Here is a 51829-nt window from a genome sequence, read left to right as displayed (position 1 = left end):
GACACGCTTCTCGCCGCGACGGCGTTGCAGCGCTCCCGTTCTTCTCCCCTGTGGGGAGAAGGTGGCGGGCGAAGCCCGCCGGATGAGGGGTGGTCTTCCATCCCGCGCTGAGATCCGTTCTTCGTCCACCCCTCACCGCCCGCTTCGCGGGCACCTCTCCCCAGAAGGGGAGAGGAATGGAGGGTCCAGCCGACGCTGTTCTTCAATCGCAGCGGCCACGGAAATCGCAGCGATAAGGGTCATTGCGACGGCACTGATGAGAGCACGTTCTGGCCTTCGCTGGTGAGAAGCCACAACGAAGAAGCTCTCGCTGCCTCGTGCGGGAGCCCGCGCGGACACGCTTCTCGCCGCAAGGGCGTTGCAGCGCGCTCCAGTTCTTCTCCCCTGTGGGGAGAAGGTGGCGGGCAGAGCCCGCCGGATGAGGGGGTGGTCTTCCATCCCGCGCCGAGATCCGTTCTTCGTCCACCCCTCACCGCCCGCTTCGCGGGCACCTCTCCCCAGAGGGGAGAGGAATGGAGGGTCCAGCCGACGCTGTTCTTCAATCGCAGCGGCCACGGAAATCGTAGCGATAAGGGTCATTGCGGCGGCACTGATGAGAGCACGTTCTTGGCCTTCGCTGGTGCGCAGCCACACGGGAACGAAGAAGCTCTCGCGTCCTCATCACCGCAGATCCCGGCGGGACTGTCCGGAAAAAATCAGGTCGTGACGAACTGTTCGTTGAGGGCGTAGCCGGCGCCGCGGACGGTGCGGATCGGGTCGCGCATGCGGCCGCGGTTGATCGCTTTTCTGAGGCGGCCGACATGCACATCGACGGTGCGTTCGTCGACATAGACGTCGCGGCCCCAGACGCCGTTCAAGAGCTGCTCGCGGGTGAAGACGCGGCCCGGGCTGCGCATCAGGAATTCCAGAAGCCGGAATTCCGTCGGGCCGAGATGGATCTCGCGCCCCCCGCGGAAGACGCGGAAGGTGCCGCGGTCGAGTTCGAGATCGCCGGCGGCGAGCTTGTCGGCGACCATTTCCGGACGCGTGCGGCGCAGGAGCGCTTTCACGCGCGCCATCAGCTCCGGCACCGAAAAGGGTTTGACGACATAATCGTCGGCGCCCGTGGCGAGCCCGCGGATGCGCTCGTCTTCCTCGCCGCGTGCCGTCAGCATGATGACGGGGAGTTTCGCGGTCGCCTCGCGCATTCTGACGCGGCGGCAGAGTTCGATGCCGGAAAGGCCCGGCAGCATCCAATCGAGGACCAGGAGGTCGGGCGCCTCTTCCAGAAGGCGCAATTCCGCATCGTCGCCGCGTCCGACCGTGTCGACGGAATAGCCTTCCGCCTCCAGGTTGTAGCGCAGAAGCAGCGTCAGCGGTTCTTCATCCTCGACGACGAGAATCCGGGGCACCTGCATGGCTCACTCCGTCAACCCGCGGACGGCGCAGTCGCCGCGCGTTCCATCTGCTTGCCGGTGACGAGATAGGTGATCGTCTCGGCGATATTGGTGGCGTGGTCGCCGATGCGCTCGATGTTCTTGGCGCAGAAGAGAAGATGCGTGCACATGCCGATATTGCGCGGATCTTCCATCATGTAGGTCAGCATCTCGCGAAACAGCGACACATACATGGCGTCGATCTCGTCGTCGGAGCGCCACACAGAGATCGCCTTCTGCACGTCGCGCGAGCCATAGGCGTCGAGCACGTCCTTGAGCTGGCGCAGGCCGAGGCTCGCCAGATGTTCGACACCGCGGCGAAGCTGGTGGTTCATCCGCTGATCCTCGATGGCGAGCGCGCGCTTGGCGATGTTCTTGCCGAGGTCGCCGACGCGTTCCAGATCGTGCGAGATGCGGATCGCGGCGACGGTTTCCCTGAGATCCTGAGCCATCGGCTGGCGCTTGGCGATGACGAGGATCGCCCGCTCTTCGATCTGGTAGTGCATCTGGTTGATCTGGCGGTCGCCGAGGATGACGTCCTGGGCGAGCTGCGCATTGGTGCTCAACAGCGCATTCACCGCCTCGTCGAGCTGTTGTTCGACGAGACCGCCCATTTCGGCGATGGAGCGGGCGAGTTCCCGCAATTCCTCGTCATAGGAGGTGACGATATGTTCAGACACGGGGCTCACTCCTCTCCCGATTAGCCGAAGCGGCCTGTGATGTAGTCCTGGGTGCGCTTGTCGGTGGGGTTGGTGAACATCATGTCCGTCGGCCCCTCCTCGACCAGATAACCCAGATGGAACATGGCCGTGCGCTGCGAGACGCGCGCCGCCTGCTGCATCGAATGCGTGACGATGACGATCGTATAGTTCTCGCGCAGTTCGTCGATCAGCTCTTCCACCTTGGCGGTGGCGATGGGGTCGAGTGCCGAGCACGGCTCGTCCATCAGGATGACTTCCGGGTTCACGGCGATCGCGCGGGCGATGCAAAGGCGCTGCTGCTGTCCGCCGGAGAGGCCGGTGCCGGGTTCGTCGAGCCGGTCTTTCACCTCGTTGAAGAGGCCGGCGCGCTGCAGGCTCGTGGCGACGATCTCTTCGAGGTCGCGCTTGCCGGAGGCGAGGCCGTGAATGCGCGGCCCGTAGGCGACGTTCTCGTAGATCGATTTCGGAAAGGGGTTGGGCTTCTGGAAGACCATGCCGACCCGGGCCCTGAGCTCCACGACGTCGAGCGATTTGTCGTAGATGTTCTCGCCGTCGAGTGTGATGTGGCCGGAGACGCGCGCGATGTCGATCGTGTCGTTCATCCGGTTGAGGCATCTGAGGAAGGTCGATTTTCCGCAGCCGGACGGGCCGATCAGCGAGATCACCTGATTTTCCGGCACGTCGAGATCGACGTCGAACAGGGCCTGCTTGTCGGCGTAATGGACGGACACTTTCTCGGCGCGCATTTTCGGCACGGCGGCACTCTCCTGCGGCACTTCGGGCGGCGCTTTCGTCGCCGTGGCTTTGGCCGCGCTCGGGCTGTGGCTGATATCGTTCATGGCGAATTCTCCCAGTTACCAGCGCCGCTCGATGCGCTGGCGCAGCAGGATCGCGATCGCATTGAGGCTGATCATCAGACCAAGCAAGACGATGATGGCGGCATTTGTGCGGGCTTCGAAGAAATTGAAGTTCTCGTTGCCCTGCCAGAGATAGATCTGCACGGGCAGGGCCGTCGCCTGATCCATCGGGCTCGCCGGCACGCTGGCCACGAAGGCGTTCATGCCGATGAGAAGGAGCGGCGCGGTCTCGCCGAGCGCCTGGGCGACGCCGATGATGGTGGCCGTCAGAATGCCCGGAATGGCGAGCGGCAGGACATGGTGGAAGACCATCTGCGTGCGTGAGGCGCCGAGCCCGAGCGCCGCCTCGCGGATCGACGGCGGGATGGCGCGCAAGGTGCCACGGGTGGCGATGATGATTGTCGGCAGCGTCATCAAGGTGAGGACGAGACCGCCGACGAGCGGCGCCGACAGGGGCAGATGCATCCAGTTGATGAAGATCGAGGCGCCGAGGAGGCCGAAGACGATCGACGGCACGGCGGCGAGGTTGTTGATGTTGACCTCGATGAAATCGGTGAAGCGGTTCGTCGGCGCGAATTCTTCCAGATAGATGGCGCTGGCGACGCCGATCGGAACCGCGAGCATGATGACGACGAGCATCATGTAGAGCGAGCCCATGAAGGCGCCGGCAAGACCGGCCGAGGCCGGCGAGGAGCGCGAATCGACGTTGAAGAAGATGCCGGAATTGAAGCTCTGCGTGATGACGCCCTTTTCGGCGAGCGCATCGGCGATTTCCTGCTCGCCGGGCGAGAGCTGCTGACGGCTTTGCCCGAGCGAGCGGTCGATATTGCCTTTGAGCCAATTGTCGACATTGGCGTCGGCGAGAAGATCGACGTCGATCGTCTGGCCGATGAGGCTCGGATCTTCGAGCACCATATCGCGCAAGGCATAGCGCTCGCCGCTTGCCACGATGCCGACGATGTCACGAGTCTTGGCGTCGGCGAGATTGGGCGGCAGGACGCCGCGCACGGCGCTTTCCAGGATCTTGTTCCAGCTGACGCGGGCGAGGTCGCGCCGCCAGTCGGTCAGCTCGGCCTCGAACTCGGCCGGGTTCTGATCGGCCTTCTGGACGGGCGGCTGCCCGACGTCGATGACATCGGCATTGAGCGAAATCTGAAGATGCAGGGTCGACTGCCAGAAGGCCGGAACGCCCTTGAAGAGGACGGAGCCGAAGAGCACCGCCACCATGGCGAGGGCGGCAAAGATCGCGGCAAGGCCGAGCACCTGAAAACGGCGCTCCTGCGCATGACGGCGCTTGAGGCTGGCCCGGACGGCGTTGAGCTGGCTGTCGACGGGCGCCGAAGCGGACACGGTGTCGGTCGCGCTCATTCGTACTGCTCCCGGTATTTGCGGACGATGTAGAGCGCCACGACGTTGAGGCCGAGCGTCATGATGAAAAGCGTGAGGCCGAGGGCGAAGGCGACGAGCGATTGCGGGCTGGCGAAATCGGTGTCGCCCGTCAGCTGATTGACGATCGAGACGGTGACACTGGTGCTCGGCTCGAACGGGTTGAAGCGCAGCACCGGCGAATTGCCGGCGGCGAGCACCACGATCATGGTTTCGCCGATGGCGCGGCTGACGGCGAGCAGAAAGGCGCCGACGATGCCGGGGAGCGCCGCCGGCAGGATGACGCGCTTGATCGTCTCGGAGCGGGTGGCGCCGAGCCCGAGCGAGCCATCGCGCATGGAGGCGGGGACCTGCGTGATGATGTCGTCGGACAAGGAGGAGATGAACGGAATGATCATCACGCCCATGACAGCGCCGGCGGTGAAGGCGCTGGTGGCGCTGATGTCGAGGCCGACGGCGGCCCCCATATCGGCGAAGAACGGACCCGCGACGGTGAGGGCGAAGACGCCGTAGACGATGGTCGGGATGCCGGCGAGGATTTCGATGATCGGCTTGGCGATGTTGCGCAGATGCGAGGAGGCGTATTCGGCCATGTAGATCGCCGTCATCAGCCCGATCGGCAGCGCGACGAGGATGGCGATGGCGCTGATCATCAAGGTGCCGACGAGGAGCGGCAGGAGACCGAAATCGCCCTGGCCGGCGCCGACGGAGGAAAAGCGCGGATTCCAGACCGTGCCGAAGAAGAAATCGAGCGGATTGACGAAGCCGAAGAAGCGCACCGCCTCGCCGAGAAGCGAGGCGACGATGCCGACGGTCGTCATGATGGCGACGGCGGAGCACAAAAGCAGGAGGATGCGGATGACGCGCTCCACCTCGTTGCGGGCGCGCAGCCGGGGCGTGATGCGGCGCAAAGTGTAGACGAGGCCGGCGACCGCCGATGACGCCGCGAGCGCGATGAGCGCGAAATTCCAGATCGCGTGATAGGTGCCGAGCCGCGTCGCCGCGACGTTCTCGTAAGGCTTGGCTTCGCCGACGATGCCGAAGCCAGTGGCGATCTGGTGGATGCGTTGCATGACGCCGCGCAATTCGTGGGCCGGCAGCTCGCGCACTTCCGGCGGCAGGGCGGACATAATCACGTAGCGGGTGATGACGGGTTCAAAAAGCCCGAAAACGATGATCACCGCGAGAGCGGGAATGGCGCACCAGATGGCGACGAGGAGGCCGTGATAGGCCGGACGGGAATGGGGGCGGACCTCCGAACGGCCCGTCACTTTGCGGTAGCGGCCGAGCGCCACCTGATAGCCGAGCGCCATCAGGGTCAGCAGAATACCGGCGATTATGAGATCACTCACGAACAGACCTCTCGTTGCGCGCTCGCGCTGAGCGAACCGAAAGCGCGATGCCTTTGTCTCTTGCGGTCACGGCCATGGTGGGGAGAGGAAATGAAGAAAACCGACAAGAGAAAAGGGCGGAGCGTGTAGGCACGCTCCGCCCCTATCAGATTAGCCCTGCAGGTCGGAAGCCGAGAGCGTCTTTTCGTCCTCGACATTCTGCCGCTGGGTCTCGAGCTCGTCTTCCGGAGCCGGGATCATGCCGGCCTCTTCGAGGCGACCGCCGGAGCCGGCCATGTCGTCGGAGAGGAAGAACTCGGCATAGTCCTTGATGCCCGGGATGACGCCGATGTGCTCGCCCTTGATGTAGAAGAAGAGCGGGCGGGAGACCGGGTAGTCGCCGGAGGCGATCGTGTCGATGCTCGGCTCGACGCCGGACATCGTGGCGACCTTCAGCTTGTCGCGGTTCTGGTCGTAGAAGGAGAGACCGAAGACGCCCATCGTGTTGTCGTTGGCTTCAAGGCGCGCCAGCGTTTCGGTGTAGTCGCCGGAGATCTCCGTGACGCGGTCCTGACGGAAGTTGAGGCAGGTCGCCTTCATCTCGTCTTCGCTCATCTCCGGAAGACCGGCTTCCTCGCAGCCCGGGAGAACGACCTTCTCCTCGAAGACTTCGCGCGTGCCGTGATTGCCGGCCGGGATGGCGAGCTGGATTTCCTGATCCGGCAGGGAGGAATCGATGTCGCTCCAGCTGGTGTAGGGGTTGTCGACCATTTCGCCGTCCTGCGGAACCTTGGCGGCAAGCGCCTTGTAGACGTCGACCGGCTTCAGGGCGAAGTTGTCCTTGTCGGCACTGGTGGCGAAGACGATGCCATCGTAGCCGATGCGGACTTCGACGATCTTCTTGACGCCGGCTTCGTTGCACGCCTCGATTTCGGACGGTTTGATGCGGCGGGAAGCATTGGCGATGTCGATGGTGTTCTCACCGACGCCCTGGCAGAACTGGCGCAGACCGCCCGAGGAACCGCCGGAGCCGACGACCGGGGTGTTGAAGTCCGGATAGGCGTTGCCGAATTCTTCCGCCACGATGGAGGCGAAAGGCAGGACGGTCGAGGAACCGGCGATCTGGATCGTGTCACGGGACTGGGCGTTGGCAGCGCCGGCCGAGAAGGCGGCGCCTACGGCCAGCGCCGCGACACCAGCGAGAAGCTTGTAAGTCACTGAGATATCTCCCTGTTTTGCTTCGTAATAAAGCATGGCCATGCAGCGATGACCGGGGCCTTCCTAGGCGTCTGGCGAAACAGGTTTGTGAAATTAGTATGACACTTGAATGACACTCGGGCCGAAGCGGGGCGGAAATCGTTTCCCCGGGAAAGGGAAGACCGCGACGGGGGCCGGCACGAAGCCAGGAAATCCGCGGCTGCGGGCGGTGCGAGGAGGATGGCGATTTGGTTAATGGAAATCGCGCGTTTTCACTTTAATGCCGCCGTCGAATCTGAGGTCGGGAATGAAAATGTCGCGGCCGCGCATGCCCATGGCCTTCACCTCGCGGGAATCCGGCCCGCCACCGGATTTCGCCTGATCGGCGCGGCTGCGCTGGAAGGGGAAGGGCGCCTCGCGCTCGCCGACCTTTTTCAGGAGGTCGGACAGATCGATGAGCTGGTCGGCGACGATATGGGTGACCTCGCCCTCGCGCTGCAGGCGGCCGCGGCAGGCGATCATGCCGGCCGATAAGACGATGCGCCGCTGCCGCTCGAAGAGCTTCGGCCAGATGATGAGATTGGCGTGGCCGGTCTCGTCTTCGATGGTGATGAACATGACGCCCTTGGCGCTGCCGGGGCGCTGACGCACCAGGACGAGGCCGGCGATGGTCACGAAGCGCCCCTCCCTGAGCGTGTCGAGATCGGCCGTCGGGACGATGCGGCGGCGCGTGAGATCTTCTCTGAGGAAGGCCACCGGGTGGCGGCGCAGGCTCAGGCCCGTGGCGGCATAATCTTCCACCACTTCGCGGCCGGGCTTCATCGCCTGCAGGGCGATGGCGGGCTCGTTGCCCTCCGGCCGGATCTTCTCCTCGCGCGCATCGGCGGCGGCAAAGAGCGGCAGCGGGCTGTCGGCCAGAGCGCGGATCTCCCAAAGCGCCTGGCGCCGGGAGAGGCCGATGGCGGAAAAGGCGTCGGCCTCGGCAAGCCGCTCCAGCGCCGCCACCGGCAATCCGGCCCGCCGCCAGATTTCTTCCAGGCTCCGATAGGGGCGATGGCGGGCGGCGAGAAGCGCTGCGCCGTCCTTGTTGGCCAATCCCTTGGCAAGCCGCAGCCCGAGCCGCACGGCAAAGCGGCCCTCCACGCCTTCGAGCGGCTCGAGCGTGGCATCCCAGCGGCTGTCGTTGACGGAGACGGGCCGCACCTCGACGCCATGGGCGCGCGCATCGCGCACGAGCTGGGCGGGGGCATAAAAGCCCATCGGCTGGCTGTTGAGGATCGCCGCGAGAAAAACGTCCGGATGGTGGCATTTCACCCAGGAGCTCGCATAGGCGAGAAGCGCAAACGAGGCGGCATGGCTTTCTGGAAAGCCGTAAGAGCCGAAGCCTTCGATCATCTTGAAGGCGCGCTCGGTGAAGTCCGGATCGTAGCCGCGCTCGCACATGCCGGTGATGAACTTGTCGCGAAAAGCGCTGACCCCGCCGGTGAATTTGAAGGTCGCCATGGAGCGGCGGAGCTGATCGGCCTCAGACGGCGTGAAGCCGGCGCAATGGACGGCAAGCGACATCGCCTGTTCCTGGAAGAGCGGCACGCCGAGGGTCTTGCCGAGAACGCGTTGAAATTCCGGCGTCGGATAAGACGGCGTCTCCTTGCCCTCGCGGCGGCGGAGATAGGGATGCACCATCTCGCCCTGGATCGGGCCCGGACGCACGATGGCGATCTGGATGGTGAGATCGTAGAGGTTTTTCGCCTTGAGGCGCGGCGACATCGCCATCTGGGCGCGGCTTTCGATCTGAAAGACGCCCATCGTGTCGGCATGGCCGATCATCTCATAGACTTCCGGCTGCTCCGCCGGGACGGTGGCGATGTCGAGATCGCGCCCGCAATGGTCCTTCAGAAGATCGAAGGCGCGGCGCAGGCAGCCGAGCATGCCGAGCCCCAGAACATCGACCTTCATGAAGCCTAGAATGTCGATGTCGTCCTTGTCCCATTCGACGATCTGGCGGTCGGCCATCGCCGCGGGTTCGATCGGAACGAGCGTGTCGAGCCGGTCTTCCGTCAGGACGAAGCCTCCCGGATGCTGCGACAGATGCCGCGGAAAGCCGATCAGCGCCTTGGCGAGCTTCAAGGTGAGCTGGAGCCGGTAATCGCTGCCATTGAGATTGAGATCGGCGACATGGCGCTCTTCGACGCCTTCCTTGCTCCAGCCCCAGATCTGCGAGGAAAGGGCTGACGTGACGTCCTCGGTGAGGCCGAGCGCCTTGCCGACCTCGCGCACCGCGCCCTTGGAGCGGTAGCGGATGACGGTGGCGCAGAGCGCGGAGCGATGCCGCCCATAGGTTTCGTAGATCCACTGGATCACCTCCTCGCGCCGCTCATGCTCGAAATCGACGTCGATGTCGGGCGGCTCGCCGCGGTCGCGCGACACGAAGCGCTCAAACAGGAGATCGTTGCGCTCCGGATCGATGGAGGTGATGCCGAGCGCGAAGCAGACGGCGGAATTGGCGGCACTGCCGCGCCCCTGGCAGAGGATGCCCTTGGAGCGGGCGAAGCGCACGATGGAATGGACGGTGAGAAAATAGGGCGCGTAATCGAGCTCCGCGACGAGATTAAGTTCATGGGTGATCTGAGCCGTGACTTTTTCCGGCACGCCGTCCGGAAAGCGCCATTGCGCCCCCTCCCAGGTGAGTTTGGTGAGCGCCTCCTGCGGCGTGAGGCCGGGGATCGAGACCTCCGCCGGATACTGGTATTTGAGTTCGTCGAGCGAGAAGCGGCAGGCGGTGGCGATTTCCAGGCTTCTTGCGAGCGCCTGCGGGTAGGCGGAGAAAAGCCGCGCCATCTCTTCCGGCGGCTTCAGATGGCGTTCCGCGAAGGGCTCGCGGCGAAAGCCGAGTTCGTCGATGGTGACGCCTTCGCGGATCGAGGTGACGACATCCTGCAGGATGCGCCGCTCCGGCGCGTGATAGAGGACGTCGTTGGTGGCGACCGGCGCCACTTTGGCCCGCTCCGCCATGGCGACGAGCGCGGCAAGACGCGCCGCATCGTTCGGCCGGCGGCGCAAGGTGAGGGCGAGCGAGGCATCGGCGCCGAAGGTCTCTTTGAGCCAGGCGAGCCGGGCGGCGAGTTCCGCATCCGCCATGTCCGGAATGAGGGTCGCCATCTGGCCTTCGCCGAAGGCCGCCACCTCCTCCGCCGTGACCAAGCAGGCGCCCTTGCCGGCGCGTTTCTTGCCGAGGCTGAGGAGCTGGCAGAGCCGCGCATAGGCCGCCCGGTCGCGCGGATAGAGAAGGAGAGGCATGCCGCAGGCGAGATCGAGCCGACAGCCGACGATGAGGCGCACGCCCGTCGTCTTCGCGGCCTGGTGGGCGCGCACCATGCCGGCGAGCGAGCCGCGATCGGTGAGCGCCAGTGCCGGCAGGCCGAGACGCGCCGCCTCGGCGAACAATTCCTCCGGATGCGAGGCGCCGCGCAGGAAGGAGAAGTTCGAGGTCGCCTGCAATTCGGCGTAAGGGGCGGCGCTCATGCGAAGAAGCCGTGCAGATACCAGCGCGGCGAGCGGTTGCCCGCTTCCTCGCGAAATAGCCAGAAGCGCTGGCCGGCCTCGTCCTCGACCTGGAAATAGTCACGGGCGAGCGCGATTTCGCCGGGCGCCCGCCACCATTCGCCGAAAATCCGCTCCGGCCCGTCGGCGCGGCAGATGCGGTGGCGGCGCCCCTGCCAGATGAAGAGGGCCGGCGGATAATCGGGCAGAAGCGCGATGACTTCGACGGGCATCGGATCGGCCAGAAGCCGCGCCGGCCGCGGCCAGTCGCGCAGCCAATTTTCCGGCCGCGGCGTCTCCGTCCTGGGTTTCGGGGCAAGAGCCGCGACCCGGCGCACCGAGCGTTCCGGCCAGTCGCTTTCGACGGGCGCCGTGCGGTAGATGCGGCCCGCGCCGAGCCGGTTGGCGAGCCGGTCGACGAGGGTGGAGAGATCGGGCTCCTGCGGCCGGCCGTAGAGCTCCGAGGCGATCTGCTCGGGCAGGAGCGGGCGCGTGAGGGGGGCGGCGAGAAGGGCTTTCTCCACGCCGAGGCCGCAATCGAGGCCGGCAAGTTTTTCGCAGATGAGCCGCGCCATATGCTCTGGCGCGCGGCTGGGCTTTGCCATGCGCACCGAGACGATGCCGGTGCTGCGATCGAGCCGCGTGACGTGAAGGTCGAGCCGCCGGGCTCCGTGCTGGCGTGCCTCCAGGACGGCGGTGAGATCCACGCAGAGACGCTCCACCGCCTGGGCGAGCCCCTCCGCCGTGATGACCGGCTCCACGAAGGAGAGTTTTGCTGAGACGAGCTCGGACGGGATGAGGGGGACGAGCGGCTCGCGCGACAGGCCGAGCGCCTGATCGAGGCGCAGGAACACGTCATGGCCGAAGCGGCGGGTGATCGGTGCACGCTTGATGCCGATGAGGTCGCCGATCCGCTCAAAGCCGAGCCGGCGCAAAGCCTGCGTCGTCTCCGGCGAAAGGCGCAGGGCTTCCACCGGCAAGGGAGCGAGCGCGCCTTTGAGGCTCTGCGTTTCGGCGATGCGGGTGCAGTCGGGTGCGGCAAAGCGGGCGAGCGCATGCGCGGCGCCGACGCTTCCGGCAAGCGCCAGCCTTGCCGTCAGACCGCGGCGGGCGAGACGGGCGGCGAGATCGGCGAGGAGGTTGTCTTCGCCTTCGTCCAGATTGCGGCTCTGCCCTTCTGTCCTGGCCGCAAAAAGATGCGTGCAGCCGGTGACATCGAGAAGGAGCCCGTCCGGCGGGGACGGCATCACGACGGGGCTGTAGCGGGCAAGACACCAGGCGGCGAGTTTCGCAAGGCCATGGGCGTCGGCCCTGGGTGCGTAGTCGCGCAAGGTGAGGCCCGGCATGAGCAGCTGCGCCTGCGTCGCCGCCATGCCGGGCTTCAGCCCATGCGCCAGGGCGGTCGCATCGACGGCGGCGACAAGGCGCTGGGCGCCGATGCGCGTCGTCAAGGCGAGCGGCGCCTCAGGCGGCAGATCGGTCGAGGTGAGGCGCATCCGCTCCGTCGCGAAGAAGGGCAGATACACCGAGACGACCCGTGCCATCGCAGGCCTCCGTGATGAAGCTCGCCGGATCGGCGCCCCGGCAGCGCATGAGATCGACACGCCAGCGCCCGCGCCCGATGCCGGCGACAGGATGGGCGGCAGAAGACGATGACATCAGCGGCAGCGAGGGGGCGGAGCGGATCCGCCAGCGTGTTGCAGCGGCCGTCGGCTCCGCCCCCGTCTGGCGATGCGGCCGCAGAAGCGTGAAGGCCGTCACGCCCTCGCTTTCGGCGGCAAGCTGCAGGCGCCGCGACGCGGTGAGACCGAGCCGCGCCACCTCGCCGACGACGGCAGCGAGCCCCGGATGGTGCAGCCCCTCTTCCATGGCGGCGAGCACGTCGCGCTCGTGCCAGGTTTCGGCATAGATCACCCGGTCCGGATCGAGACCGGCGGCTGCAAGACTCGGGGTAAAAAGATCGCGGGCCTTGAGGCACCACAGAACGGGGCCGGAGAGACGGGCGAGGAGGCCGGCGAGAAACAAGGTGGCGGCCGCGATGTCTTCCGCGCCGCCGTTCCCGCCGATCTTTTCGATCCCGGCCGCCCCAGTTTTTTGTGTTCCCTCCGCGGGGTGGCGGTCGATCGGGGTGGCAGAGCCGCCCCAGATCTCGTGCAGGGCGCCAAGCCGCAATCCCCCCTCCGGCAGATGCGCATCAATGGCCTCCGCCTCGAAGGCGAGCGCCGGCGCATCCGGGCGGGCCCCGGCCTCCAGCGCACCGACTTCGCGGCGCAGCTCTTTGAGAACGGCCGCGCGCCAGCCCGCGCCGGACTCCTTGTCGTGTTGTGCTCCGACCATAGCGATGGGATCATGTTCCTATTTTGTTCTTATGGATTCCCGAGATGGCGAAGAGAGTCAAGACGCGTCTGCGGCGATGAGGGCGCGGGGAGGGGGGAGCGGATGCGAGATGGAAGAATTCTCATCTTGCCAAGCGCTCTGGAAAGCTTCGCAAAAGCTCAGATGACGAGAATGTGAAGCTGGCTATGAACTATTCCATGCGTCGGACGTTCTCGGAGGCGAAGATGCAGAAAAGGCGCGGGCCGACTGCTAAGCGATTTTCAACTTATTGAAATATTAAGTCTCTGATCAGTCACAAGGCGGAAATGAAGCATCCATATGGCTGCCGACGAAAAAGAAGAAGCACGTCTGCGCGCGCTGCGCGAGCTCAATCTTTTGGATACGGCGCCGAGCGAAAACTTCGACCGCATCACCCGCCTTGCTGCGCAATTTTTCGAGACGCCGATTTCGGCGGTTTCTCTCACAGACGTCGATCGGCAATGGTTCAAGTCGCGGGTCGGCTGTGGCCCTCAAATTCCGCGCGAGCATGCCCCTTGCGCTGAGGTGACGCGCTCGGGCGACGTGCTCGTCGTCTCCGATCTCGCCGAGGATCCGCGCTTCAACAAGGGCGTGCTCGTCGAAAACGGGGTGCGCTTTTACGCCGGCGCGCCGCTCGTCACCAAAGAGGGCTTTACGCTCGGCTCCATGTGCGTCCTCGACACGGTTCCCCGTGAGATTGGGAAGGACGACGAGAAGGCGCTGCGCGACCTTGCCGCCATGGTCATGACCCAGATCGAGCTGCAGCATGCCATCGGCCGCATCGATCCGGTAAGCGGCCTGCCCAACCGCCAGCAATTCACGGAAAATCTCGAGGATTTGGCGCGCGATTTTGCCGGCGAGCGGCGGCTGGCGATCCTTCTCGATCTTGCGCCGCCGAACCAGATCGTCCAGGCGTTGCGGGTTCTGGGGCCGACCTATCTCGACGATTTGATGCGCCTGTCAGTCGAGGGCGTGCGCAATCTGAAGATCGAGGGCCATACGGTCTATCATGTGGGCGGAGCCCAGCTTCTCGCCGTGATCGGCGATGCGGACGAAGAAAGGGTCGAGGTCGAACTCGTCAAGCGGCTCAACATGCTCGCCGATTTCAGTCGTGGCAGGGGAGCGGCGAGCCTGAGCCACATGGCCTGCGGCATCGCCCCTTTCATCCTCGGCGAGGTCAAGGCCGGCGACGTTCTGCGCGCCGCGCATCACGCCGCGCAAGACGCCCGTGAAAGCGACCGGGTCGTCGGTATTTATTCGGCGGCGACCGACGAAGAGCACAAACGCCGCTATGCCCTGATCGCCGCCTTGCGCGAGCTTCTGGAGAGGGGCGGTGACGGAGAGCTGTCGCTCGTCTACCAGCCGCGCATCGATTTGAAGACCGGCCGGTGTTATGGCGCCGAAGCTCTGTTGCGCTGGGATCACCCCGAATACGGGTCCGTGTCCCCGGCCGAATTCATCCCGCTCGCCGAACAGACGGATCTCATGCGTCCGCTCACGTCGTGGGTGAAGCTCCGGGCCATTGCCCAGCTGCGCGCCTGGCGCGACGAAGGCTACGATCTGCGCGTTTCCATCAACGTCTCAGCCGCCAATCTGGAGGAGGAGGAGTTCGGTCTCCGTCTCGCCAGCGTGCTTGCCGAGAACGGCGTCTCGCCGTCGTGCCTGGAGATCGAGTTCACCGAGAGCACCTTCATCTCCAACCGCCGCCGCGTGGTGAAGAACCTGACCGACATCCGCGAGCTCGGCGTCGTCTGCGCCATCGACGATTTCGGCACCGGCTATTCGACCTTCTCCTATCTGCATGATTTCCCGGCCGACATCATCAAGATCGACCAGACGTTCATCCGCAAGCTGGAGCCGGGAAGCCGGGGGTCCATTCTGGTGCAGAGCCTCATTCATATGGCCGGTGCGCTTGGCTACCGGGTGGTGGCGGAAGGCGTGGAGACGCAGGATGTCGCCGATTTTCTGATCGAGGCGGGCTGCCATGAAGGCCAGGGCTATCTGTTTTCCCGGCCCCTGCCGCCGGAGGCTTTCGCCGATTGGCTCAAAAGCCATGCGGCGGAGCGGCTGGAGGGATATGCCGCCTGAGGACTGAGCTGACGCCTCTGGCGCCCTGGCCGATTCCCCCAGGAACGCCCGGCAAGAACGTTCGGCGGAAACGCCCCTCTCTAAAACCGCATCGAAAAACTGCCGTTGAAATCGTGGCGGTGGCCTTCGGCGGCGAACTCGCCGTCGTAGGAGAAGGACAGCATCGCCATTTCGGCGACCGCGACGGAGAGCGAGGCCCCGAGAAGCGCCGTGTCGGCGGCAACCGGCGCGGCTTGCGTCGCAAAGCCCGGCCCGCCGGCCACGAAACGGAGTTTTGCCGCGGGTGCGAGGTCGCCCTCCGCATGGCGCCAGCCGGCATGTCCGGCGACAACGGCAAGCCGGCCGCCGGGAAGCGTGAAGAGGCTCGAGGCGCGCAGGCCGAGCGTGGAGAAGAGGAGGTTCTGGCTTTCCAGATCTCCGGCAAGCCCTGCCAAGTCTCCCGACTCCGAAATCTCGTCGCCATCGACATGCAGGAAGGCGAGGCCGGCAAAGGGCTCGATGGCAAGAGCGGCGAGCGAGGTCTCGTAGCTCACCTCGCCGAAGATCTGGCCTGTCCCGCTCCAGTCATCGGCGCGCTCGCGTTCGGCGAATTCGCCGATGACGACGTCGCGCGTCGTCTCGATATGGTTGAACGTATAGGCGGCTCCGCCCGTCAGGCCGAAAGCGCCGATGTTGCGGCCGCCGTAAAGGGCCGCGCCATAGCTGTCGACGAAGGCGTCGGCGCCATCGCGTCCGTTAAGCGAGGTACGCCCGAGGGCGATGGCGCTGCCGAGACGCCAGGCCGAGCCGACCATATTGTCGAGACCGGCGATGAGCCCGCCTTCCTTGACCGAGTAGCCTGACCTGCCGGTTTCAGCCGAGAAAGTCCCCCAGCTGCCATAGGCCTTCGCCCAAACGTTGCGACGTGCTCCGCGGGGTTCGCGGCCGGTGTTCTGACCGGCGGCATAGGAGAGCGCCGCGCTCGCCGGGGCTTCGAGGAGATCCTCGCCCGTATAGGCGAGCGGAGAAAAGCGCGAGGGTGTCTCATCGCGCAAAGCCGTCCGCAGGCGCGCTCCGACGGCATCGCGCAGGAAGCGGCCCTGTTCCACGACGGCGCGGCGCGCGGCGCCATGCACCTGTCCGGACAGGTCGCTGTAGGCGGCTTCGGCAGTCGCGGTATCGGGCGAAAGCAGGAGAGCGTCGTAGAGCGCGTTGCCGGCACCGAGGCTTTCGGCCGCCGCGGCGACGGCACGCTGATCGGCGCGGTTGGCGGCATCCTGAAAGGCGACGTCGTTGCGCGTGACGGCAAGCGCCAGGGCGCCGCTCTCGTAATCGAGCGCGAGATCGAGGAAGAGCCGGCTCGTCGCAAGGAGCGTGTCGAAGCGGCCGGTGACGCCCTCGCGTGCCGTCAGGAGCGTGTAATGTCCGGGGCCGCGCGCGCCGGACAAAGCGAGGCTGCCGCCCGCGATGACGGCCTGGCCGGCGACATCGACACGGTCGCTCGACCCGTCGGTGGCGAGCTCTGCGGCATAGGTCGAACCGGAGGCGAGGGTGAGATCGCCATCGACCGACAAGGTGCCGATCCCGTCGGCTCCTGGCGAGAGCGTGCCGCCTGCATCGACGCGTGTCGTGCCGACGCGGCCGGTGCCCCCGAGAAGACCGTTGTCGCCGACTTGAAGCGTGCCGGCGAGGGAAGCTCCGCTGCCGGCCTCCTCGCCGACGAGCAGGCGCGCATTGCGGATGTCCGTCGTGCCGGTGAAACCGGAGGAGCGGCCGGTCAGGATGGTCGTGCCGGAAAGAACTTTGACCGCGCCGTTGCCGGAAAGAACCGGGTCGAGCCTGTAATCTCGGTCGGAATGGTTGAGGAGGAGGGTACCCGTCCCGTCCCCGAAGGCGATCGTCTCAGCCTCGATGCGGCCGGCGGAGACGGGGGTGTTTTCAGAGCCGATGGTGAGCGTGCCCACAGAGCCGTTCTGCCGGGCGACGACGAGATTTGCGGCCGTGACCTGGCCGCCGCCAGAGACTTTGAGCGCGCCGGTGCCTGCGTCGGCGACGACGAGCTCGCCGCGCGAGGTGAGTGCCGAGCCCTCGCCGATGACGGTCGCGGTGCCATGTCCATCGGCCTCGCCGCCGAGCACCATTCTTTGCGCCGCGGCATGTCCGCCGCCGGAGACGGTCAGTGTGCCCGATCCCGCCTCACCGACGGTCAGATCGCCCGCACTTTCAAGCGATGAGCCGCTGCCCCCGATCCGCACCATGCCCGACGAACCGGCCTTTCGGCCAAGCACGATGCGGATGCCATGGGCCTCGGCGCCGGTGAAGATCTCCGCCTGTCCGCGTCCCGCATCGCCGATGACGAGGTCGCCGCGCGCGTCGAGGCGGGAGCCTGATCCGCTCATTCGGATCGTCCCGTCACCATCGGATTTCGAGCCGGCGGCCACGTCCGTCGCGGTGAGGGTTGCGCCAGTATGGATGGAAAGAAGGCCGGAGCCGCGCGTGCCGATGGAAATTCCGTCGATCACCGTCCAGGACGAGCCGCCGCCATCGAGAGCTGCGGTGCCGGTGGCCCCCGAGGTTTCTCCGAGGCTCGCGCTGTCGCTTGTGGCGGTTCCTGCCGCCGTGACGTGGAGCGTGCCGGTTCCGCCTGTCGATCTCGCGCCGCCTGCCGATCGCGCGTCAGCGTTGCCGCCGATCGCAAGCGCCTTGGTCGTCCACGAAGAGCCTTCGCCGGAAACCGTGACGCGGCCATCTGAGCCGGCCTCGGCGCCGAGCGTGCTGTCGCCGCTCGTGAGCGTTCCGCCGGCCGCGACCTCAATGTCGCCCGCGCCTTTGCCGCCGACAGTGAGCGCGCCCGTCGTCCATTGGCTGTCCGATCCGTTGATCGCGACTTTGCCGTCGGCGCCGGCCTCCGCCCCGATCACTCCGGAGCCAGAGGCGACCGACGCGGCGCCCGAGACGGAGAGAAGCCCCGAGCCGCGCGTGCCGATGGCAATTCCATCGATGACGGTCCAGGACGAGCCACGCCCGTTGACTGTGACTTCGCCCGTTCCGCCCACCTGGTCGCCGATCGTGCCCGAAGCGCTTGCGACCTTGCCGCCTGCGGCGATGTCGAGGCGGCCGGAGCCGTCGCCGCCGACCGTGAGGCCGCGAGCGACGGCCCAGGTTGAGCGGTCGCCGGAGACGGTGGCGACACCTTCTGCGCCGGCGGAATCTCCGAGGATGGCGCTGTCGGCGGTGAGCCGGCCGGAGGAAAGCTGAAGCTCGCCGATGCCGGCTTTGCCGACGATGAGGGCCGTGGCGACCGTGACGAGGGATTGGCCGGAAATGAGGAGTTTGCCGGCACCGCCAGGCGCTTCGCCGAGCGCGAGCGAGGAGGTGGCAAGAGAGGCGCCGCCTTCGACGCTGAGCCTGCCCTGGCCCTCGTCGCTGACGACAAGGCTGCCGGCATTCTGCCAATTGGCGCGGTCGCCGATGACGGTGGCGTCGCCCGCCGCGCCGGTTTCGGCACCGATCGTTGCGGTCTGCGTCGCAAGACGGCTGAGGATACGGATTGTGCCGCTTCCCGAAGCGCCGACGGCGAGCGACCCAGCCTCTGCATCCTCACCTTCGAGACGCACGGCGGGCGCGGCATCGATCACGGCCGCATCGTCGCGGGAGGGCGTGCCGGAGGTCCAGTTTCGGGGATCGAGCCAGGTGTCGCTTGCTGTGGCCTGCCAGGCGGTGTCGCCGGCAAGGCTCGGCGAGGGGAATCCAAAACCTGCGGCCAGAAGGCCGACTCCCACGCACGAAAATGCAGAACGCAACAAACTGATACGCATTTGCCGCTCTTGTGCCACGCATTGGTTACCAATCCGCTCTCGGCCGGGGAGAATTTTGTGCGGCGCCCTCTTGCGTTCGATGCATTTAGATATATCTAACTGGACGACATATCGAAATGCATCGGAGAATGACATGCATCATCATCACAACCATCCGGGGGCGGAGCGCGGACATCACCGTTTCGGCGGCGGTCGCCGTCACCGGCACGATGCGTGCGGCGATCAGGGCCGCGCGTATTTTGAGGACGAGACCTTCGAACGGGACATGTGCGACGACGAAGCCGAAGGCTGCGACGGTTTCGGGCCTGAGCGCAGGGCGAGAGGAGCTGGCCGCGGCGATGCCCGCAGGCCGGACGATCGCCAAGACTTCGGCGATTGGGAGGCTGCAGGCGAGCGGCACGGTCGCCATGGTCATCCCTTCGGGCACGAGTTTGGACGCGGTGGCGGCCGTGGGCATGGCCATGACGGTCCCCATGGCGAGCCTCATGACGCGCTTCATGGAGCACCCCGGGGCGGTCCCCGTGGCGGTTTTGGGGGTGGCCCGCGGGGTGGTCCCCGTGCCGGCTTTGGCGGTGGCTTTGGAGGTGGCTTTGGCGGCGACCCCCGGGGTGGTCCGGATGGCGGCTTCGGCGGCGGGCACGGAAGCCATGGCGGTGGACGCGGACGCGGCGGGCGCATCTTCGACCAGGGCGATCTGCGCCTCGTCATCCTGACGCTGATCCGCGACGAGCCGCGCCACGGCTACGACCTCATCAAGGCGATCGAGGAAAAGCTCGCCGGCGCCTATGTGCCGAGCCCGGGCGTCGTCTACCCGAACCTCAGCATGCTGGAGGAGATGGGCCACGCCTCGATCGAGGAGCGCGACGGCCGCAAGCTCTATGCGATCACCGAGGAAGGGCGCACCTATCTCGAAGCGCATGAGACGTTGGTGAAGACGATTTTTGCGCGCATGGAGAAAGTAGCGGCGGCACAGCCGTCGCGCTCCGCACCTGAGGTGCTGCGGGCTTTCGAGAACCTCAAAATGGCACTGTCGCTCCGCCGCGAGCGGGGGGCGCTGTCGAAGGAGGAATCGCAGGCGATTGCCGCAATCCTCGACGAGGCGGCGCGCGCCATCGAGCAAAGCTGAGCCTGCACGGCAGCCATGCTGAAGCGGCATGGCTGCCGCGCCTTTCTTCTTTGCGTCAAATGGTGCAAGGGCGGGCTTCCCCCCATCCCAGAGGTCTCCCTTGCTCCCCTGGCTCAAGCTCGATACGGCGCCGCTGCCGGCAGGCGGCGAAATGCGTCTCATGCAGCGCGGCGGCGATTTCGCCATCATGGTCGGCCGTGCCGAACTGATGAATTCCCGCCAGAGCGGCTCCGAAGAGGCGCTGGCGCATCTCGCCTGTGCGCGGATTTCAAACCGCAAGCGCCCGCATATTCTGATCGGCGGCCTCGGCATGGGGTTCACCTTGCGTGCCGCACTTGCCGATCTTCCGCCGGAAGCGCGCGTCACCGTCGCCGAACTCGTGCCGGCCGTGGTCGCCTGGGCCGGCGGTCCGCTGGCGGAGCTTTACGGCACGAGCCTCGCCGATCCGCGCGTCACGATCGTGGAGGAGGATGTCGCCCGGCTGATCGCCGAGGCGAACGGCACCTATGATGCGATCCTGCTCGATGTCGACAATGGGCCGGACGGTCTCGTCGCCGAAGACAACGAAGCGATCTATGCCTGGCGCGGGCTTGGTGCGGCGCGCCGGGCGCTGACGGCCGGCGGCGTGCTCGCGATCTGGTCGGCCGCCCCGGATCGCGCCTTTGCCGAGAGGCTGCGGCAGTCGGGCTTTGCCGTTGCCGAACAGAAAGTCAGGGCCCGCTCCAACGGCGCCGGCGCGCGCCATGTCATCTGGCTTGCGACGCGCAGCTCCGGCGATCAGGCGGCACGGCCGGCGCCGCGGCGGCGGGTGCGGCGCTGAACGCCTGACGCCCATGCCCCTGACCTCCGTGCCCCTGGCGCCCATGCCCTGACATCCGCGTCGCCTGGGGCGGGCGACGGACGGCTGAGAATGCGCTATGGCGGGGGAATGCACCCCGTCCTTTTGCCGTATCAGCCCCTCTGAACCGATTATGACGACCGACCTTGCCCTCGTCCTGGCGCTTCTCGGCGCCGCGATCGTGATGTTCGTCGCCAACCGCCCGCGCATGGATGCGGTGGCCGTGATCATGATGGTGGCGCTCCCCTTCACGGGCGTGCTCACCGTTTCCGAGGCGCTGTCGGGCCTGTCCGATCCCAACGTCGTGCTGATTGCGGCGCTCTTCATCATCGGCGAGGGCCTGGTGCGCACCGGCATTGCCCAAAGGCTCGGCGAGCGCATCGTGGCGCGCGCCGGCGGCAACGAGGCCCGCCTCATCGTCTTGTTGATGGTGACGGTGGGGCTGGTCGGTTCGGTGATGAGTTCGACGGGCGTGGTGGCGCTCTTCATCCCGGTGGTCCTGCGCGTCGCCCGCTCTGCCGATCTCGCGCCCGGCCGCCTGATGATGCCGTTGAGCGTCGCCGGTCTCATCAGCGGCATGATGACCCTCGTGGCGACGCCGCCGAACCTCATCGTCCATTCCGAACTTCTGCGGCAGGGTTTTGAAGGTTTCGGCTTTTTCGCCATCACGCCCTTCGGCGTGCCGCTTCTCGTTCTTGCCATCGTCTACATGCTCTTTGCCCGCCGTCTCCTGCCCGGCAAGCCGAAGAAGGCGGGCGGGGCGGTGCGTCCGCATCTCTCCGACTGGGTGGAGGAATATGGGCTCGCCGGGCGCGAGGGGCGGCTGCGCATCGAGCCGGGTTCCTCGCTCATCGGCCACCGTCTCAAAGATCTCAATTTGCGCTCCACATCGGGCGTCAACGTCATCGCGATCGAGCGCGGCCGCGGCTTTGCCCGCCATCTCATCCGCCCTCTGGCGCAGACACAGCTGCACGAAGGCGACATCCTCTTTCTCGATGTCTTCGTGCCGACGATCGACATCGACGATGTCTGTCGGCGTTTCGGCCTCGCCCGGCTGCCGCTGTCCGGCGCCTATTTCACCGACCGTTCGCAGGAAATCGGCATGGCGGAGATGATGGTGCCGGTGGAATCGAGCCTGATCGGCCGCACCGTCGTCGAGGCGCGCTTCCGCTCCGAGACGGATCTCGCCGTCGTCGGCCTGAAACGCGGACGCAAGGCGGTGACGACCTCGATCCTCGACGAGCCCCTGAAGCTCGGCGACACGCTTCTCGTCTTCGGGCCGTGGCGGGCGATCCGCGCTTTGCAGGCGGAGGGAAGCGACACCATCGCCCTCAATTTGCCGGCAGAACTCGACGATGCGCTGCCGGCGCCGGGGCGCGCGCCCTATGCGCTTGCAGCCCTCGCGCTTCTCGTCGGGCTGATGGTGTCAGGGGTGGTGCCGAACGTGCAGGCGGCGTTGATCGCCTGTCTCGTCATGGGGCTTTTCGGCTGTGTCGACATGACGAGCGCCTACCGGTCGATCCATTGGCAGAGCCTCGTTCTCATCGTCGGCATGCTGCCCTTTTCGCTCGCTTTGCAGAAGACGGGGGGCGTCGATCTCGCCGCCGATGCGCTGTTGTCGGTGGTCGGCGACGCCGGTCCGCGCGCCGTTCTCGTCGGCATCTTCATCGTGACGGCGGCGTTTTCGCTGTTCATTTCCAACACCGCGACGGCGGTTTTGATGGCGCCGGTCGCCGTTGCCGTCGCCGTCGAGCTTCACGCCTCGCCCTATCCCTTTGCGATGACGGTCGCGCTTGCGGCCTCGTCCGCCTTCATGACGCCGGTCTCGTCGCCTGTGAACACGCTCGTCATCGGGCCTGGCGATTACACCTTCATGGATTTCGTGCGCGTCGGCGTGCCCTTTGCGGCGATCTCGCTCGTTGCCACAGTGACCCTCGTTCCCTGGCTCTCGCCGTTCTGACGGGGGTCAGCTCGCCGAAGCGAGGTTCTGCGTAACGAGCCTGAGTGCTGGGGCCGCGCTCAAGGCGGGTCCGACGGCCACGCGATTGCGCCCGCCGCGCTTTGCCTCGTAGAGGCGCTCATCGGCGAGACGGTAGAGGTGGTTGAAGGTGCTGCCGCCCGAGACGCTGGCACCGCCGATGCTGACGGTGAGCTGGTGCGGGCATTCCTGCGGCGCAAATGAAATCGTTTCCACCTTGCGGCGAATGCGTTCGGCGATTTCGCCGGCATCGACCGTGTCCGGCAGGAAGACGCCGAATTCTTCGCCGCCGAGCCGGCCGACGAGATCGTCGATGCGCATGCTGGAGCGGATCGCCGCCGCGATGACGCACAAGGCTTCGTCCCCGCATTGATGGCCGAAGCGGTCGTTGATGCTCTTGAAACGGTCGGCGTCGATGACGAGGAGGGTGCCCGGACGCCTATCCGCCGAGCCGCCCTTCGTTTCGCCTGGATTGCCGACGCCATGCAACCAGTCGTCGACGAGACTTGAGAAGGCGCGCCGCGTGAGACAGCCGGTGAGCCCGTCGAGCGAGGCGATCGTGTTGAGGCGATGATTGGTCTTCGCGAGCTGTCGAAGTTTCAGCGACAGATAGAAGAAGGACGGGAAGGCGAGGATGAACGCCACCACGGCGGAGCTGAACAACGCGCGCGTCAGCGCCGGATCGCCGAGATCGCGAAACATCAGGAAATTGAAGGAAACAGCGAAGACGACGCAGAAAAGAGTGCCGAGCGTCGTCCAGCGCAGGATCTGCATACGTCCCCGCGGAGATACGTCTGAAAGCATGGGTGCGCCGAACCTTCCGTTCCGCCACGGAAACTAGCCCCTATTCCTGAACAGGACTTTGGCGAGTTCGCAAAATTTGTAACTGTTTGCAGGCGTAGCTCGCAACTTATGGCGGCGGGTGCTGAAATGCGGGGATCGGAGGGGCGCGACATATCGCCGGCCGGCTTTGACCGGCGTGGCGGCCGACGCCACTTCAAGGGTGATGCGGGGTGTGACCCCCGGTGTGACCGTGTCTGTGGGTCTCGCGCCGGCAGAAAGCCTCGGGGAACGGCAGCGCCCGATGCCTGGCGGGCGGGAGGTTCGGATGGTGCGGGACATCCGGGAAGAGGGACGCGACGAGACGGCCCTGAGCTGCGGCCATGCCGCGGAGGCACGAGCCGATGTCGCCGTTCATGCCGAGCCGCTCGAGACGGTGTTCGACACTTTTGGCGCAAGCCGCGACGGGCTGAGCACGGCGGAGGCGGCCGACCGGCTTGCCCGCTTCGGGGAAAACCGTCTGCCCGTCGCAAAGCCGCGCGGGCCGCTTCTGCGTTTTCTCGCCCAGTTCGACAATCTTCTGATCTTCGTGCTGCTGGCGGCGGCGGCGGTGACCGCGCTTCTGGCGGAATGGATCGACATGTCGCTGATCCTCGGCGTCGTCGTCATCAACGCCGTCGTCGGCTTCATCCAGGAGGGGCGGGCGGAAAAGGCGCTCCAGGCGATCCGCGGCATGGTGAGCCCGCACGCTTCGGTTCTCCGCGACGGGCGGCGCCTCACCGTGCCGGTCGAAGAGCTGGTGCCCGGCGATATCGTGCTTCTGGAGGCGGGCGACCGCGTGCCCGCCGATCTCCGGCTCTTCCGCGCCCGCGGGCTTCGGATCGAGGAGGCGGCGTTCACCGGCGAATCCGTGCCCGCCGACAAGGCGCTGGGCGAGGTGGCGGCGGATGCGCCGATCGGCGACCGCACCTCGATGGCGTTTTTCGGCACGCTCGTCGTCAACGGCCAGGGCGCGGGCGTGGTCGTCGCGACCGGGGAAGCGACGGAGCTCGGCCATATCACGCAGCTTCTCTCCTCGGTGGAGCAGCTGACGACGCCGCTTCTGCGCCAGATGGACATTTTTGCCCGCCAGCTCACCTTCGTCATTCTGGGCGCTGCAGTGCTCGTCTTCCTGTGGGGCGTTTTCCTCACCGGCTATGCCTGGGAAGAGGCCTTCATGGCGGTGATCGGGCTTGCGGTGGCCGCGATCCCGGAAGGCCTGCCGGCGGTGATGACCATCACGCTCGCTATCGGAGTGGAGCGCATGGCGCGTCGCAACGCCATCATCCGCCGCCTGCCGGCGATCGAGACGCTGGGTTCCGTTTCCGTCATCTGCTCCGACAAGACCGGCACCCTGACGCGCAACGAGATGATCGTCTCCTCCGCGATCCTGGCCGATGGCGAGATCGAGATCGTCGGGTCGGGCTATGCCCCGGAAGGAGAGCCCATCAGAAACGGCGAGCCGGTCGACAAGGAAGCGCATTTCGCGCTCGGGCTTCTCGCCCGCGCCGCGCTTCTCTGCAACGATGCGAGCCTGCGCCAGACGGAGGACGGCTGGGTCGTCGAGGGCGACCCGATGGAGGGGGCGCTCGTCACCTTTGCCGCGCGCGCCGGCTGGCACTGGGAGACGACGCGCGGCGCCTTTGAGCGGCGCGACGAGCTGCCCTTCGATTCCACCACACAGTTCATGGCGACGCTGCACCAGGAGGACGACGCCCGCATCGTCTATGTGAAGGGCGCGCCCGAATGCGTGCTTCAGATGTGCGACCGCCAGGTGGATGAGGCTGGCGAAGTGCCGCTCGACCGGGCGAAATGGCAAAGCCATGTGGAGATGCTGGCGGCGGACGGGCGCCGGGTTCTGGCCTTCGCGGCCAAAGTGGTGGGCGACAGCGTCGACGCGTTGGCGCCGGCCGATGTGGAAGAAGGGCTGAGCCTCATCGGCCTCGTCGGGCTCATCGATCCGCCGCGCGAGGAGGCGCGCGAGGCCGTCGCCGATTGCAAGCGCGCCGGCATCGCCGTGAAGATGATCACCGGCGACCATGCCGCGACCGCCGGTGCGATCGGCCGCAGGCTCGGCTTGAGCGGCGAGGTCGCCGTCTTGACCGGACCCGAACTCGATGAAATCGGCGAGGCGGCGTTTCCCGCCCGGATCGCCGCGACCGACGTGTTCGCGCGCGCCAGCCCCGCCCACAAGCTGCGCATCGTGGAGGCGCTGCAGGCGCAAGGCGCGGTCGTCGCCATGACCGGCGACGGGGTGAACGACGCGCCGGCCCTGAAGCGGGCCGATGTCGGTGTCGCGATGGGGAAAAAGGGCACGGAGGCCGCCAAGGAGGCGGCCGACATGGTGCTTGCGGATGATAATTTCGTCTCGATCGTCGCCGCCGTGCGCGAGGGGCGCACCGTCTACGACAATCTGAAAAAGGTCGTCGCCTGGACGCTGCCGACGAATGGCGGCGAGGCGGCGGCGATCATCGGCGCCATGCTGTTCGGCCTGACGCTGCCGGTGACGCCCGCCCAGATCATCTGGATCAACATGGTGACGGCCGTCACCCTCGGGCTGACGCTCGCCTTCGAGCCGACGGAGCCCGGCACCATGGGACGGCCGCCGCGAAAGCCGGACGAGCCGCTCGTCTCGCCCTTCCTGTTGTGGCGGATCGTCTTCGTCTCAGGGCTCTTCGTCGTCGGGCTGTTCGGCATGTTCAATTTGGCGCTCTGGCGCGGCGAGAGCGTGGAGACGGCGCGCACCATCGTCGTCAACACCATGGTGGTGATGGAAATCGCCTATCTCTTTTCCATCCGCTATATCGGCGGTCCCTCGCTCACCTGGCGCGGCCTGATGGGCACGCGCGCCGTCTTGATCGGCGTGGCGATCCAGGTCTTGGCCCAGCTTCTCTTCACCTACGCCCCGCCGGCGCAATTCGTTTTTGAGAGCCGTCCGCTGTCGGTGGCTGAAGGCGCGATGATCCTCGGGGTGGGTGTGGTGCTGTTTGCGGTGTTGGAGGTGGAGAAGGGGGTGATGCGGCGGTGGAGGGGGTGAGACCCTCGGCCTCCTGACGGGTTGCAACAAGAGGGCGCCGTTCAGGGCGCTCCGCTCAACCGCTCAGGCGGCATTCTCCATCAGCAAACGCCCGACTCCCTTTGCACCGACGAACTGCGACAGGAGGCGGTAGTTGTTTCTCTCGTGACGGATGCGCCCTGCGACGATCGCAGGATGAACGCCGGCTTCGTGTGCCAGAGAAAGGATGTTGCGCACATTCGGGTTGGAACGCGCTGGATGTTTCTCCCAGAGGTCAGATGGGATCAGAGCTTCTTGGGCCCATTCGTCCGCTTCACGCTCCCGCATGTCATCGCGGTCATGGTTGCGTTCGCGCAGTTGCAGGTCGTCGATAAACACCTCGTCCGTGCCTTCGAGGAAATGGCGGCCAAGATGCGCGAGTTCGTGCAGGAGGCAGAACCAGAAATTGTCGAGGCGGTCGTATCGGATCGTCATGCCCACCACCGGCACGTTTTCGGCGGTCCAGAGTGCCGCGCCGTCGAGATAGGTTCTCGGCATATGGGCGGCGACGACCAAGGCAATGCCGTGCTGCGCGAGCTTCTCCCTCGCCAGCTTCGGCCCTTCGTCGAACGTGCTCAAACGGGCCAGGTCGCGCAGGAATTCAAGATCGATCGTCCCCGTCTCGTAGCGGCCTTCGAGACCAGCATCGCGCGCCCTGCACAGGATGTGAAGGCACCAGGCCCGCAAGGCATCGACGTCCGTTTTGGCGTTCGCACGCGCGCCGTAACCCTGACGAAAGAGCGCTTGCGGCAAAGCTTTGCGACCACCTGCGCAGGCGATCAGGTTCTGCACGATCTCCTCGGCCCGGTCTTTCATGTCCGCCGTCTTCTCGATCCAGCCGCGCCGCGCCATTTCCGTGAGGGGAAAACGGTCGAGGTCGATTCCTGTGGGAGCTTTCGGCAAACCTCCGTCGCCGATTAGAATCTCCGCGGGGATGCCGAGGTGCTTGTGCAGAGCTCGGATCATCTTCAGCGTGAGGTCCCGCTTGCCGTGGAGCACCTCGGAGGCTTTCGCGCGGCTTCCGAAGATCGGTGCAAGATCGCTCTGGTTCATGTCGAGCTGCTGCATGCGAAACCTGATGGCCTCGAGCGGGTCGGGCGTGTCCATGGGAAAATGCCGATCCTCATAGACTTCGACCAGCGTCGCGAGCACGTCGAGTTCGTCGTCTTCTGCCGGAGAGCGGCCCATCTCCATGAGCGCTTCGACACGGGCGAGAGCGGCGGCATAGTCCTGGTCTGAATGAATGGGCCGAATACGATAGTCACTCATCGTCACACCTCCTCCGCATCGATCTGGTCGTACTCCTTATGGGTCCCCAGAAAGCGGACAAATCCGATCCTCTTTGCGTAGTCGAACTTCACGATCAGGCGATATTTGTTCCCGCAGATGTTGAAGACCACGCGCCCGCCTTTGAGAATGCTCGCATTGCGGTATTGAGCCTTGATGTCTGCCGGCGATGCCCATTCCGCCCGCCTGGCCTCTGCCCACCACACATCGAGTTGCGCCTTCGCATCGGGAAAGCGCTCCCCGAAAGCGATCAGCTTGGGTCGAGCAATGATCCTCATGCATGAGACTTATACCGCAGCATCTCAAGGCGTCAATTTAATATGCTCCCTTGAAGGGAACGATTCAAGGCGCGAGAAAATGGCCCGGGGTGGTCGGGGCTGAGCCGCCCCGGCTGAGATCCAAACGGCCGACGGATCCCATCTCACCCCCGTGCCGCCCCCGAGGCATCTGCGTGTCGCTTTCCGGCAAGCTTGCAGAGGGTGTCTCGGGCATGGGGGCGGCGGTGTCTGCGCGGGCGGCGTTTCGGTCCGGTTGAGCCTGTCTTGATCCTTCAGGACGGGGTTGTTCTGGCCTCTGTCATCGTCGCTTTGCTGGACATCGCAAAAATCCGCGAAATCGAGGTTCCTGGTGGACACGCCGGCGCGGCGTGCGAGCGAGCCGCTGAGCGACGACTTGGGGCGAAGGCTGGGCTGAAAAGCCGGCCGGAGACCTCGGGCGGGGTGAAGGCGGGGGGGGCGGTGATCGTGGTCAAGGTGATCGCGCTGAACGTGAGCGTGGCGACGGTGATCGCGGTCAAAGTGATCGCGGTGAAAGTGAGCGCGGTGACATTGAACGCCGCGACATCGGCGACCGAAATGCATTCAGGCATCGGGGAAAAATATGTTTCAGCTCGTCACGAGCGTCTGGGCGCTTCTCTTCGGTGTCTTCCTGATCATGGTCGGCAACGGCATGCAGTCGACGCTGATGGGTGTGCGCGGCGATATCGAGGGGTTTTCGACGTTCGAGCTGTCGCTCGTGACGTCGGGCTATTTCCTGGGCTTTCTGGTCGGCTCGCGCTGGACGCCGGAGATGATCCGCAAAGTCGGCCATGTGCGCGTCTTCGCAGCCCTCGGCTCCTTGATGTCGGCGGGGCTCATCGCCTTTCCGCTTCTGACCGATCCGTGGTCGTGGACGATCCTGCGCCTGATGCTCGGCTTCTGCCTGTCGGGCATCTATGTGACGTCGGAAAGCTGGCTCAACGACCGCGCCACCAACGAGACGCGGGGCATGCTGTTGTCGTCCTATATGGTGGCGCAGATGCTCGGCATGGTGGCGGGGCAGGGGCTTTTGAATTTCGGCGATGCCGCGGGCTTTTCTCTGTTCGTCTGGGCGTCGATCCTCGTCTCGCTCGCCTTCACGCCGGTGCTCTTGTCGGCCGTGCCGATTCCGGCGGTGCAATCGCCCAAGGCGATGTCGCTGCGCCAGCTCTACGATCGCTCGCCGACGGCGGCGGTCGGCACGCTGGTGCTCGGCGGCGTGCTGGCGGCGCAGATGGGCATGTCCCCGGTCTACGGTGCCAAGATCGGGCTCGATGTGCGCGAGATCTCGGCGCTCGTCGCCGCCCTCTTCACCGGCTCCTTTCTGTTTCAGTTTCCGGTCGGCCGGATGTCGGATTTCATGGATCGGCGCGTCCTGATCCTGACGCTGTCGGCGGTCGGCGCGGTGACCTGTGGCGTCGCCTTCACGCTGTCGGGAAACCTGATCGCGCTTCTGGCGGCCGGCCTCGTCATGGGCGGTATGGCAAGCCCGCTCTACTCCCTCCTGATCGCCTACACGAACGATTACCTCGACCATGAAGATATGCCGGCGGCGGCGAGCGGGATGGTTTTCATCTATGGGGTGGGCGCGGTCGCAGGCCCGCTGATGACCGGTCAGGCGATGGATCTCGCCGGCCCGCAATTCTTCTGGGTCATCCTGGCCGCGCTCTTTGCGATCATCGCGGTCCATACCGGGTGGCGCATGTCGCAGCGTCCGGCCCCGGCCGGCGATGATTCCGCCTATGTCAGCGTGCTGCCGAACTCGTCGACCGTCGCCGTCGAGGCGGCCTATGAATGGTATACCGAGGCAGCCTCGGAGAGCGACGAGGAGGAAGGCGCCGAGGCCAAATCGGACCACGGCGAGGGCGCCTCGGAAACCGATGAGGCGGCCTCGGACGCCGACGAGCCGGCCCCGGAGGCCGATGAGCCGGCGCCGGAAAACCTGCAGCACAAGGAAGATTACGGGCCGGAATACGTGGACGACGACGAGAATGCGCCACCCGAAAAGGATCGTTAGTCCGATCGTTTTTGAGGTCATATCGCCCGCTGGCGCCGGTTCGCCGTGCGCAAAACCCTCCCGGCGGGTTTCATCCCCCGGCACCGGCGCGGCTTTTTGGCTTTCGCCGTTTTCTCCACACGCCAGGAATGCTTGACTGTGCCGCCCCCAGGGGCTTGCCTTTCAGGGACGGCCCTTCTCCCCCCTGGCGTCGAAGAAGACGGAACATCCTTGAATGGCGACGACCGATCTCGCGAGCCGCGTTTACGATCACACCTGGAAGCTCGACCCGATCGTTCGCTCCCTGCTCGACACGGATTTTTACAAGCTCTTGATGTTGCAGATGATCTGGCGTCTGCATCGCGACACGCAGGTGACCTTCTCGCTGATCAACCGCACGCGCCGGGTGAAGCTTGCCGAGGAGATCGACGAGGCGGAGCTGCGCGATCAGCTCGATTATGCCCGCTCGCTCACCTTCACCAAGAAGGAGATGATCTGGCTCGCCGGCAATTCGTTTTATGGCCGCTCGCAGATCTTCGAGCCGGAATTCCTCGCCTGGCTCGCCAAATTCCGCCTGCCGGAATACGAGCTGAAGCGCGTCGACGGGCAGTTCGAGCTCGATTTCCACGGCCCCTGGACGCACACGACGATGTGGGAAATTCCGGCGCTCGCGATCGTCAACGAGCTCCGGTCGCGCGCCGCCATGCGCCCGATGGGACGCTTCGCGCTCGACGTGCTCTACGCCCGCGCCAAGGCAAAACTCTGGGACAAGGTGGAGCGGCTGCGCCAGCTGCCGAATTTGCGGCTCTCCGATTTCGGCACGAGACGGCGGCATTCCTTTCTGTGGCAGCGCTGGTGCGTGGAGGCGTTGAAGGAGGGGCTGGGCGACGCCTTCATCGGCTCCTCGAACGTGCTTCTGGCCATGGATGCCGATCTGGAGGCGATCGGCACCAATGCGCACGAGCTGCCGATGGTGGAGGCGGCGCTGTCGCCCGACGACGCGGCGCTTCGGGGCGCGCCCTACCGGGTGCTGCGCGAATGGGAGACGCTCTACGGCGGCAATCTTCTGATCGTCCTGCCCGACGCCTACGGCACGACGGCGTTCTTGAAGAACGCGCCCGACTGGGTCGCCGACTGGACCGGCTTTCGCCCCGATTCCGCCCCGCCCATTCCTGCGGGCGAGGAGATCATCGCCTGGTGGCGGTCGAAAGGGCGCGATCCCTCAGAAAAGCTTCTGATCTTCTCCGACGGCATGGACGTCGATACGATCGAGGAGACCTACCGGCATTTTTCCGGCAGGGCGCGCATGTCCTTCGGCTGGGGCACCAATCTCACCAACGATTTCCGCGGCTGCGCGCCGGAGCCCTGCGGGGCGCTCGATCCGATCTCGCTCGTCTGCAAGGTGAGCAGTGCCAACGGCCATCCGGTCGTCAAGCTCTCCGACAATCCGCGAAAGGCGAGCGGACCGGAAGAGGAGATCGAGCGCTATCTGAAGGTCTTCGGCTCCAAGGGCCGCATCGACCGCGAGGTTTTCGTCTGAGGTTTTGCGCGAGCCCGCGCGGCTGCGTGGCGGGCCGACCTGTCTGTCGCAATCAGCGCCGGCGATGCGTCGGGGCGTGAAAATCCGGCGGCTTGTTGGCGATCCAGGCGAGAAATTTTTCTATCTTCGGATGGGCGGAGAGGGGCGTTCCTTCCGTCTCGAAGCGGGCAAGATCGGCATTCGAGAAGACGGCGTGGAGCGTGCGGTGGCAGATCGGATGGATCGGCACCGTCTCCCGCCCGCCACGGCTTTTCGGCACCGGATGATGCCATTCGACGCGCCGCCCGAGCGGGCGCCCGCACAGCCAGCAGGTGTCGGAATAGATTTCGTCTGCCGCCATGAGAGGAATGTCGTCGCCAGAAGAACTTGATAAAGCGCATAAATAACGAATCAGATAATATTGTGTGGATGAGCTAGCTATCTGATCGGCTTATGCATAATGTCTATTAAGAATATTCGCCTAAGAAAACTGCTTAAGCTTTTGTACATGCCTCAAAAAGAAAGACAAAAGCTTCTGCGTGACGATATCCGTTCTGATAAGGCGAAGGAGGCAGGAGTCTCCAGTGGGGGCGGCGATTTTCACGGGCCATTTTGGAGAGCCGTACGCCGTCATGTAAACGAAGAAGGGGACATAGAGGACCTTGTTGCCGAATCCATCCTGAAAAACGAAAGGCGGAAGCGGTTATATCCACTGCTCCAGCGCGGCTTTCTGGTTTGGTGGAATGAGAAACGCCGTTGGGTCAATGAGCCGTTCGAGGCAGAAGAGATCTCTGGATTTGAGTTCAGTGTGGCCTCTCCCTTGGCTAAAATTCGCGTCGAGAATCTGATGCCTCCGTCTCCGCGATAAAACCCACCGTGTGATATATCCATATTTCAGCGAAATACCGGCCTTAACTAAGGAAGCCGCACGGCTTGGGTTGTATATATTGCGCGAGGCAATTGAAGGTTTTCCAGAAGAGGATATTAGAATATTTGATGTTTTGCGTAGCAATAGTTTTTCTATTGGTGATGTCCCGTTTCAGGGGGATGAGCCAGATATCCTTTCTGCGCGCTACCAAGCGCTCGTTTCTGAATGGCAAAAACTGAAAGAAGAATATCCCTAGAGGGATGAGGTGCGGGTCGCCAGCCGAAGCGGTCATGGCGACCCGAGTTGCTCTTAAGCGGTCATTGCTAAGAACTATTCGTCTTTTTTGGCGAGATCGCCATGGCGCGTCCAGATCGAGCCGTCGATCTTGCCGGCGAGCTCCGGGTAGAAGTCGTTGTCGAAGACCGGCTCCTGGCCCGATTTCTTCTGCTTGAAGTAATCGTGCGTGAGCTTGGTGACCGTCCCGGACAGGGCGACGATGGCGATGAGGTTGATGGTGGCCATCAAGCCCATGGACGCATCGGCCGTGTGGAAGACGGTGCGGACCGATTGCAGCGAGCCCCAGATGACCATCAAGAGCGCGGCGACGCGCAGGACGGTGAGCCCTCCCTTGCCGCCGAAACCGAGGAAGGTCATGGCGTTTTCGGCATAGGAGTAATTGCCGAGGATGGAGGTGAAGGCGAAGAAGAAGATCGCCACGGCGACGAAATAGACGCCCCAATCGCCGATATGGGCGGAGAGCGCGTTCTGCGTCAGCTCCGTTCCCGTCACCTCCTGGCCGGGCGTGTAGACGCCGGACAAGAGGATCATCAGCGCGGTCGCCGAACAGATGAGGAGCGTGTCGATGAAGACACCGAGCGCCTGCACCATGCCCTGGCTGGAGGGATGATGCGGGTCGGGCGTGGCGACGGCGGCGATGTTCGGCGCCGAGCCCATGCCCGCCTCGTTGGAGAAGAGGCCGCGTTTCACACCGTTGAGCAAGGCCGCGGCGATGCCGCCGGTGACGCCGCCTGCGACTTCCTCGAGCCCGAAGGCGCTTTTGACGATGAGCGCCAAGACCCCCGGCAATTCGGCATAGTGCACGATGAGCACATAGAAGGCGACGATGAGGTAGGCGATCGCCATGAACGGCACGACGATCTCGGCCACCCGCGCCACCTGCCGGATGCCGCCGAAAATGACGAGACCGGACAGAAGCGCGAGGCCAAGCCCGATCCACAGTTTCGGAATGCCGAAGGCCGCCTCCACCGCATCGGCGATCGAATTCGCCTGCACGGCATTGAAGACGAGGCCGAAGGAGAGGATCAGGAAGACCGAGAAAAGTCCGCCGAGCCATGGGAGGCGCAGGCCGCGGGCGATGTAGAAGGCGGGCCCGCCGCGATAATCGCCCTCTTCGTTGCGCACCTTGTAGAGCTGGGCGAGCGTCGATTCCGCATACGCCGTCGCCATGCCGACGAGCGCCACCATCCACATCCAGAAAATGGCGCCCGGTCCCCCGAGGGTCAAAGCGACGGCAACGCCGGCGAGGTTGCCGGTGCCGACGCGCGAGGCGAGCGACACGGTGAGCGCCTGCAAGGGCGAAATGCCGGCTTTGTCGCTGGAGCGCGAGCCGCGCACGACGCGCAGGAACTCCGGAAAATGACGAAACTGAATGAAGCCGAGCCTGAGGGTGAAGAACACCCCGACGGCCAACAAGCCGTAGATGAGAACGTAGCTCCACAAAATGTCGTTGGTGAAATCGATCACAGCGTCCAGCATCCCAACCCCTCGCTGAATGAGCCTCTTTTCGAGCCCGAAAAACCTGCCTGGCGCAGAATTTCTTAGTTTGCAAAGAAGGTAAGTTTCGACGGCGGTGTGAGTTGCTTGGAAAAAGATATAATGATGATAAAAACTGCAGAGTTCCGAAGAACGGCGGGGGTTTAAGGCGTGCCTGGAAGCCAATACTGCATGGCCAAGTGACTGATCGGCAAAGGTTTGATCGTCGAAGCGCGGCCAAAGGTCCGGCGCGAGAACGGCCCCGTTCGTGAGGTCGTGAAACGGCGAAAGAATCGTCCTAGTTTGCCGCCATGTCCTACCGCATCGTTCTCATCGATTTCGACGGCACGCTGGCCGACACCCGCCAATCGGTCGTCATCGGTCTGCGCCAGACGCTGTCAGAGCGCGGCTTCGACATGCCGGACGGGCAGAAGATCAAGGAGGTGATCGCGGCGGGCCTGTCGCTCGATCAGGCCGTGGCCGTCCTGGTGCCGCAATTGGCGCCGGACGAGATCTCACAGTGCGTTGTGGCCTATCGCGACAAGTATCCGGCGATCGATGCTGAACATACGCAGCTTTTTGAGGGCGCGCACGAGACGCTCGCGGCCTTGAACGCCGCGGGAATGGCGGTCGTGGTCTTGTCCAACAAGGGTGTGAGAGCCATCGAGGCGACGCTCGACCGCTTTGAGATCGAGGTGAGCGCCATCATCGCCGCCGAGCCCGGCGCGCCGATGAAGCCCGATCCGGCGGTCTTTCATGAGCGGGTCGCGCCGCTTTTCGGCGCGCGGCCCCTCGGCGATTATCTGATGGTCGGCGATACGCGGGCCGACCTCGCCTTTGCCAAAGCGGCCGGCATCGCCGCCTGTTTCGCCCGCTACGGCTATGGCGATGTGTCAGACTGCCTGACGCTCGCGCCCGAGCATGTCATTGCAACGCTCGGCGAGCTCAAAACGCTCGTCTGCGGGCCGACTGTGGTGACGGAAAAGGTGTGAATGCGGTCTGCCCGCCCCGCAGGCCGTTCAAGTCAGTTGCAGCGTTTGATGACGAAGGTGAAGACGTCGCCCTCCGTGCGCGATTCCATCAGTTCGTGGCCGCTCGTCTGACAGAAATCCTGGAAGTTTCTGACGGTGCCGGGATCTGTCGCGACGACTTCGAGCGTGCTGCCGGAGGGCAGCTCTTCCAAGACTTTCCTGGCGCGCAAGAGCGGCAGCGGGCAATTGAGCCCTTTCGCGTCGAGAACCTGATCAGCCATGTTTTCCTCCCGCCTTCCGGGCGCAATACCGACCAGGCGCAATGCTGGCCGGGCGCTTTGCCGGTAAGAATCAAATGGCCCCCGGCAAGGGGGTTGCCGACGTGACGCAATGGCACAGCGTGCCGTTTTCTCTGTTTGGATGGGTGCGGCGCAGGCGCGAAAGGCCGCGGAGAGCGCCGGTTTTCTGCGGGAGGCAGCGCAGAGCGCGTCAGGCGTGTGCGATGGCGGCCAGATCGATGTCGGCGATCAAAGGTAGGTGATCGGAGGCGCGCCGCCCGGCGGGGTCGACGAAGCTCTTTGCGATGAGGCCGGCGGGGCGCCCATAGATCCGGTCGAGCGACAGGAGCGGCAGATGCGCCGGAAAGGTTCGCTCCGGCGTGCGCTCGGGCAGGGCCTGAAGGAGAACCTGCCGCACGGCGCCGCGCCACTGCCATTCGTTGAAATCGCCGAGCATGATGGTGGCCGAAGCTTCCGGACGCGTGATCTCGGCGGCGAAGCTCGCCTGATGGCGCCTTTCGGCAAAGCCGAGCCCGAAATGCGCTGCGATGACATGCAGCCGGCCGCCGGGGGCATCGACGAGTGTGTCGATGACGGCCCGTCTCTCACGGCCTTCCATGGAGATGTCGTGGGTGCGGGTGCCGGTGAGGGGAAAGCGGCTGATCAGCATGTGGCCGAATTCGCCGTCGGGCGCGATGATCGTCTTGGCATGCGTCGCATAACCACCAAGCCCGTCGGCGAGATCGTCGAAGGCGGAGATCGCCTCGGCTGCGCTGCGGCGGGAATCGACCTCCTGCAGCGCAACGACGTCTGGGTCGTGCGCCGCGACGATTTCTTTGACGCGATCGAGATTGCGCCGTCCGCCCCAGGGGGCGCCGCCATGGATGTTCCATGTCATGACGCGCAGCCGCGTCCTGGATCCCGGCTTTTCTGTCGTTTCGGAAGGCTCTCGTGTCTGCACCTGGGCATACGCGGGGCCGGGCGCTGCGGTTCCGGCCGAGATCCCGGACCTAGCCGCTTTTGCCGCGCCCGTGCGGACTGCCCTTGCGCCTGATGCGCCCGAAGAGGGCGATCGGACCGCGCGGATCGAACAAACGGGTGCCGGGCATCAGCTTCTTTGCGCCATGCGTCTTCACCTCGGGGAAATCGATGAGGCGCTTGTCGTGCGTGTCGAGCCGGTCGATCGCCTTGACGAGGGTCCCTTCTTCCTCATAGGCGCGCGCCACAGCCTCCGGCGTGCAATCGAGATGTTCGGCGAGCAGCCGGTCGCGCAATTTGCGGATGACTTTCCGGCAATCCTCGTCATGGGCTTCGATGGCGAGATCGCATTCCTTGTCGAGGCCGGTGGAGCGCCGATTGAGGTTGGAGGAGCCCACCCGCAGCAGCCGGTCGTCGATGATGAGAACCTTGGCATGCACCATGATTTCCAGGCGCGGATCGACGGAGGCCACTGGATGATAGATGCCGAAGCGGCCATGACGGTCGCACTGGCGCATGCGCCGGATCATGCGGTTCAGGTTGCCGCCCATGAACCAGCCTTCAATCATGCCCTGATTGGCCCGCGTGATGACGGCGACGACCTCCGGCCCGTCCTTTTCGGCAAGCCGCTCTTCGAGAATATCGCCGACCTTGTCGTCTGAGAGATACTGGTTTTCGATATAGATCGTATCGCGCGCGGATCTGAGGGCATCGAAGGTGAGGCTCTCGATCTCGCGCACCTCGCGGTCTTTCTCGATGGCGGGCACGGTGCGGGCGATGCCGATGTCGATATCGCTGAAATCCGGCTCAAGATCTTCCGGCCAGAGATCTTCGATGCCGCCTGATCTGCCGTCTTCGGGCAGGTTTTCCGCCGACGGAACCGCCGCTTTCTCCTCCGTCGCCGCCTCCCAATGACCGCGGGCGAGCTCGGCGATCGAGCGGGAGACGGGGCCGTCGACCATCATCATCATATCGTGGATCGGATCGTACGAATTGCCGGTCACCGTCTGCCTCGCCGGCTCCTCCGGCTTGTGGCGGCTCGTATCCCAGCGGTTGATGGTGAGATCGATGCCGCCGACGAAGGCGAGCACGCCGTCGATGACGACGATCTTGCGGTGCTGCACGCCATAGGCCGGGTGATGGTTGTCGAGATGTAGCGCGATGCGCGGATGCTCTTCCCAATCGGCGCCGACGATGAGCGGCAGGGCGGCGCTGGGCGTGTGCACCGGCGACAGGTTCCAGATCAGGATCTGGACCTGAAGCGTCTCCTTTTCCTCCACCAGCGAGCGCAGCAGCGTGCCGAGCGTTTCGCCGTCTTCCTTGTCGGGGCGCAATTGCGCGCTCGCGTCGAAATCCCAGCCGATGATCAGGATCGAGTGCTTTGCCTTGCGCAACGCCTCGTCGAGACGGTGGAAATACGCGGCACCGTCGATGAGGAGGCTCGCACGCCGCGCCTTGTCGATACGCCAGCAATTGTGTCCGGGCTCCAGGATGGGTGCAAACGAGCTTGCGGACTGCCTGGCCCCGTCATCCGGAGATGGGCGGGCACGGGACATGTCGGTTTCGGTCGAGCTTTGCGGCAAAGGCATCCTCGAAAGCTTGAAAAATTGTGCTGATACGCACCTCATCTGCGGCGCCAAGAGATGAACGCAAGGGGCCGCGGTTCGATCCTGGCGACTTTGCCGCGGTCTTGTGGGCTGCAGAGATCTCCTCGCTCTGCCGAAGCTCCTGCAATGTCTCGGCAAATTGCGGTTGCTGGGTTTTGGGCGCGAGATTTGGAGGCGGGCGGGTTTGCTTTCCCGATGCGGCTCGTGATGGAATGGGCCAACAGCAATTGAGGAGAATGCCGATGCGAGGTCTCTGGCGAACCGCCCTGTTCGGGCTTTGCGCGCTTGCTCTTGCCGCCGGTTTCGTGCCGAGCGCCGAGGCGCAGACGCCCCCGAATGTTCTCATCGTCGGGCAGATCGCCGAGCCGAAATCGCTCGATCCGCATGCCGTCACCGCGTCGAACGATTTCCGCATCCTCGTCAATCTCTATGACGGGCTGGTGCGCACCAAGGACGGAACGCTGGAGCCGGAACCGGCGCTGGCGAAATCCTGGGAGGTGAGCGAGGACGGGCTCACCTACACCTTCCATCTGCGCGAGGGCGTGACCTTTCACGACGGCACGCCGTTCAACGCCGAGGCGGTGAAGTTCAATTTCGAGAGAATGCTCGACGAGGACCATCCCTATCACGACACGGGACCCTTCCCGCTCGCCTTCTTCTTCTCCTCCGTCGACGAGATCACGACGCCCGACGACATGACGGTGGTCTTCAAGCTGAAGGAGCCTTATGCGCCCTTCCTCTCCAATCTCGCCTATCCGACGGGGCTCATCGTCTCGCCCGAGGCCGTGAAGGAATACGGCAAGGATGTCGGCCGTCATCCGGTCGGAACGGGTCCCTTCAAATTCGAGACCTGGGATTCCAACACCCGCGTCGTGCTCTCCCGCAACGACGATTACTGGGACGGGGCACCCTCGCTCGAGGCCGTCGTCTTCCGCCCGATCACGGATGCCAATACGCGCATCGCCGAGATGCTGTCGGGCGGTATCGACGTGATGGTGGAAGTGCCGCCGGACAACCTTGCGACGTTTGCCGACGATCCGACCTTCAAGGTCTACGAGCAGGCGGGGCCGCATCTCTGGTACGTCATCTTGAACACCAAAGAGGGGCCATTTGCCGATAAGCGCGTCCGCCAGGCGGTGAATTACGCCATCAACAAGCGTTCGCTCGTCGACAACGTGTTGCAGGGGACCGCCGAGGTCGCGGCCGGGCCGGTGCCGCCGGCTTTCGCCTGGGCGCACAATGACGACGTGAAGCCCTATCCGTACGATCCCGAAAAGGCGAAGGCGCTCCTGAAGGAGGCAGGCGTCGAGAAGGCGGAGCTCACCTTCTACGTGACGGAGGGAGGCTCCGGCATGCTCGATCCCGTGCCGATGGGCACCGCCATCCAGGCCGATCTCGCGAAAGTGGGGCTCGACGCGAAGATCGAGAGCTATGAGTGGAACACGTTCCTGGCGCAGGTGAATCCGGGATTGGAAGGCAAGGCCGACATGGCCGAGATGGCCTGGATGACCAACGATCCCGATACGCTGCCTTATCTCACCTTGCGTTCCGACGCGCTGCCGGACGAGGGCGGGTTCAACTCCGGCTATTATTCCAACGAGAAGGTCGACGAGCTTCTGGAGAAGGCCCGCCGTGCCACCGATCAGGACGAACGCGCCAAGCTCTACAAGGAGGCGCAGGTGATCATCCACGATGACGCGCCGTGGATCTTCATCGCCAATTGGAAGCAGAACGCCGTGACGACGGAAAGGGTCGGAGGCTTTTCGCTGCAGCCCTCCTTCCTGTTGCATCTGAAGGACGTGACGAAGCAGTGAGGCGCGTCGCAGTCGGCGGGGGAGGGCGGCGATGATCGGCTATATCGGCCGGCGGCTTCTGGCCGCCATTCCCGTCCTCTTCGGCCTGTCGATCATCGTCTTTCTGATCATCGCGGCGATCCCGGGCGATCCGGCGACGGCGATCCTCGGCTCCTATGCGACGCCTGAGAATGTCGAGCGATTGAACCGTCAGCTCGGCCTCGATCGTTCGCTGCCGGAACAATATCTCGTCTGGATCGGCAATGTGGTGCAGGGCGATTTCGGGCGCTCCTATTCGCTCAACCGGCCGGTCATCGACGAGGTGCTGGAGCGCTTTCGCGCCACGCTGATCCTCGCCGGCACGTCGCTCGTTCTGTGCTCGATCTTCGGCCTTCTCGCCGGCATCGTTTCGGCCGTGCGCCAGTTCGGCTGGACCGACCGCATCATCACCTTTCTGGTGCTGATCGGCATTTCCATTCCCTCCTTCTGGCTCGGGCTTCTCCTCATTCTCATCTTCGCCGTCGATCTCCGCTGGCTGCCGGCAAGTGGCATGGAGGCGATCTATGGCGGCGGCGGGCCGCTCGATCTCGCAAAGCATCTGATCCTGCCGGCGACGACGCTTGCGGTCGTGGCGACCGGCGTGATCGCGCGCATGACGCGCGCCTCGATGCTGGAGGTTCTGCGCCAGGATTATATCCGCACCGCCCGCGCCAAGGGCTTGTCGGAGCGGCGGGTGATCTATCGTCACGCCTTCAAGGCGGCGCTCGTCTCCGTCATCCCGGTGATCGGCATTCAGGCGGGTTTCGTGCTCGGCGGCGCCGTCTACATCGAGACGGTGTTCCAGTGGCCGGGGATCGGCGACATGCTGGTGAAGGCGATTTCGACCCGCGACGTGCTCCTCGTTCAGGGCGGGGTGTTCGTGGTGGCGGCGAGCTACGTGCTCTTCAATCTCGCCGCCGACGTCGTGCAGGCGATGCTCGATCCGAGGCTGAAGCCATGAGCGTTGCGGAAGAGACCGGCGAAGAGGCCGCGCCCGCGGCAGCCGCACGTTCGTCCAGGCCCGCCTCCTGGCGGCTTCTCGCCAACAACCGGCTGGCGGCTCTGGGCCTCGTGCTTCTCAGCCTCGTCGTTCTGGTGGCGCTGGCGGCTCCGCTTCTGCCGCTTGCCCCGCCCGACGCGACGGCGCCGGCCGAACGGCTGCAGCGGCCGCTCGCAGAGGGGCATCTTCTCGGCACCGACCATCTCGGCCGCGATATTCTTTCGCGCCTCGTCTGGGGGACGCGGATCTCGCTGGCCGTCGGCATCTCCGCCTCGCTGATCGCCGCTTTCTTCGGCTCGCTCATCGGGCTTGTCGCCGGCTATGCGGGCGGGCGCACCGACCATCTGATGATGCGCGGCATCGATATGCTGATGGCGTTTCCGTACATTCTCCTGGCGCTCGCCATCGTCGCGGTTCTGGGGCCGGGGCTGTTGAACGCGCTTTATGCGATCGCCGTCGTCAACATCCCTTTCTTCGCCCGCAACATTCGCGGCATCACGCTGGGGCTCGCGCGCCGCGATTTCGTCGAGGCGGCGAAGCTCTCCGGCAAGGGACCGATCCGGCTCGTTGCGACGGAGATTTTCCCGAACGTCCTGCCGACGATCGTCATCGCGCTCTCGACCACCGTCGGCTGGATGATCCTGGAGACCGCGGGTCTCTCCTTCCTGGGGCTCGGGGCGCAGCCGCCGCAGGCCGATCTCGGCTCGATGCTGGGCGAGGGAAGGAAGCTCCTCTTCACCGCGCCTTACGTGTCGATCATTCCGGGCGTGATGATCTTCATCATTGTGATGAGCATCAATCTTCTGGGCGACGGCATCCGCGACGTGCTCGACCCGCGCCTGCGCTCCGGCGCCCTCGCTCATCCCTCGGCGCGCACGCAGGTGAAGCGGCGCAACGTGCCGGAGATGCCGGCGGAGCAGGACGGCGCGCTCGATGTTGTCGGGCTTCAAACCGAGTTTTCGATCGGGCGTGACGTCTTTCGTGCCGTCGGCGGGGTCGATCTGAGGCTCGGCAAGGAGGAATGCCTGGGGCTCGTCGGCGAATCCGGCTCCGGCAAATCGGTGACGGCTCTGTCGATCGCAAGCCTCGTGCCCTCGCCGCCGGGCGCCATCGTCGGCGGACGGGTGATGCGCGAGGGACGCGACGTGCTCGAAATGCGCGACGGCGAGCTCCGACGCCTGCGCGGCGGCGAGATCTCGATGATCTTTCAGGACCCGCTGTCGAGCCTGCATCCGCTTTTCACCGTCGGCGACCAGATCGCCGAGGCGGTGCGCGCGCATCAGCCTTTGAGCCGCGCTGAGGCCTGGGCGAAAGCGGTCGACCTTCTCGCCGCCGTGCAGATCCCGAACCCGAAAGAGCGGGCGAAAAGCTATCCGCATGAGCTTTCGGGAGGCATGCGCCAGCGTGTGGCGATCGCGATCGCCCTCGTCAACGAGCCGGAGGTCTTGATCGCCGACGAGCCGACGACGGCGCTCGACGTCACCGTGCAGGCGCAGGTTCTGAAGCTTCTCGACGATCTGCGCCACGAGAAGCACACCGCCGTCCTCTTCATCACCCATGATTTCGGTGTCGTGTCGGAGATCTGCGAGAGGGTGGCGGTGATGTATGCCGGGCGCATCGTGGAGATGGGGCGGACCGAAGAGGTGCTCGACGCGCCGGCGCATCCCTATACGCGCAAACTCATCGACTGCGTGCCGCTTCTCGACGATCCCGACAGGCGGCTCGATGCGATCGAAGGCCTGCCGCCGCCGCTCAACCGGCTGCCCGAAGGCTGCGCCTTCGCACCCCGCTGCCCGCGGGCGCAGCCCGATTGCCGGGCCGGCGACATCCCGCTCGCCGAGGTGGCGCCGGGGCGGATGGCGCGCTGCCTCTATCCGCTCGTCGAAGACGCGGATGCCCCTGCGGACGCCCATGTGGACGCCCATGCGGAGGCGGGGCAATGAGCGCGCTTTTGGAAATGACGGGCGTCAAACGCTTCTTCGGCGGCGGCCGCACCCTGTTCGGCGCGGCACGCCCGCGCGTGCATGCAGTTCAGGGCGTCGATCTTGCCGTGAAGGAGGGCGAGACGCTCGGAATTGTGGGCGAATCGGGCTGCGGGAAGTCGACGCTCGCGCGCATGCTCGTTGGCCTCGACCGGCCGTCGGAAGGCGAGATCACGCTCAAAGGCACGCCGCTCACCAGCTCTTTGGAGACGGCGCGCAAGATCCAGTATCTCTTCCAGGATCCGGTTGCCGCTCTCAATCCGCGCAAGACCATTCGCGCCATTCTGGAGGCGCCGATGATCCATCTTCTCGGCATGAAGAAGGAGACGCGCAAGGCGCGGATGGACGAGCTGATGGAGGCGGTCAAACTCTCCTCCGATTTCCTCGACCGCTATCCGCACGAATTCTCCGGCGGTCAGGCGCAGAGGATCGGCATCGCCCGCGCGCTCGCGGCAGAAGCGGAGATCATCGTGCTCGACGAGCCGGTGTCCGCCCTCGATGTCTCGGTGCAGGCGCAGGTGCTCAATCTTCTGGAGGATCTGAAGGGGCGGCTCGGCCTCACCTATGTCTTCATCAGCCACGACCTCTCCGTCGTCGGCAATGTCTCGGACCGGGTGGCGGTCATGTATTTCGGCCGCATCGTGGAGATCGCCGAAACCCGCGAACTCTTCCGGCGCCCGCGCCATCCCTATACGAAGCTCCTCTTTGATGCCGCGCCGGTGCCGGGGCAAAGGCGCATCCGCCGCGAGGTGGAGCTTGCCGAGCTGCCCGATCCTCTGAACCCGCCGCCGGGCTGCGCCTTCGCGCCCCGCTGTCCCCATGCGCAGGCGAAATGCCGGGAGGTCTTGCCGACGCTCGATGTCGACCGGCCCTCGCCGACACAGGCGGCAGCCTGCTTCTTCCCGATCTCCGAGACACCCGCCGAGACGGCGCGCGAAACCGCCTGAGCGGGCGGTCCTCACTCCCAGTTTTGAACGCTTCTGCAAATGCGTGGCGAAAGCGCGCATTAGCCCTCCGTCGCATTGGAGGGCCTCTCAGATCATAATATGAGAATAAAAGTCAGGATGAGGTCGGGCGGCCGAGCCGACCTGCGCATGCGCATCGTCAGCCAGCCGCCATCGTTGCAAAGCCCTTTCGGAAAGGACGCGATCGTGAAGGTTCGCCACGAGATGAAAATCGGAGCCGTTATCGCCGCGGCGATCGGTTTCAGTGTCACGCCGGCTCTGGCGCATACGCCGCTTTTCTCCTGCTACGACAATGGTGACGGGACCGTCCTCTGCGAGGGTGGTTTCTCCGATGGCTCCTCGGCCTCCAACGTGCCGATCAAGGTCAAGAATGCGGACGGGGAAACCGTTGCCGAGGGCAAGATGGACGAGAACTCGGAGTTCGAGTTCGACAAGCCGGACGGCACCTATTCCGTCCTCTTCGACGGCGGCGAGGGCCACCAGATCGAAGTCCCGGGCGACGAGATCGTCGAATAGCGAAGCAATGCGGAGAATGACGATGAAGGCGATCTTATTCGCTCTTGCCGCCTCTGCGGCTTTTGTGGCGAACCCGGCGCTGGCGCATTTCCAGCTCGTCTATACGCCCGAGGTGAACCTGGAAAAGCCCGGAGATCTGCCGCTCAAGATGATCTTCTGGCATCCGATGGAAAACGGCCATGCCATGGATATGGGCGAGCCGGAGGAGTTTTTCGTGGTCTTCAAGGGCGAGAGGCAGGACCTCGCTCCGACGCTTGAGCCGATCACCTTCCACGGCGCCGAGAACGAGGCGAAGGCCTTCGAGGCGACCGTGCCGGTGAAGCGCAACGGCGATTACATCTTCGCCCTGGTGCCGGCGCCCTATTACGAGCAGAGCGAAGACATCTACATCCAGCAGCTGACGAAATCCTTCGTCAACAAGGGCGGCATTCCGACCGGCTGGAACGACCCCGTCGGTCTGCCGACCGAGATCGTGCCCCTGAACAAGCCGACCAACATCGTCGCCGGTTCGACCTTCTCCGGCGTGCTTCTTTCCGATGGAAAGCCGGTGCCGGGCGCGGAGATCGAGATCGAGTACATGGCGGCAGAGCCCGATATCGATGCCGACAGGCCGGGCGAGCCGACCGCCTCGCCGATGCCGGGCGGCGCACTTGTCGCGGTGACCGATGCCGATGGCGAGTTCACCTTCGGCGTTCCGAAGGCCGGCTTCTGGGGCTTTGCGGCGCTCGGTTCCGGCCCTGTCACCGAGCATGAGGGCAAGGAATTGAGCCAGGATGCGGTCATCTGGGTGCGCGCCTACGACCTCAACTGAAAATGATGTCCTCCCCGCCGCTTTGCCGGCGGGGTGGACGGTTCTGAGGGAAAACGGGTCGAGGATCGATATGAAAGGCCAGTTCTTCGGGATGCGCCGACTGCGCCGACGCCAGCGCCGACATTGCTCCGGATTGGGCCAGGGGGTGGGCCCAGGGTTGGGACAGGGGGCAGGCCAGGGCGGGATGGCCCGAGGCGAGGCCCCATGCGGCCGGGACGGCTTTTGCTCGCTCAACGATCTCGTGCCCGGAACCCATTGCCGGGTCGCCCGGCTGAAAGGCTGTGGCGCTATCCGCCAGCGGCTTCTCGACCTCGGCCTCGTCAACGGTGCCGAGGTGACGGTGATCAGGGCCGCGCCCTTGAACGATCCGATCGCGATCCGCGTCGGCAATGCGGTCTTGACGGTGCGTCGCGCCGAAGCGGCGACGATCGAGGTGGAACGTGACTGAGAAAACGGCCGGCGCGGCGGGGGCCACGGGGCGGCGCCTGCGCGTGGCGCTCGCCGGACAGCAGAATGCCGGCAAATCGACGCTCTTCAATGCGCTGACGGGTGTGGCGCAGCACATTGCCAATTATCCGGGCGTCACCGTCGACAAGAAGAGCGGCTTTTATCTCGACCACGGCCGGCGGGTGGAGGTGGTGGACCTTCCCGGCACCTACAGCCTGACGTCGTTCTCCCTGGAAGAGCGCGTCGTGCGCCGCTTTCTCTACGAGGAGCGGCCCGACGTCGTGGTCAACGTGCTCGATGCCTCCAATCTGCGCCGCGGGCTTTATCTGACGGCGCAGCTCATCGAGCTCGGCCATCCGCTCATCGTCGTCGTCAACATGATGGATGTCGCCGAGCGGCGCGGCCTCAAGATCGATTTGAATGCGCTGGCGCGGAAGCTGAAGGTGCCGGTCGTGGCCTCGATCGGGCGCAAGGGCGTCGGCCGCGAGGAGCTGCGCGCCGCGATCCGCCGCATCGCCGACGAGCCGGATACTTCCCCCGCGATTTCCGATGCGCGGCTCGATTATGGCGCGCTCGAAGAGACGATCGGCTGGGTGGAGGAGCGGCTCGCCGATTCCTCCGGCCTCGATGCCGGCGCCGCCGTGCGAGGGCTCGCCGTCAAACTCGTCGAAGGGGATGCCGAGGCGGTCCGGCTCGTGCGCGAAGATCCGCGTCAGGCCGTGTTCCTGGAGGAGGTCGCCGAGGCGCGCAAGAATTTCGAGACGGCGCATGATCTCTCGACCGGCGATCATGTCGCGGCCATCCGCGACCGCTTTGCGGGCGAGATCGTCACCGCCTCTGTGAGGGAGAGCCGCAAGGGTGCGGTCTCCGCGTCGGAGCGTGTCGACCGGCTGCTTCTGCACCGGATTCTGGCGCCGATCTTCCTCGTTCTGGTCGTCTGGGGGATCTACGAGATTTCCATCGTCCAGGGCTACGAGCTCACCAAGGTCACCTGGCCGTTTCTCGCCTCCCTGCGCAATTTCGCGGCGCAATGGCTGCCGGAGGCGGGTTTTCTCTACGACCCGCAGATCCGCTCGCTCGGCCTGTGGATGGTCGATTCCGCGAACACGCTTTTGAACTACGTGCCGATCTTCCTGATCCTCTTCGCGCTGATCGCGATTTTGGAGGATTCGGGCTACATGGCGCGGATCGCCTTCATTCTCGACCGGATCCTGCACCGCTTCGGCCTGCACGGGCAATCGACGCTGCCCTTCATTCTGGCGGGCGTTTTTGCCGGCGGCTGCGCCGTGCCGGGCGTGATGGCGACGAAGGGCATTCCGGACGAACGGGCGCGGCTTGCGACGATCCTCACCGTGCCGTTCATGAACTGCCTGGCGAAGATCCCGCTCTATACGCTTCTCATCAACATCTACTTCGTCGAGGCGAAGGGGCTCGTCCTCTTCTATCTCTCGACGATCACCATCTTTGCCGCCCTGCTCGTCGCCAAGCTCCTCTCCGTCTCCGTGCTGCGCCACAAGGAGACGGCACCCTTCGTGATGGAGCTGCCGCATTACCATCTGCCGACGCTGACCGGCGTTCTGCGCCGCTCGATCGACCGCACCTGGCTCTACATCAAGAAGGTCGGCACGGTGGTCGTCGCCGTTTCCGTCGTCGTCTATGTGCTGTTGCAGTTTCCGGGCCTCAGTGCCGACCAGGAGGCGGTCTATGAGGGGCGGGCCGAGGCCGCGATCGCGGAGTTCTACGACGAGATGGCGGGCAATCCTTATCTCGCCGCCGTGCCCGATCAGGCGGCGCTCACCGGCCTCGTCAACGTCTACACCGATTACCGCACCGAGAAGCTGATGGCGCAGGGGGCGGAGGCCTCAAGGGCCGTCGATGCGCGCTACGAAAACCGTTATCCCGAATTCTACCCGTTCCTGAAACGCTCCTCCGACAAAGAGGCGCGCACCGCCGAGCGGGCGCTGAAGACGCTTGCGACGACGCGCAAGACGCTGAGGCGCGAGATGAAGGAAGAGCGGATCGTCAATTCGCTCCTCGGCCAGGTCGGGCGCAGCCTCGAACCGGTGACGCAGTTCGCGGGCTTCGACTGGAAGATCAACGTGGCGCTGCTCTCGTCTTTCGCGGCGCGCGAGAGCTCGGTCGCGACGCTCGGCGTTCTTTTCCAGCCGTCGGATGGCGAGAACGACACGCTCGAAGAGCGCATGGGAACGGAGCAGCGCGCCGCCGGCTATTCGGCGCTCGGCGCCGTCGCGCTCATGCTCTTCTTTGCGCTCTATCCGCCGTGTCTTGCGACGACGATCATGGTGCGCGTGCAGACGCAATCCTATCGCTGGATGATCTTTTCCATCGTCTTCCCGACTTTTCTCGGTCTGAGCGTCGCGAGCGCCGTCTTCACGCTCGGCGGCATGTTCGCGCTGTCGGGGCTTGAGACGCTGACGATCACTTACTTCACGGCGTTCGCGGCGGTGATCCTCGTCGGGCTCTTCAAGCGCCCCTTCGGCCGGGTCCTGCCGCCACCGGGGCTATTCGCCGCGAGGCGCCGTGTCATGAGGGGAGAGAGCCGATGAACGCCGAAACGCAGCCGGCGATCGATCTGAGCCGCGAGGCGGCGACGGGGGGCTTCGAATGGCTCGCCGTTGCAGCGATCGTGCTTCTGGCCGTCGTCTTTCTGAAGAAAAAGCTCTTCCGGCGGCGGCCGTCCTGTGTCGATTGCGTCGGCCGCGGCAGCTGCAAGGAGGCCTGTTTCGCCCCGCTTGCCGTACCGGAGGCGGATGCCAGTCGCGACGGCGGAAATCACTCCGCGCGTTCGCGTCCGGACCTCACACCGAACGGGTGATGCCGCCGTCGACCCGGATGTTCTGGCCGGTGATGTAGCCGGCGCCGTCGGAGGCGAGGAAGGCGATCGTCGCGGCGACTTCTTCCGCCTGGCCGTAGCGCCCCATCGGGATGCGCGCCCGGCGGTCTTCCTTTTCCGGCAGGCTGTCGATGAAGCCCGGCAGGACGTTGTTCATGCGCAGATTGTCGGCCGCATATTTGTCGGAGAAGAGCTTGGTGAAGGCGGCAAGCCCCGCGCGGAAGACGCCGGAGGTCGGAAACAGAGGATCCGGCTCGAAGACGGCGTAGGTCGAGATGTTGATGATCGTGCCGCCGCCAGATTTCAGCATGTGCGGCGTGACGAGGCGCGTCGGACGGATGACGTCCATGAGATAGACGTCGAGACCGGCGTGCCAATCGTCGTCGGAGATGTCGAGGATCGGCCCCTTCGGTCCGTGCCCGGCGCTGTTGACGAGGACGTCGATGCGACCGAAGCGCTCCATCGTGCCGGCGACGAGGCGCTCAAGATCTTTGGGCGATTGGTTGGAGCCCGTGACGCCGAAGCCGCCAAGCTCTTCTGCGAGCTTTTCGCCCTTGCCGGAGGAGGAGAGGATCGCGACGGAAAAACCGTCTTCTGCGAGCTTGCGTGCCGCGGCGGCGCCCATGCCGCTGCCGCCGGCGGTGATGATCGCGACTTTTCGCTCTGCCATGTCGACCTCCTCGAGATTCGTCCCGCCGCTTATGGCATTGCGGCGTTGGCGACGAAACGGTGTTCGGCAGGCGGCCGTGCCGCGAGCCGATCCGGAGCTTCAGGCGCTGCGACGGGCTGCCTCGATCGAGGCGAAGAGATTGAGAGCCTCCTGGGCTCCGAGCGCCTCGGAATAGAAGAAGCCCTGCGCCTGGTTGCAGCCCTGCTCGGCGAGAAGAAGGCGCTGCTCTTCCGTTTCCACGCCCTCGGCCGTCACCTCCAGGCCGAGGCCTGCGCCGAGGCCGACGAGCGCTTTGACGATCGCGGCACTTTCCGGGTCCGTCGCCATCGAATGGATGAAGCTGCGGTCGATCTTGATGCTGTCGAGCTTGAAATTGCGCAGGTGATAGAGGCTCGAATAGCCGGTGCCGAAATCGTCGAGCGCGATGCGCACGCCAGCCTGGCGGAGCGTTCCGAGCGTCGCCTGCGCCGCAGCGAGGTCGCGCACGAGCGCGCTCTCGGTGATCTCCAGTTCGAGCCTTTCGGCCGGAAAGCCGGTGCGGCCGAGGAGCGCGATGACCTTCATGCCGAAATTCGGATCGCGCAGGAGAAGCGGCGAGACGTTGAAGGAGAGCATGGTCCTGCCGGGCCAGGTGGCGGCGTCGTGGCAGGCCTTGTTGAGAAGGAGATCGGTCAAAGCGGTGATGAGGCCGCTGTCTTCAGCGACGGGGATGAAACGATCCGGCCCGATCTTGCCGAGCTCCGGGTCGTCCCATCGCGCCAGGGCCTCGAAGCCTTTGACGGTGCCCGTCTTCATATCGACGAGCGGCTGATAGCTCGGCGTGATCGTCTGCGTTTGGATGGCCTCGCGGAGTGCAGCCTCGATGCGGCTGCGCTCGCGCACATGCTGATCCATCTCCTCTTCGAAGAAGCGCATGGCAGAATGGCCCTGGCCCTTCGCGCGGTAGAGCGCGATGTCGGCCTTGCGCAAGAGCTCTGCCGGCACGTCGCCGTCCTGGGGCGTGAGGCAAATGCCGATTGCGGTGCCGACCGCGTGTTCGCCGCCGCCCGCGCGGATCGGCGGAGTGAGCGCGTCGATGATGCGCAGAGCAAGACCGGTCGCCGCTTCGGCGCCCGAAATATGCGTGGCGAGCACGGCGAACTCGTCGCCGCCGAGACGCGCCACGAGATCGTTTCCGCGCACTGCTCGGCGCAGCCGGGCCGCCACCTGCATCAGGACCTCGTCGCCGGCTGCATGCCCGAAGACGTCGTTCACCCGCTTGAAGCTGTTGAGATCGAGCATCATCACGGCATGGCTCGTATCGCTTCCGGGCGGCGAGGCTGCGGCCTCTTTCAGTGCGGCGTCGAACTGACGACGGTTCGGCAATCCCGTCAGCGCGTCATGAAAGGCGAGGCGCTGGATTTCCCGCGCCGTGCGGGCCTTCCGGGCGGCTTCCTGGCGCTCCCGGATCATGCGGCGCACGGCCCAGACGAGGCCGAGCAGGAAGATGACCGAGACGGCGATCAATTCGTCGCGCTCGACGCTCATCTCCGCCGGCGTGTCGCCCGCCGCGTTCGCGAAGATGTCGATGACGATGCCGACATAGAGCATCGCGAGCGTGGCGATCAGGACGATCGAAAAATCGATGAAGCGGAATTTATGGCGGAGCACGAAGGCGATGGTCCTCTTCACGGATGGTCCGGACATGAAGGTTTCAACCCGCAATGTTCTTTTTCGCTCCATACGGACAATCGATGAACGGGATCTAAAAGGCGCGCGCACCACGTGCCTTCAACGGAGCTGAACGGGAGTTCTAGCCGGGAATCGCTTGCGGGAGCCTTGCCGCCCTGCGTTACCGCGTCGCGGATTGCGGCAGCACGAAAGGACCGGGCGGAACGACGCCGACGCCGAGCCGGCATTCGAAGACGTCTTCCAGAAGGTCGTCGGTCATGACCTCGGCCGGTGAGCCGATGGCGCGCGCCCGCCCGTCATGCATCATCACCACCTTGTCGGCGAACATGGCGGTGAGGTTGAGGTCGTGAAGAACGGCGAGGACGCCGCCGCCCGCGGCTGCGAACTGGGCGGCAAGGCGCATGATCACGAGCTGGTGGCGGATATCGAGGGAGGAAACGGGCTCGTCGAGGAAGAGCCAGCGCGGTTCACCGTCGGCGACGGGCGCCCAGACCTGGCAGAGGACGCGGGCGAGCTGTACGCGCTGCTGCTCGCCGCCCGAGAGCTCCTGGTAGAAACGCCCGGCAAAGCCTGCAAGATCGACGCGCCGCAAGGCTTCCTCCGGCAGCCGCCTGACCTCTTCGGGCGGCAGTCTGGCCGAGGCGCCGTTGAGACCGAGGCCCACGACCTCGCGCACCGTGAACGGGAAGGAGAGGGCTGTCGCCTGGGGCAGCACGCCACGGAGAGCGGCGAGCTCGAAGGGTTTCAGGGCGCGGCTGTCGCGGCCGTTGATGCGGATCGTTCCCGTCGAGGCGAGCTCGCCGGAGATGGCGCGCAAGAGCGTCGTCTTGCCCGAGCCGTTCGGCCCGACGATGACGGTCATGGCGCCGGTCGAGGCGGTGAAGCCGACATCGCTCAGGATCTGGCGCCGGCCGAGACTGACGCAGAGCTCCTCCACTTCGATCATTTTCGCCCTCACAGATCGAGCACGCCGCGCCGGCGCAGCAGGATCCACAGGAAGAAGGGCGCGCCGACCGCGGCGGTGA

41 protein-coding genes (1 of these 41 only partly in view) are annotated in these 51829 nt (G+C 65.1%); 19 read left to right on the top strand and 22 right to left on the bottom strand.

What is annotated here, in order from left to right:
- Positions 1-695: 695 nt before the first annotated feature.
- From phoB to NYQ83_RS08135, 9 genes are all read right to left on the bottom strand, one after another.
- Complete coding sequence (gene phoB / locus NYQ83_RS08175) at positions 696-1391, bottom strand: phosphate regulon transcriptional regulator PhoB (RefSeq protein WP_128293256.1); 696 nt, start codon at positions 1389-1391, stop codon at positions 696-698.
- Positions 1392-1408: 17 nt separating this feature from the next.
- Complete coding sequence (gene phoU / locus NYQ83_RS08170; protein ID WP_128292146.1) at positions 1409-2095, bottom strand: phosphate signaling complex protein PhoU; 687 nt, start codon at positions 2093-2095, stop codon at positions 1409-1411.
- A 20-nt stretch (positions 2096-2115) separates the two neighbouring features.
- On the bottom strand, positions 2116-2862 hold the full coding sequence (gene pstB, locus NYQ83_RS08165) for a phosphate ABC transporter ATP-binding protein PstB (protein ID WP_261214001.1): 747 nt from the start codon (positions 2860-2862) through the stop codon (positions 2116-2118).
- 108 nt (positions 2863-2970) lie between these two features.
- Positions 2971-4341 (bottom strand): phosphate ABC transporter permease PstA, encoded by a 1371-nt coding sequence (pstA, locus tag NYQ83_RS08160; RefSeq protein WP_261213867.1) that lies wholly within the window; start codon positions 4339-4341, stop codon positions 2971-2973.
- Complete coding sequence (gene pstC / locus NYQ83_RS08155) at positions 4338-5711, bottom strand: phosphate ABC transporter permease subunit PstC (RefSeq protein WP_205649885.1); 1374 nt, start codon at positions 5709-5711, stop codon at positions 4338-4340. Before pstC ends, pstA begins: the two co-directional genes overlap by 4 nt.
- A gap of 150 nt (positions 5712-5861) precedes the next feature.
- Positions 5862-6908 carry a substrate-binding domain-containing protein gene (locus NYQ83_RS08150; protein WP_261213863.1) on the bottom strand — a complete coding sequence of 349 codons (1047 nt, stop codon included), beginning with the start codon at positions 6906-6908 and terminating at the stop codon, positions 5862-5864.
- Positions 6909-7139: 231 nt separating this feature from the next.
- Entirely contained in the window at positions 7140-10409 is a 3270-nt protein-coding gene (locus NYQ83_RS08145; protein ID WP_261213862.1) for an error-prone DNA polymerase, read from the bottom strand.
- Entirely contained in the window at positions 10406-11971 is a 1566-nt protein-coding gene (locus tag NYQ83_RS08140; RefSeq protein WP_261213860.1) for a DNA polymerase Y family protein, read from the bottom strand. The genes NYQ83_RS08145 and NYQ83_RS08140 overlap by 4 nt, the downstream gene beginning before the upstream one ends.
- Positions 11892-12764, bottom strand: coding sequence for an ImuA family protein (locus NYQ83_RS08135; protein ID WP_261213858.1), 873 nt, complete (start codon positions 12762-12764; stop codon positions 11892-11894). Before NYQ83_RS08135 ends, NYQ83_RS08140 begins: the two co-directional genes overlap by 80 nt.
- A gap of 318 nt (positions 12765-13082) precedes the next feature.
- Here NYQ83_RS08135 and NYQ83_RS08130 point away from each other — a divergent pair, with 318 nt between their 5' ends.
- Positions 13083-14870 (top strand): putative bifunctional diguanylate cyclase/phosphodiesterase, encoded by a 1788-nt coding sequence (locus tag NYQ83_RS08130; RefSeq protein WP_261213856.1) that lies wholly within the window; start codon positions 13083-13085, stop codon positions 14868-14870.
- An 80-nt stretch (positions 14871-14950) separates the two neighbouring features.
- Here the strand turns inward: NYQ83_RS08130 and NYQ83_RS08125 are convergent, their stop codons facing one another.
- Entirely contained in the window at positions 14951-18667 is a 3717-nt protein-coding gene (locus NYQ83_RS08125; protein WP_261213854.1) for an autotransporter domain-containing protein, read from the bottom strand.
- Between the two features lie 133 nt (positions 18668-18800).
- On the opposite strand from NYQ83_RS08125, the gene NYQ83_RS08120 reads away from it, so the two are divergent.
- The 3 genes from NYQ83_RS08120 to NYQ83_RS08110 all read left to right on the top strand — a co-directional run bounded on the left by NYQ83_RS08120 (position 18801) and on the right by NYQ83_RS08110 (position 22591).
- Positions 18801-19793, top strand: a complete 993-nt coding sequence (locus NYQ83_RS08120; protein ID WP_261213852.1) for a PadR family transcriptional regulator — start codon at positions 18801-18803, stop codon at positions 19791-19793.
- A gap of 100 nt (positions 19794-19893) precedes the next feature.
- Positions 19894-20613, top strand: a complete 720-nt coding sequence (locus NYQ83_RS08115; protein ID WP_261213850.1) for a spermidine synthase — start codon at positions 19894-19896, stop codon at positions 20611-20613.
- Between the two features lie 151 nt (positions 20614-20764).
- Positions 20765-22591, top strand: a complete 1827-nt coding sequence (locus NYQ83_RS08110; RefSeq protein ID WP_261213848.1) for an SLC13 family permease — start codon at positions 20765-20767, stop codon at positions 22589-22591.
- A gap of 6 nt (positions 22592-22597) precedes the next feature.
- On the opposite strand, the gene NYQ83_RS08105 is transcribed toward NYQ83_RS08110, so the two are convergent.
- Complete coding sequence (locus NYQ83_RS08105; protein ID WP_261213846.1) at positions 22598-23413, bottom strand: GGDEF domain-containing protein; 816 nt, start codon at positions 23411-23413, stop codon at positions 22598-22600.
- Between the two features lie 304 nt (positions 23414-23717).
- Between NYQ83_RS08105 and NYQ83_RS08100 the strand changes: the two genes are divergently transcribed.
- Positions 23718-26465: a cation-transporting P-type ATPase gene (locus NYQ83_RS08100; protein WP_261213844.1), complete on the top strand. Its 2748-nt coding sequence runs from the start codon at positions 23718-23720 to the stop codon at positions 26463-26465.
- A gap of 63 nt (positions 26466-26528) precedes the next feature.
- On the opposite strand, the gene NYQ83_RS17780 is transcribed toward NYQ83_RS08100, so the two are convergent.
- Complete coding sequence (locus tag NYQ83_RS17780) at positions 26529-27752, bottom strand: ImmA/IrrE family metallo-endopeptidase (protein WP_314733291.1); 1224 nt, start codon at positions 27750-27752, stop codon at positions 26529-26531.
- Between the two features lie 2 nt (positions 27753-27754).
- The gene (locus NYQ83_RS08090; RefSeq protein WP_261213843.1) at positions 27755-28048 is read right to left on the bottom strand and encodes a type II toxin-antitoxin system HigB family toxin; all 294 of its coding nucleotides are present in this window, start codon (positions 28046-28048) and stop codon (positions 27755-27757) included.
- A gap of 601 nt (positions 28049-28649) precedes the next feature.
- Between NYQ83_RS08090 and NYQ83_RS08085 the strand changes: the two genes are divergently transcribed.
- Positions 28650-30083 (top strand): MFS transporter, encoded by a 1434-nt coding sequence (locus tag NYQ83_RS08085; protein ID WP_261213841.1) that lies wholly within the window; start codon positions 28650-28652, stop codon positions 30081-30083.
- Between the two features lie 214 nt (positions 30084-30297).
- Positions 30298-31602: a nicotinate phosphoribosyltransferase gene (pncB, locus tag NYQ83_RS08080; protein WP_261213839.1), complete on the top strand. Its 1305-nt coding sequence runs from the start codon at positions 30298-30300 to the stop codon at positions 31600-31602.
- A gap of 52 nt (positions 31603-31654) precedes the next feature.
- Here pncB and NYQ83_RS08075 read toward each other — a convergent pair whose 3' ends face one another.
- Positions 31655-31942, bottom strand: a complete 288-nt coding sequence (locus NYQ83_RS08075; protein WP_261213837.1) for an HNH endonuclease — start codon at positions 31940-31942, stop codon at positions 31655-31657.
- A gap of 99 nt (positions 31943-32041) precedes the next feature.
- On the opposite strand from NYQ83_RS08075, the gene NYQ83_RS08070 reads away from it, so the two are divergent.
- Positions 32042-32449: a hypothetical protein gene (locus NYQ83_RS08070; RefSeq protein ID WP_261213835.1), complete on the top strand. Its 408-nt coding sequence runs from the start codon at positions 32042-32044 to the stop codon at positions 32447-32449.
- Positions 32450-32459: 10 nt separating this feature from the next.
- Complete coding sequence (locus NYQ83_RS08065; protein WP_261213833.1) at positions 32460-32705, top strand: hypothetical protein; 246 nt, start codon at positions 32460-32462, stop codon at positions 32703-32705.
- 74 nt (positions 32706-32779) lie between these two features.
- Here NYQ83_RS08065 and NYQ83_RS08060 read toward each other — a convergent pair whose 3' ends face one another.
- A complete protein-coding gene (locus tag NYQ83_RS08060) occupies positions 32780-34222 on the bottom strand; it encodes an alanine/glycine:cation symporter family protein (RefSeq protein WP_261213999.1) in 1443 nt (480 codons plus the stop codon).
- A 311-nt stretch (positions 34223-34533) separates the two neighbouring features.
- On the opposite strand from NYQ83_RS08060, the gene NYQ83_RS08055 reads away from it, so the two are divergent.
- Positions 34534-35214: an HAD family hydrolase gene (locus tag NYQ83_RS08055; RefSeq protein ID WP_261213831.1), complete on the top strand. Its 681-nt coding sequence runs from the start codon at positions 34534-34536 to the stop codon at positions 35212-35214.
- Between the two features lie 32 nt (positions 35215-35246).
- Here the strand turns inward: NYQ83_RS08055 and NYQ83_RS08050 are convergent, their stop codons facing one another.
- The 3 genes from NYQ83_RS08050 to NYQ83_RS08040 form a co-directional block, all read right to left on the bottom strand.
- Positions 35247-35474 carry a sulfurtransferase TusA family protein gene (locus NYQ83_RS08050; RefSeq protein ID WP_128292162.1) on the bottom strand — a complete coding sequence of 76 codons (228 nt, stop codon included), beginning with the start codon at positions 35472-35474 and terminating at the stop codon, positions 35247-35249.
- Positions 35475-35682: 208 nt separating this feature from the next.
- Positions 35683-36369, bottom strand: a complete 687-nt coding sequence (locus NYQ83_RS08045) for an endonuclease/exonuclease/phosphatase family protein (RefSeq protein WP_261213828.1) — start codon at positions 36367-36369, stop codon at positions 35683-35685.
- A gap of 112 nt (positions 36370-36481) precedes the next feature.
- Positions 36482-38005 (bottom strand): phospholipase D-like domain-containing protein, encoded by a 1524-nt coding sequence (locus NYQ83_RS08040; protein WP_261213827.1) that lies wholly within the window; start codon positions 38003-38005, stop codon positions 36482-36484.
- A 293-nt stretch (positions 38006-38298) separates the two neighbouring features.
- On the opposite strand from NYQ83_RS08040, the gene NYQ83_RS08035 reads away from it, so the two are divergent.
- The 9 genes from NYQ83_RS08035 to NYQ83_RS07995 all read left to right on the top strand — a co-directional run bounded on the left by NYQ83_RS08035 (position 38299) and on the right by NYQ83_RS07995 (position 48445).
- The gene (locus NYQ83_RS08035) at positions 38299-39870 is read left to right on the top strand and encodes an ABC transporter substrate-binding protein (protein ID WP_261213825.1); all 1572 of its coding nucleotides are present in this window, start codon (positions 38299-38301) and stop codon (positions 39868-39870) included.
- Between the two features lie 31 nt (positions 39871-39901).
- Positions 39902-40849 carry an ABC transporter permease gene (locus NYQ83_RS08030; protein ID WP_261213823.1) on the top strand — a complete coding sequence of 316 codons (948 nt, stop codon included), beginning with the start codon at positions 39902-39904 and terminating at the stop codon, positions 40847-40849.
- The gene (locus tag NYQ83_RS08025) at positions 40846-42831 is read left to right on the top strand and encodes a dipeptide/oligopeptide/nickel ABC transporter permease/ATP-binding protein (RefSeq protein WP_261213821.1); all 1986 of its coding nucleotides are present in this window, start codon (positions 40846-40848) and stop codon (positions 42829-42831) included. The genes NYQ83_RS08030 and NYQ83_RS08025 overlap by 4 nt, the downstream gene beginning before the upstream one ends.
- Entirely contained in the window at positions 42828-43817 is a 990-nt protein-coding gene (locus NYQ83_RS08020) for an ABC transporter ATP-binding protein (protein WP_261213818.1), read from the top strand. The genes NYQ83_RS08025 and NYQ83_RS08020 overlap by 4 nt, the downstream gene beginning before the upstream one ends.
- A gap of 204 nt (positions 43818-44021) precedes the next feature.
- Positions 44022-44351: a hypothetical protein gene (locus NYQ83_RS08015; protein WP_261213816.1), complete on the top strand. Its 330-nt coding sequence runs from the start codon at positions 44022-44024 to the stop codon at positions 44349-44351.
- A 22-nt stretch (positions 44352-44373) separates the two neighbouring features.
- A complete protein-coding gene (locus NYQ83_RS08010) occupies positions 44374-45162 on the top strand; it encodes a DUF4198 domain-containing protein (protein WP_261213814.1) in 789 nt (262 codons plus the stop codon).
- A gap of 184 nt (positions 45163-45346) precedes the next feature.
- Positions 45347-45610: a ferrous iron transport protein A gene (locus NYQ83_RS08005; protein ID WP_261213813.1), complete on the top strand. Its 264-nt coding sequence runs from the start codon at positions 45347-45349 to the stop codon at positions 45608-45610.
- Entirely contained in the window at positions 45603-48176 is a 2574-nt protein-coding gene (gene feoB / locus NYQ83_RS08000; protein WP_261213812.1) for a ferrous iron transport protein B, read from the top strand. Before NYQ83_RS08005 ends, feoB begins: the two co-directional genes overlap by 8 nt.
- A complete protein-coding gene (locus NYQ83_RS07995) occupies positions 48173-48445 on the top strand; it encodes a hypothetical protein (protein ID WP_261213811.1) in 273 nt (90 codons plus the stop codon). The genes feoB and NYQ83_RS07995 overlap by 4 nt, the downstream gene beginning before the upstream one ends.
- On the opposite strand, the gene NYQ83_RS07990 is transcribed toward NYQ83_RS07995, so the two are convergent.
- The 4 genes from NYQ83_RS07990 to NYQ83_RS07975 form a co-directional block, all read right to left on the bottom strand.
- Positions 48429-49133, bottom strand: a complete 705-nt coding sequence (locus NYQ83_RS07990; protein ID WP_261213810.1) for an SDR family oxidoreductase — start codon at positions 49131-49133, stop codon at positions 48429-48431. The genes NYQ83_RS07995 and NYQ83_RS07990 overlap by 17 nt on opposite strands.
- 99 nt (positions 49134-49232) lie before the next feature.
- On the bottom strand, positions 49233-50804 hold the full coding sequence (locus tag NYQ83_RS07985) for a putative bifunctional diguanylate cyclase/phosphodiesterase (RefSeq protein ID WP_261213809.1): 1572 nt from the start codon (positions 50802-50804) through the stop codon (positions 49233-49235).
- A gap of 160 nt (positions 50805-50964) precedes the next feature.
- On the bottom strand, positions 50965-51750 hold the full coding sequence (locus NYQ83_RS07980) for a heme ABC transporter ATP-binding protein (RefSeq protein WP_261213808.1): 786 nt from the start codon (positions 51748-51750) through the stop codon (positions 50965-50967).
- An 8-nt stretch (positions 51751-51758) separates the two neighbouring features.
- A protein-coding gene (locus NYQ83_RS07975; RefSeq protein WP_261213807.1) for a FecCD family ABC transporter permease crosses the window boundary here: on the bottom strand, positions 51759-51829 show its 3' end. Its footprint extends 1021 nt past the window's final position; the window shows 71 of its 1092 coding nt (coding positions 1022-1092); its start codon lies off the right edge, out of view; it ends in the stop codon at positions 51759-51761.

The sequence above is a fragment of the Afifella sp. JA880 genome, assembly GCF_025379905.1.
GTDB lineage: Bacteria > Pseudomonadota > Alphaproteobacteria > Rhizobiales > Afifellaceae > Afifella > Afifella aestuarii.
The sequence above is the reverse complement of the archived record's forward strand: the minus strand, read 5'-3'. Positions and strand labels throughout refer to the sequence as shown.

Excerpts from the sequence above, each read along its gene's own strand:
- NYQ83_RS08050 (WP_128292162.1), bottom strand. The coding sequence starts at position 35,474 with ATGGCTGATCAGGTTCTCGACGCGAAAGGGCTCAATTGCCCGCTGCCG.
- NYQ83_RS07995 (WP_261213811.1), top strand. The coding sequence starts at position 48,173 with ATGAACGCCGAAACGCAGCCGGCGATCGATCTGAGCCGCGAGGCGGCG.
- NYQ83_RS08035 (WP_261213825.1), top strand. The coding sequence starts at position 38,299 with ATGCGAGGTCTCTGGCGAACCGCCCTGTTCGGGCTTTGCGCGCTTGCT.
- NYQ83_RS08125 (WP_261213854.1), bottom strand. The coding sequence starts at position 18,667 with ATGCGTATCAGTTTGTTGCGTTCTGCATTTTCGTGCGTGGGAGTCGGC.
- NYQ83_RS08070 (WP_261213835.1), top strand. The coding sequence starts at position 32,042 with ATGTCTATTAAGAATATTCGCCTAAGAAAACTGCTTAAGCTTTTGTAC.
- NYQ83_RS08105 (WP_261213846.1), bottom strand. The coding sequence starts at position 23,413 with ATGCTTTCAGACGTATCTCCGCGGGGACGTATGCAGATCCTGCGCTGG.
- NYQ83_RS08130 (WP_261213856.1), top strand. The coding sequence starts at position 13,083 with ATGGCTGCCGACGAAAAAGAAGAAGCACGTCTGCGCGCGCTGCGCGAG.
- NYQ83_RS08005 (WP_261213813.1), top strand. The coding sequence starts at position 45,347 with ATGGCCCGAGGCGAGGCCCCATGCGGCCGGGACGGCTTTTGCTCGCTC.
- NYQ83_RS07990 (WP_261213810.1), bottom strand. The coding sequence starts at position 49,133 with ATGGCAGAGCGAAAAGTCGCGATCATCACCGCCGGCGGCAGCGGCATG.
- NYQ83_RS08010 (WP_261213814.1), top strand. The coding sequence starts at position 44,374 with ATGAAGGCGATCTTATTCGCTCTTGCCGCCTCTGCGGCTTTTGTGGCG.
- NYQ83_RS08030 (WP_261213823.1), top strand. The coding sequence starts at position 39,902 with ATGATCGGCTATATCGGCCGGCGGCTTCTGGCCGCCATTCCCGTCCTC.
- NYQ83_RS08020 (WP_261213818.1), top strand. The coding sequence starts at position 42,828 with ATGAGCGCGCTTTTGGAAATGACGGGCGTCAAACGCTTCTTCGGCGGC.
- NYQ83_RS08045 (WP_261213828.1), bottom strand. The coding sequence starts at position 36,369 with ATGACATGGAACATCCATGGCGGCGCCCCCTGGGGCGGACGGCGCAAT.
- NYQ83_RS08085 (WP_261213841.1), top strand. The coding sequence starts at position 28,650 with ATGTTTCAGCTCGTCACGAGCGTCTGGGCGCTTCTCTTCGGTGTCTTC.
- NYQ83_RS08075 (WP_261213837.1), bottom strand. The coding sequence starts at position 31,942 with ATGGCGGCAGACGAAATCTATTCCGACACCTGCTGGCTGTGCGGGCGC.
- NYQ83_RS08090 (WP_261213843.1), bottom strand. The coding sequence starts at position 28,048 with ATGAGGATCATTGCTCGACCCAAGCTGATCGCTTTCGGGGAGCGCTTT.
- NYQ83_RS17780 (WP_314733291.1), bottom strand. The coding sequence starts at position 27,752 with ATGAGTGACTATCGTATTCGGCCCATTCATTCAGACCAGGACTATGCC.
- NYQ83_RS07980 (WP_261213808.1), bottom strand. The coding sequence starts at position 51,750 with ATGATCGAAGTGGAGGAGCTCTGCGTCAGTCTCGGCCGGCGCCAGATC.
- NYQ83_RS08140 (WP_261213860.1), bottom strand. The coding sequence starts at position 11,971 with ATGGCACGGGTCGTCTCGGTGTATCTGCCCTTCTTCGCGACGGAGCGG.
- pstA (WP_261213867.1), bottom strand. The coding sequence starts at position 4,341 with ATGAGCGCGACCGACACCGTGTCCGCTTCGGCGCCCGTCGACAGCCAG.
- pstB (WP_261214001.1), bottom strand. The coding sequence starts at position 2,862 with ATGCGCGCCGAGAAAGTGTCCGTCCATTACGCCGACAAGCAGGCCCTG.
- NYQ83_RS08110 (WP_261213848.1), top strand. The coding sequence starts at position 20,765 with ATGACGACCGACCTTGCCCTCGTCCTGGCGCTTCTCGGCGCCGCGATC.
- NYQ83_RS08145 (WP_261213862.1), bottom strand. The coding sequence starts at position 10,409 with ATGAGCGCCGCCCCTTACGCCGAATTGCAGGCGACCTCGAACTTCTCC.
- NYQ83_RS08135 (WP_261213858.1), bottom strand. The coding sequence starts at position 12,764 with ATGGTCGGAGCACAACACGACAAGGAGTCCGGCGCGGGCTGGCGCGCG.
- NYQ83_RS08040 (WP_261213827.1), bottom strand. The coding sequence starts at position 38,005 with ATGTCCCGTGCCCGCCCATCTCCGGATGACGGGGCCAGGCAGTCCGCA.
- NYQ83_RS08100 (WP_261213844.1), top strand. The coding sequence starts at position 23,718 with ATGGTGCGGGACATCCGGGAAGAGGGACGCGACGAGACGGCCCTGAGC.
- NYQ83_RS08025 (WP_261213821.1), top strand. The coding sequence starts at position 40,846 with ATGAGCGTTGCGGAAGAGACCGGCGAAGAGGCCGCGCCCGCGGCAGCC.
- NYQ83_RS08055 (WP_261213831.1), top strand. The coding sequence starts at position 34,534 with ATGTCCTACCGCATCGTTCTCATCGATTTCGACGGCACGCTGGCCGAC.
- NYQ83_RS08120 (WP_261213852.1), top strand. The coding sequence starts at position 18,801 with ATGCATCATCATCACAACCATCCGGGGGCGGAGCGCGGACATCACCGT.
- pncB (WP_261213839.1), top strand. The coding sequence starts at position 30,298 with ATGGCGACGACCGATCTCGCGAGCCGCGTTTACGATCACACCTGGAAG.